At 54.2% G+C, this 46,358-nt stretch carries 44 protein-coding genes and 1 other RNA gene (1 of these 45 only partly in view); 21 read left to right on the top strand and 24 right to left on the bottom strand.

What is annotated here, in order from left to right:
- Positions 1-256 (bottom strand): divalent-cation tolerance protein CutA (cutA, locus tag QJQ48_RS20695; protein WP_346293152.1); only part of this gene is annotated, 256 nt, incomplete at its 3' end.
- A 2-nt stretch (positions 257-258) separates the two neighbouring features.
- Positions 259-1,158, bottom strand: coding sequence for a pentapeptide repeat-containing protein (locus QJQ48_RS20690; RefSeq protein WP_428843075.1), 900 nt, complete (start codon positions 1,156-1,158; stop codon positions 259-261).
- 186 nt (positions 1,159-1,344) lie between these two features.
- Between QJQ48_RS20690 and QJQ48_RS20685 the strand changes: the two genes are divergently transcribed.
- Positions 1,345-2,025 (top strand): DUF2834 domain-containing protein, encoded by a 681-nt coding sequence (locus tag QJQ48_RS20685; protein WP_346293150.1) that lies wholly within the window; start codon positions 1,345-1,347, stop codon positions 2,023-2,025.
- Between the two features lie 16 nt (positions 2,026-2,041).
- Here the strand turns inward: QJQ48_RS20685 and QJQ48_RS20680 are convergent, their stop codons facing one another.
- Entirely contained in the window at positions 2,042-4,531 is a 2,490-nt protein-coding gene (locus QJQ48_RS20680; protein WP_346293149.1) for a glycoside hydrolase family 9 protein, read from the bottom strand.
- Between the two features lie 259 nt (positions 4,532-4,790).
- Here QJQ48_RS20680 and selD point away from each other — a divergent pair, with 259 nt between their 5' ends.
- Both selD and mnmH read left to right on the top strand, forming a co-directional pair.
- Positions 4,791-7,073 carry a selenide, water dikinase SelD gene (gene selD / locus QJQ48_RS20675; protein ID WP_346293148.1) on the top strand — a complete coding sequence of 761 codons (2,283 nt, stop codon included), beginning with the start codon at positions 4,791-4,793 and terminating at the stop codon, positions 7,071-7,073.
- Positions 7,074-7,085: 12 nt separating this feature from the next.
- On the top strand, positions 7,086-8,135 hold the full coding sequence (gene mnmH, locus QJQ48_RS20670) for a tRNA 2-selenouridine(34) synthase MnmH (RefSeq protein ID WP_346293147.1): 1,050 nt from the start codon (positions 7,086-7,088) through the stop codon (positions 8,133-8,135).
- Positions 8,136-8,339: 204 nt separating this feature from the next.
- Here mnmH and QJQ48_RS20665 read toward each other — a convergent pair whose 3' ends face one another.
- Entirely contained in the window at positions 8,340-9,779 is a 1,440-nt protein-coding gene (locus QJQ48_RS20665; protein ID WP_346293146.1) for a M15 family metallopeptidase, read from the bottom strand.
- A 245-nt stretch (positions 9,780-10,024) separates the two neighbouring features.
- On the opposite strand from QJQ48_RS20665, the gene QJQ48_RS20660 reads away from it, so the two are divergent.
- From QJQ48_RS20660 to QJQ48_RS20645, 4 genes are all read left to right on the top strand, one after another.
- Complete coding sequence (locus tag QJQ48_RS20660) at positions 10,025-10,858, top strand: aldo/keto reductase (RefSeq protein ID WP_346293145.1); 834 nt, start codon at positions 10,025-10,027, stop codon at positions 10,856-10,858.
- A 405-nt stretch (positions 10,859-11,263) separates the two neighbouring features.
- On the top strand, positions 11,264-11,494 hold the full coding sequence (tumA, locus tag QJQ48_RS20655; RefSeq protein WP_346293144.1) for an antitoxin TumA: 231 nt from the start codon (positions 11,264-11,266) through the stop codon (positions 11,492-11,494).
- On the top strand, positions 11,484-11,879 hold the full coding sequence (gene tumE, locus QJQ48_RS20650) for a toxin TumE (protein WP_346293143.1): 396 nt from the start codon (positions 11,484-11,486) through the stop codon (positions 11,877-11,879). Before tumA ends, tumE begins: the two co-directional genes overlap by 11 nt.
- 170 nt (positions 11,880-12,049) lie before the next feature.
- Entirely contained in the window at positions 12,050-13,219 is a 1,170-nt protein-coding gene (locus tag QJQ48_RS20645) for a citrate/2-methylcitrate synthase (RefSeq protein ID WP_346293142.1), read from the top strand.
- A gap of 40 nt (positions 13,220-13,259) precedes the next feature.
- Here QJQ48_RS20645 and QJQ48_RS20640 read toward each other — a convergent pair whose 3' ends face one another.
- Positions 13,260-14,711, bottom strand: coding sequence for an MATE family efflux transporter (locus tag QJQ48_RS20640; RefSeq protein WP_346293141.1), 1,452 nt, complete (start codon positions 14,709-14,711; stop codon positions 13,260-13,262).
- A 113-nt stretch (positions 14,712-14,824) separates the two neighbouring features.
- Here QJQ48_RS20640 and purH point away from each other — a divergent pair, with 113 nt between their 5' ends.
- Positions 14,825-16,378 carry a bifunctional phosphoribosylaminoimidazolecarboxamide formyltransferase/IMP cyclohydrolase gene (gene purH, locus QJQ48_RS20635; RefSeq protein ID WP_346293140.1) on the top strand — a complete coding sequence of 518 codons (1,554 nt, stop codon included), beginning with the start codon at positions 14,825-14,827 and terminating at the stop codon, positions 16,376-16,378.
- Positions 16,379-16,457: 79 nt separating this feature from the next.
- Here purH and QJQ48_RS20630 read toward each other — a convergent pair whose 3' ends face one another.
- A complete protein-coding gene (locus QJQ48_RS20630) occupies positions 16,458-16,919 on the bottom strand; it encodes a hypothetical protein (protein WP_346293139.1) in 462 nt (153 codons plus the stop codon).
- 216 nt (positions 16,920-17,135) lie between these two features.
- On the opposite strand from QJQ48_RS20630, the gene QJQ48_RS20625 reads away from it, so the two are divergent.
- The 4 genes from QJQ48_RS20625 to QJQ48_RS20610 all read left to right on the top strand — a co-directional run bounded on the left by QJQ48_RS20625 (position 17,136) and on the right by QJQ48_RS20610 (position 21,458).
- Positions 17,136-17,270, top strand: a complete 135-nt coding sequence (locus tag QJQ48_RS20625; RefSeq protein ID WP_346293138.1) for a hypothetical protein — start codon at positions 17,136-17,138, stop codon at positions 17,268-17,270.
- Between the two features lie 32 nt (positions 17,271-17,302).
- The gene (locus QJQ48_RS20620; protein WP_346293137.1) at positions 17,303-17,890 is read left to right on the top strand and encodes a hypothetical protein; all 588 of its coding nucleotides are present in this window, start codon (positions 17,303-17,305) and stop codon (positions 17,888-17,890) included.
- Between the two features lie 262 nt (positions 17,891-18,152).
- Positions 18,153-19,640: an alkaline phosphatase PhoX gene (locus QJQ48_RS20615; protein WP_346293136.1), complete on the top strand. Its 1,488-nt coding sequence runs from the start codon at positions 18,153-18,155 to the stop codon at positions 19,638-19,640.
- A 147-nt stretch (positions 19,641-19,787) separates the two neighbouring features.
- Entirely contained in the window at positions 19,788-21,458 is a 1,671-nt protein-coding gene (locus tag QJQ48_RS20610; RefSeq protein WP_346293135.1) for a GspE/PulE family protein, read from the top strand.
- 27 nt (positions 21,459-21,485) lie between these two features.
- On the opposite strand, the gene rnpB is transcribed toward QJQ48_RS20610, so the two are convergent.
- Both rnpB and QJQ48_RS20600 read right to left on the bottom strand, forming a co-directional pair.
- Positions 21,486-21,911: RNase P RNA component class A (rnpB, locus tag QJQ48_RS20605), an RNA gene on the bottom strand.
- A gap of 51 nt (positions 21,912-21,962) precedes the next feature.
- Entirely contained in the window at positions 21,963-22,745 is a 783-nt protein-coding gene (locus QJQ48_RS20600) for a hypothetical protein (protein ID WP_346293134.1), read from the bottom strand.
- A gap of 150 nt (positions 22,746-22,895) precedes the next feature.
- On the opposite strand from QJQ48_RS20600, the gene grxC reads away from it, so the two are divergent.
- Positions 22,896-23,219, top strand: coding sequence for a glutaredoxin 3 (gene grxC, locus QJQ48_RS20595; protein WP_346293133.1), 324 nt, complete (start codon positions 22,896-22,898; stop codon positions 23,217-23,219).
- Here the strand turns inward: grxC and QJQ48_RS20590 are convergent.
- Entirely contained in the window at positions 23,212-23,382 is a 171-nt protein-coding gene (locus QJQ48_RS20590) for a hypothetical protein (RefSeq protein ID WP_346293132.1), read from the bottom strand. The two genes, grxC and QJQ48_RS20590, sit on opposite strands and share 8 nt — an antisense overlap.
- Before the next feature lie 722 nt (positions 23,383-24,104).
- Here QJQ48_RS20590 and QJQ48_RS20585 point away from each other — a divergent pair.
- The gene (locus QJQ48_RS20585; RefSeq protein WP_346293131.1) at positions 24,105-24,536 is read left to right on the top strand and encodes a pentapeptide repeat-containing protein; all 432 of its coding nucleotides are present in this window, start codon (positions 24,105-24,107) and stop codon (positions 24,534-24,536) included.
- On the opposite strand, the gene rbsK is transcribed toward QJQ48_RS20585, so the two are convergent.
- The 3 genes from rbsK to QJQ48_RS20570 all read right to left on the bottom strand — a co-directional run bounded on the left by rbsK (position 24,517) and on the right by QJQ48_RS20570 (position 27,366).
- A complete protein-coding gene (rbsK, locus tag QJQ48_RS20580) occupies positions 24,517-25,458 on the bottom strand; it encodes a ribokinase (protein WP_346293130.1) in 942 nt (313 codons plus the stop codon). The two genes, QJQ48_RS20585 and rbsK, sit on opposite strands and share 20 nt — an antisense overlap.
- 7 nt (positions 25,459-25,465) lie before the next feature.
- Positions 25,466-26,140, bottom strand: coding sequence for a response regulator transcription factor (locus QJQ48_RS20575; RefSeq protein ID WP_346293129.1), 675 nt, complete (start codon positions 26,138-26,140; stop codon positions 25,466-25,468).
- 176 nt (positions 26,141-26,316) lie between these two features.
- Positions 26,317-27,366 carry a fatty acid desaturase gene (locus tag QJQ48_RS20570; protein ID WP_346293128.1) on the bottom strand — a complete coding sequence of 350 codons (1,050 nt, stop codon included), beginning with the start codon at positions 27,364-27,366 and terminating at the stop codon, positions 26,317-26,319.
- Between the two features lie 421 nt (positions 27,367-27,787).
- Here QJQ48_RS20570 and QJQ48_RS20565 point away from each other — a divergent pair, with 421 nt between their 5' ends.
- The 3 genes from QJQ48_RS20565 to QJQ48_RS20555 are packed head-to-tail and all read left to right on the top strand — an operon-like array spanning position 27,788 to position 31,110.
- Positions 27,788-28,030, top strand: coding sequence for a hypothetical protein (locus QJQ48_RS20565; protein WP_346293127.1), 243 nt, complete (start codon positions 27,788-27,790; stop codon positions 28,028-28,030).
- A gap of 6 nt (positions 28,031-28,036) precedes the next feature.
- Positions 28,037-29,701: an FAD-dependent oxidoreductase gene (locus tag QJQ48_RS20560; protein WP_346293126.1), complete on the top strand. Its 1,665-nt coding sequence runs from the start codon at positions 28,037-28,039 to the stop codon at positions 29,699-29,701.
- Between the two features lie 11 nt (positions 29,702-29,712).
- Positions 29,713-31,110 carry an ATP-binding protein gene (locus QJQ48_RS20555; RefSeq protein WP_346293125.1) on the top strand — a complete coding sequence of 466 codons (1,398 nt, stop codon included), beginning with the start codon at positions 29,713-29,715 and terminating at the stop codon, positions 31,108-31,110.
- Positions 31,111-31,119: 9 nt separating this feature from the next.
- Here the strand turns inward: QJQ48_RS20555 and QJQ48_RS20550 are convergent, their stop codons facing one another.
- The 6 genes from QJQ48_RS20550 to QJQ48_RS20525 all read right to left on the bottom strand — a co-directional run bounded on the left by QJQ48_RS20550 (position 31,120) and on the right by QJQ48_RS20525 (position 36,552).
- Positions 31,120-31,407, bottom strand: a complete 288-nt coding sequence (locus QJQ48_RS20550) for a PepSY domain-containing protein (RefSeq protein ID WP_346293124.1) — start codon at positions 31,405-31,407, stop codon at positions 31,120-31,122.
- 162 nt (positions 31,408-31,569) lie between these two features.
- Positions 31,570-32,343 carry a GAF domain-containing protein gene (locus QJQ48_RS20545; RefSeq protein WP_346293123.1) on the bottom strand — a complete coding sequence of 258 codons (774 nt, stop codon included), beginning with the start codon at positions 32,341-32,343 and terminating at the stop codon, positions 31,570-31,572.
- A gap of 115 nt (positions 32,344-32,458) precedes the next feature.
- A complete protein-coding gene (gene dcd, locus QJQ48_RS20540) occupies positions 32,459-33,058 on the bottom strand; it encodes a dCTP deaminase (protein ID WP_346293122.1) in 600 nt (199 codons plus the stop codon).
- Positions 33,059-33,090: 32 nt separating this feature from the next.
- On the bottom strand, positions 33,091-33,708 hold the full coding sequence (locus QJQ48_RS20535) for a trimeric intracellular cation channel family protein (protein ID WP_346293121.1): 618 nt from the start codon (positions 33,706-33,708) through the stop codon (positions 33,091-33,093).
- Between the two features lie 64 nt (positions 33,709-33,772).
- The gene (locus QJQ48_RS20530; protein WP_346293120.1) at positions 33,773-35,260 is read right to left on the bottom strand and encodes a tetratricopeptide repeat protein; all 1,488 of its coding nucleotides are present in this window, start codon (positions 35,258-35,260) and stop codon (positions 33,773-33,775) included.
- Positions 35,257-36,552 carry an ATP-binding protein gene (locus QJQ48_RS20525; RefSeq protein WP_346293119.1) on the bottom strand — a complete coding sequence of 432 codons (1,296 nt, stop codon included), beginning with the start codon at positions 36,550-36,552 and terminating at the stop codon, positions 35,257-35,259. The genes QJQ48_RS20530 and QJQ48_RS20525 overlap by 4 nt, the downstream gene beginning before the upstream one ends.
- 235 nt (positions 36,553-36,787) lie before the next feature.
- Between QJQ48_RS20525 and QJQ48_RS20520 the strand changes: the two genes are divergently transcribed.
- Entirely contained in the window at positions 36,788-37,738 is a 951-nt protein-coding gene (locus QJQ48_RS20520) for an ion channel (RefSeq protein WP_346293118.1), read from the top strand.
- A 17-nt stretch (positions 37,739-37,755) separates the two neighbouring features.
- On the opposite strand, the gene lipA is transcribed toward QJQ48_RS20520, so the two are convergent.
- Positions 37,756-38,625 carry a lipoyl synthase gene (lipA, locus tag QJQ48_RS20515; protein WP_346293117.1) on the bottom strand — a complete coding sequence of 290 codons (870 nt, stop codon included), beginning with the start codon at positions 38,623-38,625 and terminating at the stop codon, positions 37,756-37,758.
- Positions 38,626-38,687: 62 nt separating this feature from the next.
- Here lipA and QJQ48_RS20510 point away from each other — a divergent pair, with 62 nt between their 5' ends.
- Positions 38,688-38,834 carry a hypothetical protein gene (locus QJQ48_RS20510; RefSeq protein ID WP_346293116.1) on the top strand — a complete coding sequence of 49 codons (147 nt, stop codon included), beginning with the start codon at positions 38,688-38,690 and terminating at the stop codon, positions 38,832-38,834.
- A 298-nt stretch (positions 38,835-39,132) separates the two neighbouring features.
- Here the strand turns inward: QJQ48_RS20510 and QJQ48_RS20505 are convergent, their stop codons facing one another.
- The gene (locus QJQ48_RS20505) at positions 39,133-40,128 is read right to left on the bottom strand and encodes a M28 family peptidase (protein ID WP_346293115.1); all 996 of its coding nucleotides are present in this window, start codon (positions 40,126-40,128) and stop codon (positions 39,133-39,135) included.
- A 253-nt stretch (positions 40,129-40,381) separates the two neighbouring features.
- Between QJQ48_RS20505 and QJQ48_RS20500 the strand changes: the two genes are divergently transcribed.
- Entirely contained in the window at positions 40,382-40,549 is a 168-nt protein-coding gene (locus QJQ48_RS20500; protein ID WP_346293114.1) for a hypothetical protein, read from the top strand.
- A gap of 88 nt (positions 40,550-40,637) precedes the next feature.
- Here the strand turns inward: QJQ48_RS20500 and QJQ48_RS20495 are convergent, their stop codons facing one another.
- Complete coding sequence (locus QJQ48_RS20495; RefSeq protein ID WP_346293113.1) at positions 40,638-41,933, bottom strand: YcbK family protein; 1,296 nt, start codon at positions 41,931-41,933, stop codon at positions 40,638-40,640.
- A gap of 352 nt (positions 41,934-42,285) precedes the next feature.
- Between QJQ48_RS20495 and QJQ48_RS20490 the strand changes: the two genes are divergently transcribed.
- The gene (locus tag QJQ48_RS20490; protein ID WP_346293112.1) at positions 42,286-42,675 is read left to right on the top strand and encodes a hypothetical protein; all 390 of its coding nucleotides are present in this window, start codon (positions 42,286-42,288) and stop codon (positions 42,673-42,675) included.
- Positions 42,676-42,762: 87 nt separating this feature from the next.
- On the opposite strand, the gene ftsH is transcribed toward QJQ48_RS20490, so the two are convergent.
- The 3 genes from ftsH to QJQ48_RS20475 form a co-directional block, all read right to left on the bottom strand.
- Positions 42,763-44,787: an ATP-dependent zinc metalloprotease FtsH gene (gene ftsH / locus QJQ48_RS20485; RefSeq protein WP_428843073.1), complete on the bottom strand. Its 2,025-nt coding sequence runs from the start codon at positions 44,785-44,787 to the stop codon at positions 42,763-42,765.
- A 133-nt stretch (positions 44,788-44,920) separates the two neighbouring features.
- Entirely contained in the window at positions 44,921-45,781 is an 861-nt protein-coding gene (locus QJQ48_RS20480) for a sulfurtransferase (RefSeq protein WP_346293110.1), read from the bottom strand.
- Between the two features lie 6 nt (positions 45,782-45,787).
- Positions 45,788-46,358: the 3' portion of an adenylate/guanylate cyclase domain-containing protein gene (locus QJQ48_RS20475; RefSeq protein ID WP_346293109.1), read on the bottom strand. 1,631 nt of this gene lie beyond the right edge of the window; the window shows 571 of its 2,202 coding nt (coding positions 1,632-2,202); its start codon lies off the right edge, out of view; it ends in the stop codon at positions 45,788-45,790.

Raw genomic sequence — 46,358 nt, 5'->3', positions numbered from 1 at the left:
GGGCAATAATTTCAGGCACCTCGTAGGAATGAAGCTGCTGCACCCGCTCAGCTAGAGCAGTGAACTGGGCTAGGTCACTTTTGATCATGAGCTGCCATTCTGTCTCCTGCTGCACTTCTCCCTGCCAGCGATAGACCGACTGGATAGGCACGAGACTGACGCAGGCTGCCAAACGCTCTTGCACCAGAGCTGAAGCGATCGCGCTGGCTTCCGTTTCAGAACTGGCCGTGACCAGCACCACCCCGAGCTGAGTCATGACTAAAACCGCAACGCTACCGGAACAGGGCTAGCAGCATTTGCCGGAGACGACTCGGCTGACGGATAGGCTGTCAGAATATTTGGCAAAATGGCGTCTGATAGGTCGGTATCGTGCAGTTGGGCTTCGGTGAGGGAGGCTTCATAGAGGTTGGCCTGACTGCAATCAGCACGGCTCAGATTGGCGCGATCGAGGCGGGCTTTCCAGAGAGAGGCTTCGGTCAGGTTAGATCCGGCCAGGTTGGCCTCCGTCAGGTTCACCCCTCTGAGGCTGGCATGGGCTAAATTGGCGATCGCCAGGTTAGCGCCCTGCAAATTGGCCCCGTTGAGCTTGGCACTGCTGAGATTGATGCCGCTGAGGTTGAGATTTTGTAAATCGAGGCCGTTGAGGTAGGCGTTTTCAAAATTGACGTTGTCTAGACGGGTCTGGTCTAGCTCCGCTCCGCTGAGGCGAGCCCCGGATAGGTTAGCCCAGGACAGGTTAGCGCCCGATAGATTAGCGCCGCGTAGGTTGACGCCCTGCAGATTAGCGCCGCAGAGATTGGCATTGCGCAGATTGGCATCTCTGAGATTGGCCCCCCGCAGGTTGGCTCCGCTGAGGCGCGCGCCGGACAGATTCGCTTTCACTAAAAAAGCGCCTTTGAGGATGGCTTTGGTTAAATCGGCTGAAATTAACTGGCTTTCGCTCATCTTGACGTAGCTCAAATCAGCCCAGTGCAGTTCCGCCTGGCTGAGGTTGGCCTGAGTCAAGAAGGTGCGCCGCAGATAGGCTCCCGTGAGATTGGCCTTGGCCAAGTTCACAGAAACTAAGATACGGCTGTCTAAATTGGCTCCGTGGAGATGTACCCCCTCAAATTCGCGATATCCAGACTCGTATAGTTCGAGAAAGTAGCTCACGTGCATAGATTGACAGCGGTGAACGGGGCGATAGAGCGGTAGATCTAACAGGGGAATGAACACAATAAATCCCCAAACTTATTACGCTAAAACAGGTTTCTTGGTACATACACACCGTAGACGGCAACCTCTGCCTTTGCGGGCCGCACTTTAAGTTGATTGATAATTCAGCGAAAAACTTATTAGTCACTCATGGTTAGACAAATTAGCTTCATGCTTCTATGGATTGGATTCATTCTCTACGCCTTTTTATTGGCGCCTCCCGACCAGCCCGATACCTTCGAGCTGATTCAGCGACTCTCCACCGGAGACTGGGACGGTATTAACCCGCTGATCGTTGCCCTGTTTAATCTGATGGGGATTTGGCCCCTAGTCTATGCCTGTGTGGTGCTGATTGATGGACATGAACAAAAAATAGCCGCCTGGCCGTTTGTGATCGGTTCCTTCGGCGTCGGCGCTTTTCTGCTGCTGCCTTACCTGGCCCTGCGCCGCCCCCAGCCCACCTTTACAGGCGAAAAAAGTAGTCTGCTGAAACTCGTCGATTCTCGCTGGGTAGGAGGACTGCTGGCGATCGCCGCTTTCATTCTTCTAGCCTATGGCTTCACCCAGGGCAACTGGAACGATTTTGTCCAGCAGTGGCAAACCAGCCGCTTCATCCACGTCATGAGTCTAGATTACTGCCTGCTCTGGCTGCTGTTTCCGGCACTGCTGGGGGATGACATGGCCCGGCGCGGTATCAGCGATCGCCGCTGGCTTTGGCTGCTGCCAGTGATTCCGGTACTGGGAGCGGCAATTTATCTGACTATTCGCCCCCCACTGACAGCCGCAACGGCCTCATCCGGCAGCGATTCACCCATTGCCCCAACGGCGTAATCTGGCCACGCCGCCATTACTGAGCGTCCAGTTCGTCCCGCGCTGCCAGGTAGCCTCGGGCATAGGCGGTTGGCCCCAGGGTTTGGTGAATGGTGAACTCGCTGACTGCCGGATACAGGAAGATATCGGTGTAGCCTTCAGCGGTAGGCCACTTCCAGGGGTTAGGGGACATCTGGTTAGCTAAGAGCCGCTTCGGTACCCAGTAGTCGTTGAAGCGCCACAGATCCAGCGGCCCGTAGACGGTGATACCCGGCGGGGGAGCCTGCCCGGTCACCTGAGTATCGATTACCAATGGCTGCTGGGGTGAGCGGTGGCCGAGGCCGGTGGTATAGGTGAGGTTGTCTGGGTTAGCGCCTAGAGAAAACTGGTTAGCTAGCACTGCCGCCGCTAAATACTGGCGATCGCCCGTGAGCGCGTGAGCCCGCAAAAGCTGTACAGCCTCCGGCGCGCCAAAGCTGCCGCCCCAGCCTACGTTTTCATAAGCGTCAAACTTGCCCCAGTTGAAGCCCGTGCCGTTGACAATTTTTACTTGACTGTCGGCTAGCTGCAGCAGAGCGGCTCTGGCATTTTGCTGAATTTCAGCCTCAACCGGCAGCTCGCTCAGGCGGACATAGACAAAAGCGGCGTCAATGTGATCGTGGCTCTTACCCTTGCGAGCGCGAGCTTTCGGATCGGAGAACGCAGTAGTGTCAAGAAAAAGCTGGTGCCAGCGGCGATCGCCCGTAGCCCGGTACAGCTCCACCGCCGCCAGGTTGCGCTCGCTGCGAATCCGCCAGTCCACGTCTGCAGCTTCAGCATACTCAGCCTCGGCCCACGCCATTGCCCGCAGCGCACTTTGGCGGTAGGTGGCGGCTCGCGCTGGGTCATAGTCCTCTAGCAGATGGGCCGCCTGGGCCGCTACCCCGGTATAAAGGTAGCTCGACCACATATCCGGCCCGTAAACATAGGCGTCTGAAAACTCCTGCCAGCTCGCCGCAAAATTCGACGGGGGCCGATCGGATTCAATGCCGCCGCTGATGCCCCCATCCTCAGCCTGCAGTCGCCGGAAGAAATCCAGATTCCACAGAGCCTCATCCACCACGTCCGGCAGGGCATTGTCCGACTCCGGTAAATTCAGATCGGCCTCAGCAAAGTAGTCCGGGAACAGCTCGGCTAGCTCGATCAGCTGTCGTGATGCCACCACATGCTGAATCCGCCGATCCCAGTCCCCAGCATCGAACCAGCCGCCCCAGGCATTGGGCACCTGTTCCCCCGTATTCCCCGCTCGCAAGCCTTCGCGGGTGCTCAAGTCTCCCAGCTTTAAGCCTTCCCCGCTCTCGGTCAGGGTGTAGGTAGACTGGTAAATCTTCATGCCGTCGTCCGGGTGAAACGGACGGGGACGCTCTAGATCGGTGTAGGGGGGGCCTAGCTCAATGCCGCTGCGCTGGTGGTATAGCCCTCGCACCGAGGTGTAGAAAGCGGTCTGCCAAACGTCCTCTGCAACTTCAAAACTGAAAGAACAGCCAATTTTCTCTACGCAGAGCCGATAGGTTCCTGGTTCAGTAAAGTCGCTGAAGTCCATTCTGTAAACATCGGTGCCGTTGTAGTTGCGGCGCCTGTCTTCAGAGCGGTTGGCAGGCACTGAAAGGGCGGTCGTACCGCTATAGACTTTTTCAGCAGTAGACTGATTGACCAGCCAAAAAGTCAGACCCTCGCCATAGGCAAGACTTTCGCCGTTCCCCAGCCAGGTGGACAAAAAACCTACCTTAGCCGGATCGTCGGGGCGAAAACCTAAGTGGTTCACGTGAACGGCTTCGCTATGAATCTGGTCAGGCTGATACTCGAACTCAACGGGATCAAGCCCTAGCTCAGTCAGATCAACCGTGTAAGTTTCACCGACCTTCAGATCGTTGGGTAGATCTAAAAAGACGGTATGGGCCATCGGCCACTCGAACTTCCAGGGACCAACCCAGGCCATGCCCGTGGGCTTGCTCTTGCGATAGACGGCCTCTGGTGACTGGGAACGCCCTGAGCCTGTGACGATATAAGTAGCGGGCTGATCGGCTAGCGCTGTGTCGATCGCTTCTCCGGAAAACTGATCAAACTGAGTCAGTCTGTCCTGATCTGGCCCGACCACTGCGCCGATTAGCTCACCATCCCGCTGCAGCCAGCCCTTTTCCGGATTGGTAATTTTGTCGCCGGGTTGGGACCGGTAGGGAACCTGCTGGCCGCGCTCAATCTTGCCCGTGTCAATTCGGACAGCCAGCATATCCGGTCTGACCGGATAGATCTGCGTCACCCTTGGATCCCCCGTCTGCAAAGCGGACAGATTGGCGATCGCCGTGAGCAGACGCGTCCTATCGGGGACTAAATCCACCAGCCGTCGGGGAGCTGCCTCTCCGGCTGAGAACTTCCAGGCGATCGCGCTTACCCCTGCCAGCACCGTCAGCCCCAGCAGCACAGCAAATCTGCGGACTGGCGAGTGAGTCGCTGACTGATCGGTTGGCCCAGGCCGCTGACGTCCCATTGATGTTCCCTGCATTGAGTTCAATCTGAGAGAGGCAAACTAAACCGTATTTACTCTAGGCTACAAAATAAAAGTATTTCTCTGAATTGCTAAGACTTCAGCCAGCCGGCAAAAGTTGCCCGTTGCAGACTCAGCCATCCCTCGGGAAAGCTTTGTATCCTAGAAGCACCCCCAGCAGCCTCAATCGTAGCCGACTTGTAGAACAGGCAAAGCAAAACAGGCCCATCCATACCTATCAGCCCTCTCAAATTCACCGTCTATGCAGCCGCCTCAGCCCATCGAACGAGATTTAGTATTGCTCGGTGGCGGCCACACCCACGCCATTGTCCTCAGAAAATTTGGGATGCAGCCCATTGCCGGCCTGCGGCTAACCCTGATTACGAACCTGGTAGACACCCCCTACTCAGGCATGTTGCCCTGCCATATTTCCGGGCTTTATAATTTCGACGAATCCCACATTGACCTGCGCCCCCTGACCCGCTTCGCCAACTGTCGGCTGCTAATGGACGAGGCCATTAGCTTAGATCTGGCCAATCAGCAAGTCCTGTGCAAAGCACATCCGCCCATTGCCTACGATGCTCTCTCTATTGATATTGGCAGCACCCCCGCCACGGTCAACGTTCCCGGGGCCGCAGACTATGTCATTCCGGCTAAGCCCGTTCCCCAGCTCTTGCAGCAGTGGTGGCAGTGGCTAGCTGAAATAGAGACCGATCCAGCTCAGCCTAGAGTGTTGGGGATTGTCGGCGGCGGTGTCGGGGGTGTGGAGATTGCCCTAAACATGCAGGCGCGGCTGTGGCAAGCGCTAGAGCAAGCTGGACAGCCCCGCGATCGCGTCGCAATCCACCTCTTCCACCGGGGCGAGGCCGTGGCAACCGGGCGCAACCGCTGGACCCAAAAGCACCTGGCGCACTTATTTCAGCAGCGGGGAATTCACCTACACCTGCAGGAAAGCGTCACGGCGATCGAGCCGCTGCCTCATGACCAGCGGCAAGTGCGGTGCAAATCTGGACTGGCCGTCGCCTGCGATCGCGTCATTTGGGTGACTAGCGCTTCAGCCGCTCCCTGGATCCGAGAGTCTGGACTAGCCACTAACGAAAAAGGCTTCATTCAAACCCACGACACGCTGCAAACCCTGCGCCACCCCAACGTGTTTGCCGTGGGAGACATTGCCACAATGGTGAACCATCCCCGGCCCAAGGCCGGAGTCTTTGCGGTGCGGCAGGGACCGCCCTTATTTAAGAACCTACAGCGCTGGCTCACGGGGCAGCCCCTCAAGCCGTTTCGGCCCCAAAAGCAGTTCCTCAATATTATCGATACGGGGATGGGAACGGCGATCGCCTCGCGCGGCCCCTTAGCAGCAGAATCGCGCCTGTTTCGTTGGTGGAAAGACCGCATCGATCGCAAATTTATGCGACTGTTTACCGATTTTCCTGATATGGCGCAGCGAGCAGCTCCGAGCAGCCTTTCTGCTACCCGGCCCGCCCCAATGCCCTGTGCGGGCTGTGCCTCCAAAGTGGGGGGCGACGTGCTTTCCCAGGCGCTACGACGTTTGCAGCAGGATTTCCCTGATGCGGCAGACTGGCCCGCAGCCGCAGATGTGGTAGTGGGACTAGCCCATCCAGATGACGCTGCCGTGCTGCGAGTACCGACCGGACAGCTCTTGGTCCAGACCGTGGACTACTTCCGGGCACTGCTGGATGATCCCTACGTGTTCGGGCAGATTTGCGTCAACCACTGCCTCAGCGACCTGTTTGCGATGGGGGCCGTGCCGCAGAGCGTTTTGGCGATCGCCACCCTGCCTTACGGCACCACGGTAAAGCAGGCTGAGACGCTGTATCTGCTGCTAGCCGGAGCCTATACTGCCCTAGCCCAGTCAAAAACGCCCCTGATTGGCGGTCACACCACTGAAGGCCCTGACTTAGCTCTGGGCTTTACCTGCAATGGGCTGGTAGAACCCGATCGGCTGCTGCGCAAGGGCAATGCTCAGGTAGGAGACAGCCTAATTTTGACTAAAGCTGTCGGTACGGGAACGCTGTTTGCCGCTGACATGCAGTTGCAAGCTAAGGGCCGCTGGATTGAGGCGGCGGTAGATTCTATGCGGCAGTCTAACTACCAAGCCGCTCAGTGTCTTCTCCAACAGGGAGCAACGGCCTGTACTGACGTCACTGGCTTTGGGCTGGTAGGGCATTTGCTGGAGATGTTGCAGGCCTCTCAGGTCGGGGCTGAACTGGATTTAACAGTCTTGCCCGTACTGCTCGGAGCCAGAGAAACCCTAGCAAGCGGCATTGTCAGCTCGCTGCAGCCCCAGAACGCCAAGGCAGTCCTAGCGATTCAAAATCAAAGGGCCATTAGCCATCAGCCTGACTATCCGCTGCTGTTCGACCCGCAAACTTCTGGAGGACTGTTAGCCGCAGTGCCAGCGGCAAAAGCTGAGGCAGCGATCGCGGCTCTCCAAGCCTTGGGATACACTCACACCTGCAAGATTGGCACCATTACCACCGCCAGCAGCTCGGCCCAGCCGATTACAATCAAGGGGTGGTAACTATGACTGCTTGTGTCCGTATCCCTCACCGCGCCAGAGTTTCTCGCTGCCCCCGAAGTCCTGCTCGACGTCCGCAGCCCCAGCGAATACGCCCAAGGCCACATCCCTGGGGCCATCAGCTTTCCCCTGTTTAGCGATTGGGAGCGATCGCAGGTGGGAACCTGCTATAAGCAAATCGGACGAGAGGCCGCTGTAGAGCTGGGCTTTGAGCTGGTCGGGCCTAAGATTGCTTCGTTCATCCGTCAGGCCAAAGGCTTAGCCCCCGATCGCCGGGTGAAACTGCACTGCTGGCGCGGCGGGATGCGCAGCGAGTCACTGGCTTGGGCTTTACAGATGGGCGGCTTTGAAGTGATGACTTTAGAGGGCGGCTACAAAAGCTTCCGTCGCTGGGTGCGCACCACCTTGTCTACGCCTAAATCGATCATCGTGCTGGGCGGCATGACGGGAACGAGCAAAACCGACATTTTGCAGGCCCTAGCTGAGCAAGGCAGTCAGGTTTTGGACCTGGAAGGCCACGCCAACCATCGCGGCAGCAGCTACGGCGCTCTGGGAATGCCGCCCCAGCCCAGTACCGAGCAGTTTGAAAACCTGGTAGCGCTGGACTGGGCCAAGTTTGAGGCATCTGAACCGGTTTGGATTGAGGCAGAAAGCCGCCGGGTGGGGACCTGCCGCGTCCCGGATGAGCTGTTTGCTCAGATGGAAGCCGCCCCTACCCTGGCAGTGACCCGGCCTTTGGAAGAACGGCTGGACTACCTGGTTGAAATCTACGGCAGCGCCGATACGGCAGGTTTAGTGGAAGCCACTGAGCGGATTCGCAAGCGGTTGGGAGGACAGCGCACCCAAGCAGCGATCGCTCACATTGAAGCCGGTCGTCTACACGAGGCGCTGAAAATCCTGCTCACCTATTACGATCGCGCCTATACCTATGACCTAGAGCGTCGGCACAAGCAAATTCCCACGGTAGAGATTGGGGGCTTATCCGCGATCGCCGCGGCTCAAAAACTCCAGGTAGAAGCCCAGCGACTCTTTCAGCTCTCCCCAACAGCATTCTCGCTGGCATAGTGTCGTAGTCGAAACTTTTGCAAGGTGATCCTGCCCACGCTACAGGAATGACTGCGCAAAAATTTCAGATGAAGGCTGAGACCTCATGGGAAATGGGCAGCGTCCACGCAACTTGCTTGCCAACGTTGGGTTTCGCTATGCTCAACGCCAACCTACAAAAGCTCCAATTTTAGCTGTGTCCTGCCGCTACCGGCTCGTTCTGGCTTATTTCTTGATTTGCTCAAAGGCTTCTTTGTCTTCAAAGTGCATGTAGTCTTTGGCTGTTGTCCAGTCACCGCCCCACTGCCAGCCGCTATCGAGCATGAGTTTGAGAAACTTTTGGTTCAAGGGAATCATGCCGACTAGCTTTTCATCTTCTTCCTTCCCTTCGGGCACTGCCCCTTCAACCCAGGCTTTGAGGCTTGTCCACTCTTTGCGAATAATTTCTAGCTGACGACGGCGATCGCTGCCTTTCTTTGACTTTTTAATGGCGGCGTCGATATCTTTAGCGGTTAGTTTTGAAAATAGGACTTTAGCCATAGCAGCTTGCATGATGGATTTAAGCCAGTCAGCAAACCAGTTAGAAGTCTTGGCCTTGCCAGGGGTCGCTTCTTTGTCTTCAAATAGCTGTGCCTCAGCGTCAGGCTCTATCAGGCGAGCTAAATATTGAGGGAAAAGCAGATTGAACTGCTGGGAGGCTTCTAGCTGACGCATCCCCTTATCTTTCCAGATGTCAAAGTCTTTATAAGCGGGATTTGTGCGGACTACTGTTTGTACCAGGTTCATTAAGTCAACATCAGCTTTGTGGCGCTTTTTATCATTGTGAAAATGATAGTTTTGCTTAGTGCCCATGTTGTAATTAACGTCTAAGCTACAGCCGATGGAGTGATTGCTGAAGCCGCCCTTAGACGTGGTTCGTTTGGCGTAGCCGCCGATAATAATGATGGAGTTGGTAATCTCAGCCTGATCCTCTGCGCTGAGTTTAGAAAAAGCCTGATTGGTTTTGTCGACGCGGGGTTTGGTGGCCTCGTTCAAGCGAGCTTTATGACCTAAAAACGTGTAGCTTTTGACTTTGGCTGCCTTGTCCGGGTCAATATCTTTTTGTTCCCAGACATCTTTCACATTTTTGAGATTCCAGCGATTGACAGGTAATCCAACGCTGACGCTATAGGTGGTTTGATCAGACTTGAGATTGAGAACTTTCTTGGACTTTTTGTAGCGATCGTCAGGGTCTGTATCGGTGGGCGTTACCTGGATTTCTAGCTTGTCGTGAAAAGGCACTTTCAGGGTTAAGGTGTCTGTGCCCGAACCTGAATCTAAGCTGGTTCTCTTCTTGCCCTGACGCTGAAAGACCACCACGTCTGCCTTGACTTTGCCGCCAAACTTACCGGACCAAGAAATTTTGAGCGTAGCCTCTTTGGGTGGTGCACTAGCTGCGGCTGGCTTAGGGGCAGTTGCGGGCGGGGCTAGCTGCAGCGAGGCAGGCGGAAAAAGGCTGACCTGCATAGGGTCAAAGCCAATGTGGCTGGTGACCGACTGGGACTGCGGCTTGAGCTGAGGGGAACTAGCCGATGTGGCAAAGGGGCGCGATCGCAACTGACTGTTTCTAGAATGCTGCTCAGTGGGGTTACTAGCCTGATGCCCGCGTAGTTGAGAGGTTTTCACAATCACTAACTCTGTAGCGGCAATACTCGACAGATGCCTAGCCCGATTGCTAAGTCTAAGCTAACAGTTTGTCAAAACCGTCACCACAGTAGCTGAGGTTGGATTTGTAACTTAGTTAACACCTGGGACTTGAGCATAATCTGCCCTGTAATTGCTATCGGTCACAGATCTAAAAGTACCGCCGGAGGGATGGCTGTAGACACGGTCTTTGACACAATAGGGACGTCCAGACTGGAGACTTACCTATGCGATCGCTCAATTTACCCTCTAAGCAGCAAATTCCGGTTTTAGGTATGGGTACGTGGCGCATGGGCGAAGCCGCTAAGTCACGCTCAGATGAAGTCGCAGCCCTGCGCCACGGACTAGATCTGGGCATGACCCTGATTGACACCGCCGAAATGTACGGTGAAGGCGGTGCTGAAGAAGTGATTGCCGAAGCGATCGCTGGACGCCGCGCCGAAGTCTTCTTAGTCAGCAAAGTTTATCCCCACAACGCCAGCTACCAAGGGGTGTTAGCCGCCTGCGATCGCAGCCTGAAGCGTTTACAAACTGACTATTTAGATCTGTATCTGCTGCACTGGCGCGGTTCTGTCCCTTTAGCAGAGACCTTGGAGGCTTTTCAAGCACTCAAGCAGGCAGGCAAAATCCGTGACTATGGCGTCAGCAACTTTGATGTCAGCGATATGAAAGAAGCCTTCGCGCTGCCGGGTGGGGAGGCGATCGCCGTCAATCAGGTACTCTACAACCTATCGCGCCGCGGCATTGAGTGGGACTTACTGCCCTGGTGTCGTCAGCAGAAGATTCCGGTGATGGCCTATTCGCCCGTGGAGCAAGGGCGGCTATTAAGACAGCGATCGCTCAAGGAAATTGCCAAGCAAAAAGACGTGTCCCCGGCTCAAATTGCGATCGCCTGGCTGCTGCATCAGGACGACGTGGTGGTCATTCCCAAAGCCAGCAGTTTAGACCACATCGAGGAAAACTTAGCGGCTTTAAACATTCAGCTGAGTCCAGCAGATCTGCAAGCCCTGGATCAGGCATTTCCGGCCCCAACCCGCCCCGTTTCACTGCAAATGCTTTAGGCAAAGCTCAATAGCTGGTCTGTTTGGGCTTGATGGAAGTTGACAATTTGATCAGGTAACCGTCTCACGTATCGCAGCAGTGATATAAAGACTTCATACCTGGCCCAGCGTGAAGCAAGATGAGGAAACTGACGCTATTTACCAGTTCTATCAAAAATGGCAAATCATCGAACTTGCTCTATTTGGTGAGGACCTGAGCCCAAGTTCCCCAGAATTGGGGGATTTAAGGGGGCGAAAGCAAAATATTGAATACTTTTCAAAGACCCTCTTATCGCTATCACTGAACATAATGTTGATTTAATCGAAAAGCGAGCCACAGAGAACAGCAATAGCTGGATCCGCCGCAACAAGATTTTGAACACTGCTAGGTTATCTTTACCACTTTGTCAGGCAAGGAGGTTACCCATGCGTAAGCAAGTTGTCGAATACACATCACCTTTAGATGCTTTGGTTGCCCTCGCCAAGCAACTCAACGCCTATGAAATTGAATACCAAATGGACTCCGCCGAGTTCTTTGGTCAATACAGTCAGGGTCAAACCTCTGATGATGAAGACTTTGTCGAGTGGGCAGGCAGCTATCAACACTATCTCGCACTGCATCAAGAGCTGGAGACAAAGCTGAAAGATGTCGCGTGAGCTACTGACAGCCTACTTTGACGGTATTGAGCAGCAGCTAATCAGCTTGCCAAACTTGTATGTTGAGCAGTTCAGCGCCACTATCCTGACACCAGAACGAGCCAATCTCAAGCTCCGTATTCGCTTCAAGCGCAAATATCTGCTGGCAGTCAGCGAAGCCCTCCTAGTAGTTGGTGATCAAGTCACTCACATTGACTATCGCTATCACTTTCAGGAAGAGAACAATCAGATAATTTTCCGTTACGACAGTACGCCTCACTTTCCTGATTTGTCCACTTTTCCTCATCACAAGCATCTCCCCAATAACGTTATCGCTGCTGATAAACCTGACATTGTGCAAGTGTTCCAGGAAGCCAGCACCTTCGCTGAGACAAAAACTGAATGACAAAGTAACCTCTAGTTCCGAGCAGAACTAATCCACTTTGGAACAGGTTGCTGTTTGGGGCTATTGGCTACCAGAACAGGAAGCTCTATCAATAAACCTGTCACTAGATAGACGCCGAGGGGCTGCTGAGTAGCGTCTGATAAAAGCCTATCGACACGGCGGACTTCAATATGGGCGACGCGCACGCTGAGGGGCCGGTGCTACATCGCGGCCTGCAAGACATTTTCATTGACAAAACCTACATTTCTGATCTTAGAACAGACGACCTGGGACTGCTGTACCGAGGCTATCCTATTGCTCATATCCTCAAAACGCTGGATTACGAGTCCGTAATGTACCTGCTCTTATCCGGCTCGCCGCCCAGTCCTTCAGAGGCTCAAGCCTGGCGCGATCGCTTAATTGCCTATCGCGCTCTGCCTGAAACTGTCTTAGTGATTATCGAGCAGTTACGTCATGCCTCTCCCCTCGTTGCCCTACGTACAGTAGTTTCAGCGATCGCCGCCTATCCGTCCGATTCTCCCGTGAAGAATGGGAGCAGTTCTACAGACGCACTCATTGACCAGTCCCTCCGCCTAATCGCTCAGGCCACTACGGCGATCGCCACCCATCATGCCTATCGCCAAGGGCGTTCTCTACCCGACTACGATCCGGCCCTGTCTCACGCCGCCAACTACCTCTATCAAATCACCAGCCAGCGCCCCTCAGCCGATGCCGCCTTGATCATTGACCAGTGCTTTAGCCTACTGGCTGAACACGGTTCTAACGCCTCCACCTTTGCTGGACGAGTGGCAGCCAGTACGGGCGCTGATCTACACGCCACCATGACTGCTGCTCTGAGCACCTTAGGCGGCAGTCTCCACGGCGGCGCTATGGGCGAAGTGATTGAAATGCTAGAGGCCATTGACTATAGCCAGCCGGTTTTGCCACAGCTCAAAGCGCGGCGGAAGCAGCACAAGCGCATCAGCGGTTTCGGCCACCGGATCTACAAAACGATCGACCCGCGAGCGCCCTTTTTGCGGACTCACGCCCGTACCCTGAGCCAAAACCAGGGTAGCAATTTGTTTACCAAAGCAGAGGCGGTTGAAACCGCGATGGCTCCCTACCAGCGGCATGGCGTCAACGTCAATGTTGATTTCTATCTCAGCATTATTTATCACCTGCTGGGCATCCCCACTGACCTGATCACGCTGACGGCTGGGCTTAGCCGCATGGTGGGCTGGGCCGCTCACATCCTAGAGCAGACCCAGAACAATATCCTGATTCGTCCCTCTATGGTTTATGTGGGGAAAATTGTGCAGCCCACGCCGCCTTTAGAAACCGCTTCAACACTGTCTCGCTAAAGCTGCGGTAATGAGACGCAGTCCCTAGGATTTAGAAGGGTTAGCCCTCAGTTGAGCCTTCTAGATCGCTTGATTGATCTATATTTGCAGCCAGCGGTGAGTCCCCGTAGTCATCCAGTTCGCTGATTGAGCGCGGCACCTGAGTGCCTAAGATAACTGCCCGCGTCAGCATAAAGGTAGCCATCGCCGCCCACAGCAAGCCATTGGTTTCTAAACGCCAGCTCGCGATCGCCAAAGGGACAAAGCCAAAAACCGCCGCTGCGGCCATGCTGTTGCGCAAAATTATGCCGTTTGCCAGTCCTAGAAAGTAACCATCGAGGACAAATGCTAAAGAGCCAAACCCCAACACCGGCAGTAGCCACAGCACATCATGGGCAATGTGCGCCACAATTTCGGTGTGATTGGTCAGCAAGGCAAACAGCGATCCTGGAAACAGTGTGAAAATGACGGCAATGCTAACCCCCAAAACTAGCCCAGTCCCCCCGGCCAGTTGCAGCAGCGGCAGCAGGCGATCGCTCGTCTTGGCCCCATAGAGACTGCCCGCGATGCTTTCCGTGGCAAAAGCCAAGCCGTCGATAAAGTAGACCGCTAAAATAACCACCTGCAGCAGCAGCATATTAGCGGCCAGCGTCGTTGTCCCCAAGGCAGCGCTCCAGCCGGTAAATAGGGCATAGACCGTGATAAACAAAACGCTGCGCAGCCAGATATTCGTATTGAGCCGCAGGGTCTGGGTTAGCGCCTGACGATGGAAAACTTGGGATGCGATCGCCCAGCGCCGCAGCGGCACATCAGCCAGCACCAAGGCCAGTCCTACCGCCAGCATCAGATACTGGCTCATCGCAGTAGCCACCCCTGCCCCCAAGCTCTGCCAGCCCCACCGCACAATCAGCAAGTAGTCTAAAACCACGTTGGCCCCGTTGCTCAAGGCCGATAGCAGCAGCACCCGGCCTCCCTGCTCTCGCCCCAAAAACCAGCCCAGCAGCACAAAGTTGAGCAGCGTAGCCGGGGCATCCCAGATCCGCGCCTGGAAATAGCTGCGCCCAGCCGCCTCCACCTGCGGTGTCACCTCAAACAGGCGAAACCCCAGCTCTCGCAGGGGTACCTGCAGCAGGAGCAACAGAGCGCCTAACAGTAAGGCAATCAGGCCGTTGCGCAGCAAAATCAGCAAAACTTCGTCGGGCAGTCGGGGCGCGTTCGCCTCAGCCGCCAAACTTGCGGAGGGGCTATCGCGCGAATTGCTGTCAGTTGCGGCGATCGCCAGCACCTGAGCGGTTGGGCCAGTGGTGCCCATACGCAGAAAATTGCAGGGACGATAGAGATAGTTGAACAGGGCCGTGGCGATCGCTACCCCTGCTAAAAAGCGAATGGCGCTGAGGTGCCCTAAAAAGGCAGAATCCACCAGTCCCGCCAGCGGCACCATGAGGTTGGAGAGCACATTCACCACGGCTAGCCGCCAAAACCGCGACCACAGCGGCGTCTCTAGTTCACCCATAGAGACGCGCATCTAGCCGATAGCCGCTCACAGACTCAATTCCAGATTGACTGCCTGGAACGCCAAAATGCACTGTATGCTGAGTAATGCACTTTGGGAGCAAGAGTAGATTCATGGCGCGTCTGGCACTGCTAAGCACCTCAGACAAAACCGGATTGGTGGAACTGGCGCAGGTTTTAGTCAAGGAATTTGATTTTGAGCTGATTAGCAGCGGCGGCACAGCGCAGGCTCTAGCAGCAGCCGATTTGCCAGTCACTAAAGTCTCTGACTATACAGGTTCGCCTGAGATCTTAGCAGGACGAGTGAAAACCCTGCATCCTCGCATTCATGGCGGTATTTTAGCGCGTCCTAGCCTGCCTGAAGATCAGCAAGATTTGGCTAATAACGATATTCGCCCTTTTGATCTGGTGGTGGTCAACCTCTATCCCTTCGAGCAGACCATCGCTCAGCCAGAAGTCTCCCTACCCGAAGCGATTGAGCAAATTGACATTGGCGGCCCCACGCTGATCCGCGCTGCCGCTAAGAACCACGCCTACCTCACAGTGCTTTGCCGCCCGCAGCAGTACGACCTCTACCTCAGCCAGATGCGGCAAAACAGCGGCGAAGTCACTCCCCAGTTTCGCCAGTCCTGTGCGCTGCAGGCTTTCTGGCACACGGCGGCTTACGATCAGGCGATCGCTGCTTATCTGTCCCAGCAGATTGCCGACGAAGATATAGAACTGCCCGATCGCTTCACCCTCAGTGGCCATCGGCGGCAGACCCTGCGCTACGGCGAAAACCCGCATCAGCCTGCTGTTTGGTACCAAACGGGGAGTCAGCCAGAAGGCTGGGCGACAGCGGATAAGCTCCAGGGCAAAGAGCTGAGCTACAACAATCTAGTTGACTTGGAAGCAGCGCGGCGGCTCATTGCTGAATTTCCCGCCGATCAGGGGGCAGCGGCAGCGGTGCTAAAGCATACCAATCCCTGCGGCGTGGCTCAGGGCGAAACCCTAGCCGCGGCCTACGAAAAGGCGTTCAATGCCGACAGCGTTTCAGCCTTTGGCGGCATCGTGGCGCTGAATCAAACCATTGAAGCCGAAACCGCAACAGCCTTAACCAAAACCTTCTTAGAATGTGTGGTCGCTCCCGGCTGTTCGGCAGAAGCGCAGGAAATCTTAGCCCAAAAGAAAAATTTGCGGCTGCTAGTGCTGCCCCATCTGACTCAGGGGCCAGCCCAGACGGTGCGGGCGATCGCTGGGGGCTTTCTGGCTCAGGATGCTGATGACTATTTAGAAGATCCCTCGCAATGGAACATTGTCACCGAGAAAAAGCCAAACGCCGCCGTTTTGGAGGACTTGCTGTTTGCCTGGCGAGTGGTTAAGCACGTCAAGTCCAACGCCATAGTTGTCGCCCGCGATCGCGTTACGCTGGGCGTCGGGGCCGGACAGATGAACCGGGTCGGAGCAGTGCAAATTGCGCTAGAACAGGCTGGCGATCAGGTCAAGGGAGCCACCCTTGCTAGCGACGGTTTTTTCCCTTTCGATGACTCAGTGCGGGCCGCTGCCGCTGCCGGCATTCAGGCAATTATTCAGCCCGGCGGCAGCATCCGCGATGAAGACTCGATTAAAGCGGCCAATGAGCTGGGTCTGATTATGGTGTTGACTGGCATCCGTCATTTTCTGCACTAGATACAGCGATCGCCATCTATGTTCCGACCAAAGATGGCAACCCCCTAGCCCACTGAAGCTAAACCGCTGAGTGGGGCACCTAGAGCACTTTGTGCGTGTATTCGTGCTGCTTCACATTGTCTTCGGGGCTGACAATGTTTTGAGCATTGAGGATCCGCTTTTTCTCGGTTGAGTAGTTGATTTCAGTGAGGTCTGTGCCGACCGGAACCAGGGCTTGGGCGCTAGGGCGTGACTGATAGGTGCGAGCGGCAGCAAAGGCGCGGCTGGCAAAGTCACTGCAGAACTGCACTTCAGCGCCAGCCGCCGCAATCATCTGCGGCCTGTCCCCAACCACAACTTCGCCCAGCGTTGTGCCATGCAAACTGCGGTAAGACGTAGGCACTCCCTTCAGAACGGCTTCTAGATAGGCCGAAGGAACAGGTTCAACGACCGTTACTTCGCTAACTTCACCGTCCTCTTTGGTATAGCAGGTGGCTAACCCTACTACTAAATAGTCTGCGGGGGTCAAATCGGTTGCGTTGGAATAAGCGGTCGGAGTCATAAAATCAGTCAGAATTTTTTGCCATAGATTGAACTGGCCTAGACGCCAAAACTAGCCTCAAGCTTAATAGCCTCAAACTGTATCAGACGGCGATCGCCAGCTATCTTCAGGGGTCTGCTAATTCGCCAGCCCCACCAGAAGACACGCAAAGCATTGTAGCTTGACCGCTTGCCGGGATGACAAAAATGCCGCAATCCGTCACAAAAGTCTCTACTGATGGCTGCGATCTCTGAGGCCAGGCCGCTTTTTAATACCGTTTTAACCCGAACTTTACGTCTAGGTGAGATGCTGAGCGCCAGAGCTAATCCCCTATCTGGCTCAGCAGCCGCTCCTGAGATGACCCTCGATTAGCTCCCGTTTAAGCTTTATGAGATTGAGAAAAAATGCTTCAGAACGTTCGCAGCCTTGCAGGAAGAAAAATTGTAGGAGGCTGCCGCGCCCTCGTCCTGACCGGGGCCAAAGTAGCGATCGCCTCAGCGACTCTATTTTACTTTCAGGCTGCGGTTAGGGCTGAGACGGGTGCTTTTAGGGTCAACCTGTCTCCTTATGCTGGAGAGAGCCTGTCTTCACTCATGAGCGCGGCGGAAACTTTAGCCAGCAGTGAAGTATCGCGCCGCTTTAATCAAAATGCTGAGCTGAGCGTAGTGCAGGTAACAGTGTTAGGAGAGTACAACGGTCAGGTTGTGCCTGTTTTAGTTGTCACCGTACCGCGAGAAGGCTGGCAGCGATCGCGCCAGATTCGCCAATGGGCCAGCTATTTTGATTCGTCTTACCTGCTGTTGGGGTTCAATCGCTCTGACGCAGAAACAGACAGCAGCGGCACCGCCAGGGACACCCGCGTATCGTCCCCATCCCCCCGTCCTCGCATATCTCCCGCAACTCTCAATCCGGTTGAGGAGCTAGTTCAAGCAGCAGAGGATGGCGAAATCTCCGACGCAGAACTGATTGAGCTAATTGATGCCCTCGACTAATTACGGTTGAGCTGGGCTGAGAATCAAACTTTCCCTATGGGTGGATATTTTGTCAAATCAGCTACATTATCTTATTAATTCTTAGTCAGGTAAATTCTGTATTAATCCCTTATTAAATAGAAATAACCTGGGCTTATTACCGTATTAAAACTGGGCTGATATTCTCCTCCGTGGAAACAGTTACGTAGAGCAGGTTTAGGTCTGTAACTTAACCGTTTCTAGAACTGACAGATAAGTTCAACTACCGAGAGGCAAGAACACAGTGTCTTTTTCAAGACGTCGATTTTTGGCAATGGCTGGGGTAACCGCCGCTGGCGTTTCTATGGTGTCCCCCCTGGAAGCCTTCTATGCCCGCGTTGCTCAGGGACGCGAATCAGAATTTGCGGGCGGGTTTAAGTATGGCCCCCTCCGGCCTACTCTGCCCCGCAACACAGCCGATCTGGCTAACACCGTTGCTGGCGACCTCCGCAACGTACCGCTGCTAGAGCTACCTCGCGGCTTCAAATACACCGCCTTTTCCATCACCGGCCAGACCATGAGCGATGGTACCCTCGTACCGGGTGACCACGACGGCATGGCAGCTTTTCCTGGCCCGCGCGGCAGCACTATCCTGGTTCGCAACCACGAACTCAGCCCGACTGAAGATGAGTTCGGCAACCTCAAAGGGGTCGATGCCCCAGCCGAGAAACGATATGCTCCCAATGCAACTGGCGGCACCACCACTTTGGTTGTGGGCCGTAACCGTCGCTTAGTCAAAGACTATGCCTCACTCTCTGGCACCATTCGCAACTGTGCCGGTGGCCCCACCCCTTGGGGATCTTGGGTGAGCTGCGAAGAAACCTTCTCTAGCACCCTGGATCTCAACGGCAATCCTATCTATCACGGCTACAACTTTGAAGTTCCCGCCGGTACCAATACGGGCTTAGTAACGCCGGTGGCCCTAAAAGACATGGGCCGCTTTAGCCACGAAGCCGTCGCCGTAGATCCCCGCACCGGATACGTTTACGAAACCGAAGACAGTGGTGATAGCTGCTTCTACCGCTTCGTCCCCAACGTTAAAGGGAACTTGGCCCAGGGGGGCAGCCTCTATGCGCTCAAAATTAAGCAGTATCCCGATGGCGTCAACACCTCAAATAATCCCAACTTGGGCGGGCAGCTAGGCTTAATTCCTGCCGGTCGTGAGTACCCTGTGGAATGGGTCAAGATCGACAATCCCAATCCCATCCCGGAAGAAAACGCCAACGACAAGCAGGTTCGGACTCAAGGACAGGAGAAAGGCGGGGCCGTCTTCTTCCGGGGTGAAGGAGCTTGGTATGGTAACGGCGTGATTTACTTCATTGCCACCCAGGGCGGCCCGCCTGCCGTAGATAGCTCTCGCGGTAACGGTCAGGTTTGGGAATACAATCCCCAAAAAGAGACGGTGACTCTAATCGTTGAGGCTCCTCCGTCAGGCGATACTTTAGATGAGCCTGACAATGTCACCGTTTCTCCCTTTGGCGATCTCTTCCTCTGTGAAGATGGGGGCGGTGAGCAGTTTGTCGTAGGGGTTGACCTAGACGGCTTGCTCTATAAGTTCGCTCGCAATAACCTAGACGAGAGTGAGTTTGCCGGGGCCTGCTTCTCACCTGACGGCAGAACTCTATTTGTCAATAGCCAGGGCGTCGGCATTACCTATGCTATCTGGGGGCCTTGGACTTCAGGCGATGGCGCCGATGACGAAAGCGATGAAGGCGGGGAAGACGACGATTAAGTCGGGGCTTGCCCTCAACTCAGACTGAGACTTTAGCATAAAGTAAAGTCTTATACCGCATCAATAGCGCTGCGGAAAAAATAAGGCAGCTTTTCCACAGCGCTAAATTTAAGGAAACTCAGCAAACATTCAGATTGACAGACCCGCATGGAATCCGCGTTTCGCGCCTTGTCTGCTTGGAAACAGCTCAAAACAGGTAAGCTCACTTGCCAAGGAGCGCTTGATCTCCTGATCGATCCGCAAGGTAAGCTGAATTTGCCAGTTTTAGACGAAGAAGTTAGCCGTCGTTTCTTTCAGCTCTTTCCCGATCGCCAGCTATCGCCTGTCATACCGCTGCTGCTTTGGCAGAACTGCTACTACTTAGGCAGTCCGGTGGCTTTGAGTGAAGCTGATATTGCTTATTTGAGCGATCGCACTCAGACCCGCATCCATATTGTACCGATTGCGCCCAAGTGCTACCGAGCCTGGTACCACAGCCGCCACTACGACCCCAGCCAAATTTCGGCTGGCCCGCTGATCGATCCGCTGACGGGCGAATATCTTTCTGAAGATATTTCAGAAACCACAGAGCTGTCTTTGGCTAAAGCAGATGGGCAAATTGAGCGGATTAAAACGATTATTTCTAGCGCCCTGCGCAACCGGGCCAGCGACATTCACCTAGAGCCAACCTTGGAAGGGCTACGGGTACGCTATCGCATTGACGGCGTGCTGCGAGATATTACCCTGCTGCCGCTGGAAATTAGCCGCCGGGTGGTCGTAGCGCTAAAGGTGATGGCCGACATGGATATCTCCGATAGCCGCCGCCCGCAGGATGGCCGCATTGGTGAGCAGTATGCCGTGGAGAGTGAGGCAGACTTGGGGATGGACATGCGGGTCAGCACGCTGCCCTGCGTGGGGGGTGAGAAAGCCGTCGTCCGGCTCCTGCCTCGGAAAAATCCCTTTTCAACCATCGACAAGCTGGGCTTTGAACCCAAGACCTTAGCGGTTTACAAAACCTGGCTGCAGCAGCCCCAAGGCATGATCATTTTCACCGGGCCAACCGGATCGGGGAAAACCAGTACGCTCTACACCAGCCTGCAGGAAATTGCTACCGAGCACGTTAACGTCGTCACCGTGGAAGACCCGGTGGAGTACGTACTGCCCCGAATTACGCAGACTCAGGTGAATGAAGCAGCTGGCATGACCTTTGCTGCCGGGCTGCGCTCTATTCTGCGGCAAGACCCCGACATCATCATGGTAGGGGAGATCCGCGATCGCGAAACTGCAGAGACAGCGGTACGCTCAGCCCTCACCGGACACCTGGTTTTTACCACGCTGCACACTAATGATGCCGTTGGCGCTATTCCGCGCATTAAAGACATTGGCCCCGATCCAGGACTCATTAGCGATGCCCTGCTAGGCATTATTGCCCAGCGCCTCATTCGGCGCGTCTGTGCTCACTGTGCTGAGTCTTATACGCCTAGCGTTGAAGATTTAGCAGTTTTAGGCTTAGACGCTAAGCGATCGCGCTCCGTCAACTGGCAACGAGGGCGAGGCTGCGCCCGCTGTTTTCAATCAGGCTATTTAGGCCGAGAAGCGGTGGTAGAGCTGCTAGAAATCGACGATCGCATCCGGGAGCTAATTTACGAAGGAACAATTAGCCAACTGCATCGCTATCTGCAGAAAATTGGCTTTATGTCATTCCGTCTGTCGGCGATTGAAAAGGTGCTAGCGGGGAAAACGACGGTTGAGGAAGTGATTCGCGTGCTGCCCCGGAGCGCCCTCAGGCGCGGGACAAACAGCGAGACCAATCTGCAACTGGTGCAAAAACTGGGGTAATCAGGGTAAAAAAGATAGCTTCAAGCGGGAAAGAGCCAGACATAAGCCGGGTTCTGTTCTGCTGATTTGCAGCAGCAGGGCAGTTATCTATCTAGGACGGCTGTTACCAGACGCCTCTAGCGGTGCACTTAAAACGGAGCCGGTAAAAGACCAACCGTTGCTCCTACGACCTTGCTCCCCACCGGGGTTTACCGAGCCAGCACCTCTCGATGCTGCTGGTGCGCTCTTACCGCACCCTTGCACCCTTACCTGTAAAAAGCTGAAGGTCAAGGACGAAGGCTGAAATGACTTTCTGCCTTCCGCCTTCTGCCTTTCCATCGGCGGTATGTTTCTGTGGCACTCTCCTCACGGTCACCCGCACTGGGCATTACCCAGCAAGTTTGGTCTTTCGGGAGCCCGGACTTTCCTCACGCTGGGCGCGATGGCCCAACCTGCAACTGCCTCGCCAACTCTTTCCCTAGCTCCAGTCTAGTCGATGAATTTGCTCTAATTTCAACTCTGCCATTAGCGATTCGTGATCCAGCGCAGAATCGGTACAGCCGGCAAATCGGGCAGCACCTCCAGATCAAACATAAAAGGCAGGAGCAGCCGCACAGCCTGATCGTCTGTAGCGGTTACCGATTTGAGCCAAACCAGCAGCTTTAGCGAGTAAATCGGCAGTGGCTGCCGCATCTGAATCGCTTTTTCTAAATCGATCAGCGGCCCCTGGGGCTGGAGCGACTGACCTTCACCACTGCGGCCAAAAGCTGACTCCTGAGTCACTGCTACGCTGAACATCTGCCCCGGATTAATCACGCTGAATACCTGAGGTTGAAACAGCTCAACTGGCATTGTGCTAGATAGCCGAATCACTCGCTGAGCCTGATTATTGAAGCGGGTGATAGAGCTACGATCCCAGTCAATATAGAGCTGCATGGTTTGGCTACGGTTCAAGACCCGCACTTCTAAGGCCCGGATGGGAGGCTGTAGCGGTCGGGTGCCCTGAGGCAGTACCTGCAGGTCAATCGTCTCTATGGGAGCCTCTGGCTGGCGTGGATTCAGCAGCTGCATCTGCAAAAACGGACTGCTATCAAAGGGCGAGGGACCATTGGGCAAAATTTCAGCCCCAAACGCTTCCGCCCGTCCCTGCTGCTGCAACTGAGCTGCTAGCTGGGTTATCAGCACTTCCTGATTCAGCAGGATCCTGACCTGATCGTCTCGCTGAGCTTCCTGTGCTAGGGCAATTTGATACAGCACATAGGCGACGCAGATGAAATAGACGGTCAAAATCAAGATATCGGTGGTCATAGTTGGGGGTAAAGCCCTGCCGCAGGATTATACAGGCTGTTTCCCGTTTAAGAGCACGGGCTGTCTCCCCTAATTTAGGCGGAAATTTGGAGAGCCGCGATCGCCTGCGCCAAATTGATAGGATCAATCAAGTTGATACCGAGAAACCTCATGCTGGACTGGCTAAGTCGCACCCTAGGACGCCCTGAAACTCCGGCCAAGGCCGAAGTCGAAATCTACACCTGGCAGACCTGCCCCTACTGCATTCGCGCCAAGCTGCTGCTGTGGTGGAAGAAAGTTGATTTCACAGAATACAAAATTGATGGCGACAGCGCGGCTCGCGATCGCATGGCCGAGCGGGCCAATGGCCGTAGATCAGTGCCCCAAATCTTTATCAACAATCAGCACATTGGCGGCTGCGATGACCTCTATGGGCTAGATGCCAGAGGAGGGCTAGAACCGCTGCTCTCACAGACGGCGAGTGAGACTATTTGAGCCGAGACAGGTAGCGAGTTATCAGTTGACGCAGGACGGGCTGCTTAGGAATGCGGCGATCGCACTGCTTCATGCGCCTCAGCAGCTGCTGGACGCGCTGATCTTGCTGGGCTAAGAGAGAAGGCAGACACGCTTGCTGCCGCTGACAAGTATCACAAAGCACAAGAATAAGTCCTCCGGTTTGGAGATAGGTTTTTCAACGCCGTTAAACTGGCTGAAAACTGTTAGATAGGTTGGCGCAATTGAGCTATTGCTAGGACTACTGCGACTGGCGATCGCCTTTTTATCAGCTCAGGGCGGCGCTAAGACGGTAGTGGGGGTCTAGCCAGTAGAGAAAACAGTTAGAGCCAAGCAGTTGAGTGGAGTAGGCTGACGCTGGCTGCCAAGTCTAGCGGGCTGTCTGCTTGAAGTTGGCCGCTTCAGGTGGATCTACAACAGTGGCTGACGCTTCTATTGTGGCGAAGCTTTGACAAATTGCGCCCCCTAGAACGCCGGTTTTTAGTAAATTTTCTCATCGAAAGATTTTCAATTGGATGCATTTTTATCGTTTTCTTAAGCTGCTGCCTGCAGCTCTCATCTATGCCTGACTCCTATGAGAAAATAAGGCTAGTCAAGAGAGAGTTTTGGCAGGCTAATGCCTCTTTTTCGATATCACTTCAGAATCTGCTAAACGAGGGATGGCGGGAAGTTAGGGATAGCCTACTATGACCTTAGTAAGATGCTTTTGCAATAGCAAAGTCTGGGATTTATGCCACAGTTTTCTTAAATCTGCAGAAGTCAGCTTACGCTTGTCGGTTCAGTCTTCCTTGAGAGTGATCTCTTAGTCAAAGCGGTCTTAAAGCGTCTGTTTTGCAGGTAGATTGGTTTAGTTTTGGAGGGGAAAATATGAAACGGATTGCTTTAGGAGCGTTGACTCTGGCAGTTCCCCTGGTTTTTAGCAATGCAGTGCGGGCCGAAAACCCAGAGCATTTGCAGCAGCTATTGGTCACGCGCGCTTGTCGGGCTTGTGATTTAGTTGATGCTGATTTGAGCGTAATGCATCTGATTGGCGCGGATTTACGTGACGCAGACCTGCGGGGAGCCAATCTGACCGGGGCCAATCTAGAAGGCGCAGACCTCACGGGGGCGAACCTAGAAGGAGCCAATCTGACAGATGCGCTGCTGACCAACGCCAGCCTCAACAATGCGGATCTAGACGGCGCAGACTTTACCAGAGCACAGATGTATCACGTCAACGTGGCAGGCGCCTCCATTGACAACATTGATTTGACCCAGGCACAGGTTGTCGGCACCCCCATCAGCGTGGGTGGCAACTAGGCTGCGCGACGGTGGCGATGAAGGCTTGAAGCTGGGCTTGGTTTGGCATCGAGGGCTGCGCTCCAGGGCGGGTAACTGAAAGCGCTGCAACTGAGTTACCCTGCTGCACTGCCGCCTGTAGCGACTTGCCCTGACTCAGACCAACGGCCAGTCCGGCGTTGAAAGCATCTCCAGCAGCCACGGAATCCACCGCTGTGACCGGGCAGGCCGGTAGGGAAAAGCGCTGCTCGACGCTGCTGCAGTAAACGCCCTGTGCCCCCAGCTTGATGATGACAGTTTTGACCTGCCGCTGATGTAGCCGCTCCGCCGCCGCCTCAGCGGTTTCCATATCGGTGACCTCAACGCCAGTGAGCTGCGTCGCTTCAGTCTGGTTGGGGGTCAATATATCAATATGGCTATAGAGACTGCCTGGTAGCTGAGCTGGAGCTGGAGCCGGATCTAAAATGACGGTGAGATCGGCAGCCTGGGCGATCGCCGCAGCCTGTTCAACCACTGCTAGCGGAATCTCTAGCTGCAGCAGCAAAATTTGAGCCTGAGCCAAGCGCTGTTGCAGGCAGCCAAGCGCTGTCGTCCCCACACGCCCATTGGCTCCCGGCACCACAATAATGTGATTTTCACCATCAGGGGCAACAGCGATCGCGGCAATTCCCGTCTGGGCCGTTTCATCAGCCTCCACGCCGGAGCTGTCCACCCCCGCCTGCTGCAGGCTCTGCCGTAGCTGCTGGCCAAAGTCATCAGCGCCCACGCGCCCAATCATCGCCGTGGGTGCCCCCAGTCGCGCTGCTGCAACGGCCTGATTAGCCCCTTTGCCGCCCGGTATGCGGCTAAAGCGATCGCCTAGAAGAGTCTCCCCCGCAGTTGGTAAGCGAGGCGTCTGCACCACCAAATCTAGATTTAAGCTGCCAAAAACCAGAATAGACATGGCTGCTTCAGTCACGCAGCACGTAGCCCACGCCGCGCACTGTCTGAATTAGCCGCTTTTCTCCCTCTGCTTCTAGCTTCAGCCGCAGATAGCGAATGTAAACTTCAATGATATTGGAATCGCCCATGAAGTCATAGCCCCAGACCTCTTCCAAAATGCGATCGCGGGTAATCACCTGCCGCGGATGGGCAATTAGGTACTCCAGCAAATCAAACTCTTTCGCCGTTAGCTCAATGCTGCGCTGGCCGCGAAAAACCTCGCGGGTCTTCGTATTGAGGCTCAGATCGTCAAACTGAAAGATTTCGGCTTCGCTAGGCTCATTGCGTCGCAGGTGCGCCCGTACCCGCGCCAGCAGTTCCTCAATGCTGAAGGGCTTAACAACATAGTCGTCTGCCCCGGCGTCTAGCCCTGCCACCCGGTCTTCAATGCTGTCTTTCGCCGTCATTAAAATAATCGGCATTTTGCTGCCCGTGCTGCGCAGGCGGCGGCAAACTTCCACCCCACTGAGGCCCGGCATCATCCAGTCCAAAATCACCAAATTCGGCTCCTGATCGCGGGCGGCCATCAACCCCGCTAGGCCATCATTGGCGACGGCAACTTCGTAGCCTTCATAACTCAGCTCCATCTGCACAAACTTAGCCAGCTTCTCTTCATCTTCCACCAGCAAAATTTTGGCGCTCATGGATGGCTCTCCTGGATGAGTGGTGTCTGCCGCTTGAAGTTGTCGCTTTTATTCTACGATCCAATACCCAATCAGCCAGCGTCAAGCGCTGCAAAACTTTGCTTTGACGTCAAAATCCGGCGTAATTGGCCCTTTGTCCGGAGTCTCTAGCCGATACCCCGGACCGAAATTAGCGCCTAAGCTTTTTTAGGCGGTGCCTGGTAGTACACCTTGCTGCCGTGATCCGCGACAAAGTAGCAGTTGCGGTAAGCTCGCCAGAGGCTTTGCCAAATCGGGGTGCGATCGCGGCGATAGTGCTCCCCCAGCACGGGCTTGATAGCGGCGGTAGCTTCTAGCAGGTGGTAGTGGGGAATTGAGAGAAAAATGTGGTGGGCCACATGGGTGCCAATATTGTGGTGGATCGGATTGATCAGGCCGTAGTCCCGATCGACGGTGGAAACTGCCCCTTTGAGAAAGTACCAGTCTTCACCGCGATACCAGGGCACATCGGCGTCAGTGTGATGCAAAAACGTCACCAAATCTAGCCAAATGACAAAGACGACGTAGGGCATGAGATAGTACTTTGCCAAAAAGGCCCAGCCGAAGTAAAAGCCGACGCCGATTAAAGCTGCCACCATCAAACCCCACAGCCCGGTACTGGTTAACACCTGACGCTTTTCATGGGGGCGAAAGAGCTGGCTGCTGGGGAGAAAGTGAGAGCCTTGCTTGCCGGGCGATCGCTTAAACAAGTAGAGCGGATAAACAATCAAGAAAATATGGAATCGCGCCAGCTTTTCATACCAGGTCATTTGCTCGAACTGGCTCTGAGTGACCGGATACCAGCTCTCATCGGTTTCAATATTGCCGGTGTTGGCATGGTGGGTGCGGTGGCTGATGCGCCAGCCGTGATAGGGCACCAAGATGGGCGTATGGCTAAGATGACCGATGAAATGATTGAGCCAGCGATAGCGAGAAAATGAGCCGTGACCGCAATCATGCCCTATCACAAACAAGGCCCAAAACATCGTGCCCTGCATCAGCCAAAAAAGCGGAAAAAACCAGGCACTGTCAATCCAGGCGGCGACCCCGTACAGCCCCGCAATGATGCCGATATCTAGGAAAAAGTAGGCCAGCGATCGCCCCAGATTGGGTTGAAAACAATGGGCTGGAATCGCCCGACGCACATCCTGTAGCGTGAACGGTAGCGTTTCACGCCCTGACGGACGAGACAATAAAGTAAAGGTCACGTTATCAAGCTCTAAAAATTACCATTGACAGGCTGTTTAGTGAACTCCGGCAGGGAACAAATTTGTCAACAGCCACAGGTGGTTAATTGTAGTGCTTAACGTTACTTAATGAATAGATGTACTGGCAGATTTTACGGAAAATCTCGCGCGGTGGCGCGGCTGCTTGAAAGCCGATAGCTGATATAGCTGAATGCATTCAGCCTTTTATGCGGGTCATTTTAGCTTGGAGGTACGGCGAGCGTCTGGGTTTAACTCAATACCCAACGCCGCCAAGCTGCCCTTTTTAGGTTCGTAGAGGGGGTAGTCAGCTCAAATGTTTACCTGGTAGTGTCAGGCTACGGAGCTGATGACGTCACTTGGTTATTCACGTTAGGTCAGTTCGCTTTAATTTAGAAAATATCGGTTAGGGAATGAAAGCTCCATGTCCCAGCAAAATCCTCAATCAGAAATTTGGCAGCCCTTCAACCAGTGGTTGCATCAGCAAATTATGCAGCTCAGTGTCGATATGCTGAGCGCCGGCTTGCTCACCTGCACCGCCTGTGAAAAAGCTTTTGGCGAATACATTTTGGAGTACCAAGGCGAAAAATTTCGCCTGCCAGCCGGGGCCACCTACGCCTTTTTGAATTTCGTTCAGGCTACGACTGCTGAGTCTTCCCATCCCTAAGCCATCATGAGTAAACCTGCTCTGCTGACGGTAGATGACGATCCTGATGTCCTCCAGGCGATCGCCCGCGACTTGCGCCAGCAGTACGGCGATCGCTTTCGCATTATGCGGGCTGACTCGGGTGCAGCGGCCTTAGACATGCTGAAGCAGATCAAGCTGCGCAATCAGCCCCTAGCGCTGATGCTGGTAGATCAGCGAATGCCGCAGATGAGCGGTGTTGAATTTTTAGCCGCCGCCGTCGCGCTTTTTCCTCAAGCGAAGCGGGCATTGCTGACAGCCTACAGCGACACCGATGCCGCCATTCGCGCCATCAATCAGATCGACCTGGACTACTACCTGATGAAGCCTTGGGATCCCCCCGAGGAACAGCTCTATCCCGTTGTGGATGATTTGCTGGCAGACTGGCAGGCTCACTTTCACCCGCCTTTTGAGGGAATCCGCGTCATTGGCGATCGCTGGAATCCTCAAAGCCACCAGGCCAAAGACTTCCTAGCCCGCAACCAGATTCCCTACCGCTGGCTAGACATTGAGCAGAGCGAGGAGGCCCGCACCCTAGTAGGCTGCGCTGAATCCCAAACTGCTCCCCTACCCCTGGTGCTGTTTCCTAATGGCGATCGCCTCAGCCAGCCCGACAACGTGCAGCTAGCTGAGAAAATTGGCCTGCAAACCACGGCCGCTAAACCCTTCTACGACCTAGTGATTGTCGGCGGCGGCCCGGCGGGGCTAGCAGCAGCCGTCTACGGGGCTTCCGAGGGGCTGCGGACGGTGCTGGTGGAGCGTGAAGCTCCCGGCGGGCAGGCGGGCACCAGCTCCCGAATTGAGAACTATCTGGGCTTTCCGGTAGGGCTAAGCGGCGGCGACCTGGCCCGCCGTGCTGTCAGTCAGGCCCGGCGGTTTGGGGTCGAAATTCTCACGCCCCAGGAAGTGCAGGCCATCCGGGTCGAAAATGACTATCGCCTGATTGCGCTCAGCAACAGCAGCGAAATTAGCTGCCATGCCCTGATTTTGGCCCTGGGTGTCTCTTGGCGGCGGCTTAAGGTGCCGGGCATCGATCGCTTTACCGGGGCCGGAGTTTACTACGGCGCTGCCCAGACCGAGGCGATCGCCTGCACCGATGAAGATGTCTTTGTGGTGGGAGGGGCCAATTCTGCCGGACAGGCGGCCATGTACTTCTCTAAGTACGCCCGCAGCGTCACCATGCTGGTGCGGGGGGAGTCGCTGACCAAGAGCATGTCCCAGTATCTGATTGACCAAATTGAGGCCACCGACAATATTCAGGTTCAGTCCCATACCAGCGTCATTGAGGCCAAGGGCGATACCAGCCTCGACACTTTGATTTTGCAGAACTCCCAGACCGGAGAGACTCAGAGCGTTCCGGCTAATTCTCTGTTCATCTTCATTGGCGCAGTGCCTTACACCGACTGGCTAGACGGCCTGCTGCAGCGGGACTCGCGGGGCTATCTTTTCACAGGCGATGACCTTAGATCAGATGTTGCCCCCCATCAGGTATGGTCGCTGCCGCGATCGCCCTATCTGCTCGAAACCAACGTTCCCGGCATCTTCGCGGTGGGGGATGTGCGTCACGGTTCAGTAAAGCGGGTGGCTTCTGGAGTGGGAGAAGGCTCCATCTGCGTTCAGTTTGTGCATCGCTATCTTGACGACCTGCGCTGAGGAACTCACTGATGCAGTGTATTGACGATCTGCTGGAGTTGGAACCGTTTAAGTATCTGCCGCGATCGCGCCTGGAATGGATGTGCGATCGGGCTGAATCGATGCGGCTAGATCCGGGCACAGCCTTAGTTCAGGAAGGTGAGCAGACTGAAAATATCTACATCTTGGTGTGTGGCCGCATTGCCATTACCCGCCAGAGCGAAGGGGTGGAGATGCCCATTGGCCAGCATGATGCGCCGGTGTTTTTTGGTGAAATTCCGGTGCTCACGGGGGAACCGGCGATGGTGACAATGCGGGCCATGAGCGAGTGTCATCTGCATGAGGTGTCAGGCGATGACTTTCTCACCCTGCTACACGAGTGCCGCGACTTTGAACGCTCGGTTTTTCGCCTATTTCAGCAGCGGCTGCGGGGCCTAGAATCTTTTATCCGCAACCGGGAAAAAATGGCAGCGCTGGGAACCCTCTCCGCCGGACTGGCCCACGAACTGAACAACCCGGCGGCGGCGCTGGTGCGGGCGCTGCGAGACGTGATTCCGGCCATTCGAGAGCTGGAAAAAATGAACCTGCTCTACGGTCAGCGCCACGTGGAGCAGTCCCATACCCAGCAGTGGCAGGCGGCTCGTGATGCCGGCTATGAGGCGATTTTGCACCGCAGCGTTGATGCGATGACCCTCAGCGATCGCGAAGATGAACTGCTGGACTGGCTGGAAGACTATGGCGTTGAGCAGGCGTGGAAGCTGGCAGAACCCCTAGCGATCGCTGGCATTGACACCGCTACCTTAGAAAAGCTAACTCAGCGCTGGCGCGACGATCCTTCCGAAATGCGCGATCAGGGCGTGCGCTGGCTGGCCCTATCCTTTGAAGTCGTTTCCATGATTCACAGCGGCCTGCACGGGGCGGAGCGCATATCTACTCTAGTCAAGTCGATGAAGTCCTATTCCTACATGGATCAGGGAGCGCAGCAAATCATCGACGTGCATGATGGCCTAGAAGATACGCTGCGGCTGTTTTCCTTCAAGCTGAAACACGGCATCCAGGTCTGCCGCCACTACCACGAAAATCTGCCCAAAATTCCGGCCCACGGCAGCGAACTCAACCAGGTGTGGACAAACCTGATTGACAACGCCATTGATGCGATGGACGGCAAAGGGACGCTAACGATTAAAACCTGCCGCTTTCAAGGCTTTGTGCGGGTAGAAATTATTGACTCTGGTACGGGCATCCCCCCGGAAATCCAGTCCCGCATCTACGAGCCTTTCTTTACAACCAAGGCCGTAGGCAAAGGTTCTGGCTTGGGGCTAGAAACCGTTCGTCGCATTGTGGAAAATCGCCACCACGGCACCCTGGCGGTTGAGTCAGTCCCCGGTGAGACCTGCTTTGCCGTTTGTCTGCCTGTGGAAACCCCTTGAGCGCTCAGGCTAGGAAGCTCGGCGTTTGCGATTGGCGGTTTTCAGCCACATCAGCGTGCCGGTGACAATCATCGTCAGCAGCCCCAGCGCGTTTAAGAAAGGATATATAAACTCTAGGTTGATGGAGCCAAATTTACCTCGGTGCAGCGCTAGCAGCCAGATAAAATCACTAGCGCGATCGCTAGCCACTGCAAACTGAAACAGCATCCCGGTAGTCAAGGTTAGCAGCAGCGGCAGCACTACAATCGGCACCAGAGTCCGGTGGAGCTGGCGCAGACGAGCTTGATTTAAGTTCATGGTAAAGCCTGTAAAAACAGCAGGGTGTCCTATCAAGATGTTCTGATCCAGTGAAAATCCTTTGAGAACAACACCATAGCCAAAACTGCTCAGAATTTTAGGCCCAATGGTTTAAAGTCCCAATCACTCAGAGCTAGCTGGAGTTTGAGACGGATCATTTTCCTAGCCCAGAAACCCTTCGTTTGACTTAGGTGACCTATTTTGCTCTGCAGATTCGCCATCTTTTCTCGCTTCAGCTTCTGTCAGCAAAATCTGAGCAACCTCTGGAAAGTGCTGCTGCATACAGTCATCGCAAATACCGTGGGTAAACTCAACGTCTGCATGTTGTTCTATGAACTGCTCGACCGTTGACCAGTAGCCCTGATCGTTGCGAATACCTTTGCAATAGGAGCAAATCGGAATCAAACCCGCCATCAGCTCTAGCTTGTCCAATGTCTCTGCTAGCTGAGACGAAACCCGGCGTAACTCAAGCTGTACCACAACTTGGCGGGCTAAAGCCGTCAGCACTTGCTGCTGGTGCGGTGAGAGTTGGTTGGGCTGATAGTCAATGACGCAGAGCGTACCAATGGGATAGCCCCTAGGAGAAATCAGGGGAACACCCGCATAGAAGCGAATTCCAGGAGCATGAACAACTAAGGGATTGTTCCAAAAACGCTCATCTTTCAAAGCATCATTCACAATCAGCATGTCCTGATTCAGGATGGCGCGAGCGCAAAATGAGACATCGCGGCTAGTTTCCTGGATATCCAGCCCTACTTTTGATTTAAACCACTGACGGTGCTCATCCACCAGACTGACCAGCGCGATCGGCACGTTGCAGATAAAAGCGGCCAGGGCAGTGATATCGTCATACGCTTGCTCAGCCGGAGTATCTAAGATGTTGTACTGCCGCAGTGCCTCTAATCGAGCAGCTTCCCGCGTTATTCCTATCTTCATCACACCGCTCTAGTTATGACCGTTCTGAAAGTCATTTTAGAAAACCGTTTAGAGGAGTCTGCCCAATGAGATCAAGACTTGATAATGCTTAATACAGCTTATCTGCCGCCTCTGATTAGACCCTCGCTAGGGTGACGGCTTCGGGCTGATCCTGATATTTACCCTGCCGGGTTTCGTAGCTAATGGCACAGGGTTCTCCTTCAAAGAAGAGAAGCTGCACCACGCCCTCGTTGGCGTAAATTCGGCAGTCAGCACTGGAGGAATTGGAAAATTCCAAGGTGAGATGCCCCCGCCAGCCCGCCTCAGCGGGCGTTAGATTTGCAATAATACCGCAGCGGGCATAAGTAGATTTACCTATACAAATGACGCTGATATTGTTGGGTACCTGGATGTTCTCTAGGGCTACCCCCAGCCCGTAAGAATGGGCAGGCAGAATAAAGTAGCTGCCGTTCTCGTCGGTGCGCAGGGCGGTGGGTTCTAGGTTGTCGGGGTTGAAGTTTTTAGGGTCAACGACGGTGCCGGGGATGTGGCGAAAGATCCTAAACTCGGCTGGAGACAGGCGAATGTCATAGCCGTAGGAAGAGAGGCCGTAGCTGATGACGTGGCGCGATCGCCCTGTATCTTCCAACGGTATCTGCCGGACTAGCTGAGGCTCAAAAGGGGCAATCAAGCCGTCAGCCGCCATTTGATGAATCCAGGTGTCGTTTTTAATCATGACCGCCGTGTATGAGCTTTGACCGAGTATTATTATCGCTCGCCGTTACGAAAGGTCAACCAGTTAGGCATGGCTAGCTTCCAGTGAATCGCCGCTGCCCGCAGGCCAAAAATTAGGGCAAAGGCGATCCAGTCGCTGCCCTCAAAATTAGGAAACCAGTACCGCAGCAGGGCGTAGAGAGAACAGCCCAGCAAAATGGGAGTGGCATATAGCTCCCGTGACATCAGCAGCGTGGGGCGTCCGGTGAGCACGTCGCGAATGAGGCCGCCGCCAATGCCCGTGAGCACAGCCATCGCGATCGCCACCGGAGCTGTAAATTTGAGCGCCAATGCCTTATGTAGGGCTTGCAGGCTGAACAGGGCTACGCCCAAACCGTCAAAATACAGCAGCAGCCGATAGGTGGTCTGAAACAGACGAGCCCCAAAAAAGGCCAGCAGTGCGGCCAAAAGCGCTATCCATAGATACGAGGTATTGCGCAGCCAAAACACGGGCGTATCCATCAGCATGTCGCGGACGGTGCCACCCCCCAAAGCCGTCACTACCCCAATCACGGCAATAGTGAAAATATCCATCTCCTGCCGCGCGGCGGCAAGCACGCCAGTAATGGAAAACACGGCGGTGGCAATCAGGCCAATGCTGTAGGCAAGCATGTTTGAGCGATTTGATTAAAAGCTCTGCTATTGTCCTACATTGACTGTTCACTTTGAATCAAATCTAATCGATTTGCTGTCTCAATCTTTTGCTCAAACGATCTAAATTTTCTTGAAAAAGCTGGGTATCAGGATGATTCATGCCCAACTTGTTCTTTGCAATTTCAATAGCTTCGAGATACAGGGATTTAGCTTTATTATATTGCTGTTGCGATTCGAACAAAAATCCTAAATTATTTAAGCTTGTTGCCACATCTGGATGAGATTTACCTAATAGCTGTTTAGATAGCTGTATAGCCTCTAAATAGAGCGGTTCTGCCTGATCATAAAGCGCCTGTTCTTGATATAAGTTAGCTAAATTATTGAGTGCTAATGCCATATCTGGATGAGATTCGCCAACTGCCTCTCTACGCAGCTTCAAAGCTTCAAGATAGAGTGATTCAGCTTTGCTGTAGCGACCCTGAGATTCGTATAAATTAGCTAAATTGTTCAGGCTTGCTGCTACATCTGGATGAGACTTACCTAATAGCCGTCTACGCTGCTCTAAAACTTGCAGATAAAGTGGCTCTGCTTCACGATAACGATTTTGTAAAGCATATGAATTGGCTAAATCACTTAAGTTTGTTAGGAATTCTGAGTTTAATTTATCAGAGATTTGTCGACGTGCTCTCAAAGAAGCTTTGAGAGAAAACTCGGCTAAGGCATAGCGTCCACTAGAAAGATAAATTGAACCTAGACGGTGTAAGCTCTCTGCTTTATCCTCAAGCTGGTTAAACTGACGTTGCAAGGCGATCGCCTTTTGACAATATTTCTCAGCCTGCTCCAGCTCGGTCGCATAGCCATAGGACTGCCCTGCCAAAGCTCGATTTAGATGAACCTGGCTGATTTGACTGTAAAGCGGAGCTAGGAGCGGATCGTTGGGATTTTTGGCTTCGGTCTGGGCAATTAGCGCTTCTAGATCTGCGAGTGGAATCGTCACAGCATCGCGGTCGGGCAGCTCTAGACCGTCCAAATTGCGGATTGACTCAATCGCCCGCACCGGTACTGCCGCCGTTTTGCGCGACGCAAAGCGAAAAACTCCCTGCCGCCAGCTCCAGAAATCAGGAGCCGCTTGGCTGAGGTCAGTCAGCATCTGATGGGTCATCCACAGCACAACCGGAAAGTGAAACTGCCGCAGTCCCTCCCGTGTCCACTGCAAATAACCAAAAAAGGTTTCCTGCTGCGATCGCTCAGCCCCTAGCTTCAAAAACCGGAGCTGCTCCGTCCCCGTAATCGTCACCACCGACCGACCGCCAGCTTGCAGATGAGATTCCTGCGCTACAAGCTGATTCAGTGCCGCCTTTAAGCTGGGGTCTTCCAGAGATAGCGTCAGGCGGTAGGGGCGGACATCTGGTTTAAGTTCAGCTTCATAGCGATCGATAATTTCGTTGCGCAACTGACTATCATCACAGGCAGCGAGCAGCAGACTCAGCTTTTGGTCACTGGCCTCGATCGCAATCACCAAATCATCATAGGCATCTTGGTTTTGCGGCTCTAGCTCTGCCCAGCTCACTCAATTAGCTCCTTGCGCCGTAGCAGCTCTTCCACAATGGGGTGCAGGTCGTACCAAATCTCATCATTGCGATACTCCAGCACGTGCAGCCCATGTAATAAGTCTAGAAATTTTTGCTCCTTTGGATCATCAGGTAAAAACCGCTCGTGGGTGGTACGCAAAATTTCAAAATCGGCCTTGCCCAGAGTCATTTCAAAATCTAGCCGCAGTTCTTTAATCCCCTGCTGCAGAACTGCCTGATCAATAGCAATATCTGAGCGGTCGGGCTGCCACCGAATCTGCCGCAGACAAATGCGACAGCACACATTCGCCAAGCGAATCAGCTCCCGCATCACGCCGCCGCTGTTGATTACAATTTGCGTCGCGGTTTCCGGCTCCAAAACACCGCTAGGAATACGCTTTTTCAGCACTTCACACAGGGTACTGACTGCCGGAGCGATCGCTTCTGGCTCTGGCTGCCGCCGCTCTCCTTTAGCAAAGAGCTTGCTGACAGGCATCTCCACAATCTGATTATCGGTCTCCGTAATCATCATCGCCCGCAGCGAAGCGTCTCGCAGGGAGGCCACCGGAGTTGTGTAGATAATCTGAAAACCGGGCAGAAACAGCGCCTTGATATGCTCTTTGTAAACCTCGCGGACAACCGCCAAATCGAGCTTATCTAGGTCGTCGATGATGACCAGCACCTTTTTATTGGTTACGTTTTTAATGGCCGCCGCCATGATATTGATCTGGGCAACTAAGTCAGAAATTTTGCGCTCAAACTCCTGCTTAATTTCGTTACGGATGCTGGCCTCAGACTTGAGCTTGCCCCGAATAAATTCAAACAGATTAAACCCAACGGAAACCTCCGCGCTCACTGGCGTCTCCGTTTCAATTCGGGTTTTGGTGGCAAACCACTGGTTAAAGGCCTCCTTTGTGCCCGCTGGAATTTTCACATTCTCTCGCTCAGCCTGATACATCAGATTAACGGCGATCGCAAAGAGGATATTGATATGGTTGACGTCCGACATTTCAATGGTGTCGGCAATTGAAAAGAAGACGACAAAATAGCCCCGCTGCTGACACTGACGGCCAAACTCTGCTAGCAAAGTGGACTTGCCGCAGCCTCGGTGTCCGGCAAAAATTGTCTTGCCGTTTTCAGAACCATCATCTTCCACAAGCTGCTGTAGTTCCGCTAAAACCTCGCCGCCATAGGGCACCCGAAATTTAGCCAGCTCATTTTCATCCAGCAGCGGCAATAGGTCCAAATTTTGATAGGCTTCTCGAAACGCTAACAGTAAGCTTTCAGCCATTTTGTGCCCTGCCTCAGTGCCTTCTATTCATATCACAGGTTTCAAAGGCGATCGCTCGTCACTCAAAGTCTATAGATGTTATCTTTTGCTAAAGATTATCAACTAAAAATGACTTTTTAAATTTCAGCCTCGATTAGCAGCAGCTTTTCTCAGCTTCACCCCCAAGGGCACCGTGACGACGCCGTGCCCTTTCCGTTTATGGAGTCAGGCTAGGAGTTCCTCGCAGGAGACAAACATGGTTTTTAGGCAGCAGGCTCGCCGTCCTTCATCGCGGCTAGTGGTTAGGGATGGCGAAGTCCCTGACGTAGTACGTTTAGGCGATCCTCATTCGCAGTGGCGCGATCTCTATCATCTCTTGTTGACAATTCCCTGGACAGGATTTATCGGGCTGCTGAGCCTGATCTACTTGCTGATCAATACCCTATTTGCGATCGCCTATTTTGCTGGGGGTGACTGCATCGCCAACTCAGACGGGTCGCTGATGGACGCCTTTTTCTTCAGCGTGCAGACAATGGCCTCCATTGGCTACGGCAGTATGCACCCAACGACCACCTACGCCAACCTGCTGGTTGTGATCGAAGCCTTTGCCGGACTGCTATTTGTGGCAATGGCAACCGGGCTAATTTTTACCCGCTTTGCCCTACCCACCGCCCGCATTTTGTTTAGCCACTACGCCGTGATTTCCCGGCACAACGGTGTCCCTACCCTGATGTTCCGCACCGCCAATAAGCGGCGCAATCGCATCCTGGAAGCTCAGCTTTGGGTCACCTTGGTACGAGACGAAGTGACCTTAGAGGGAGAATACCTGCGGCGGTTTCATGATCTGCAGCTCACTCGCTCCCATACCCCCCTGTTCGCTCTCACCTGGACGGCCATGCACCCAATTGACGCCAGCAGCCCGCTCTATGGAGAAACGCCGGAGTCACTGGCAGCCGCCAATGCGGAGATTGTCGTGGCCTTTACTGGATTAGACGAGACAGTTTCTCAAACCATTCATGCTCGCCATTCTTTTGTTTCCGAGGAGATTTTGTGGGGCTATCGTCTAGCGGACATTCTGCTGTGGACAGATGATGGGCGGCGGGCCATCGACTACACCAGCTTCGATCGCGTTGTCCCCGCCCCTACCACCAGTGACTCAAACGGCCTGAGCGCGGTTGAACCCGCCAAAGACGGCTCGCTGCTGTAACCCTCCAGCTAGAACACCTATCGCGGAAACTGCTGCATTAGCTGTCTTACCTGCTCCGCATGATAAGAACTGCGGGTCAGCGGCGAAGATACCACCTGCAAAAATCCCAGCGCTTGCCCCTGCTGCTGCCACTGAGCAAACTGCTGGGGCGTGACAAAATCCTGCACTGCTAAATGCTTGGGGCTAGGCTGGAGATACTGACCGATAGTGAGGATATCGCAGTCCACCTGACGCAAATCGGCCATCACCTGCTGCACCTCAGCGCCAGTTTCCCCCAGACCGACCATGATGCCAGATTTGGTGTAGACCCCAGGGGCGATCGCTCGGCTGCGCTGCAGCAGTTCCAGCGACCGGGTATAGTCGCCTTGAGGCCGAACCCGGCGGTACAGCCGTGGAATCGTTTCCGTGTTGTGATTCAGCACTTCCGGCTGGGCCGACAAAATAGTCTCTAAGGCTTCCCAGTTGCCGCAGAGATCGGGGATTAGCACCTCAATCGTCGTCTGGGGTGAAGCTTGACGAATAGCCGCAATGCAGGCCACGAACTGAGCAGCGCCGCCATCGGGCAAATCATCCCGGTTGACTGACGTAATAACGACATGGTTGAGGGCCATCCGCTTGACGGCTTCGGCTAGGCGCAGCGGCTCAGTCGGATCTAATGCTTGCGGCTTTTTCTCAAAGTCAATATCGCAGTAGGGACAGGCGCGGGTGCAGGCAGGCCCCATGATCAAGAAAGTAGCAGTCCCTGCATTGAAGCACTCGCCAATATTGGGACAGGAAGCTTCTTCGCAAACGGTATTGAGGCCCAAGTCTTGCAAAACGGCTTTGACATTGCCCACCCGTTCCCACTGAGGCGCTTTAACCCTGAGCCAGTCTGGTTTAACTGCCACTAATCTTTTGCTCTAAAAGTCCAAACTCATCTTAGCAATTCCTGATCTAACTGCGAGTCGACTTGCCAGCAGCGTTAGAACTGCAGGCGATCGCGGCAAAAGTTATTCAGCCTTTACGAACCGTAGTATTTTCTTTAATCATCCTCATCAGTTCCTCAGATTTGCTCTCTATTGTTGAAGTCAAGCTGAAGTTCAAAATTCCCTTATAAATCGAGCGCAAATTTGCGTGAAGCGTAAATTTGGCTTTGTAGTTCAGAACTGTTGTCTAAACAAAACTGTTTTAATAATTGAGGCTGCTATGACATCTTGTCCTTATTGCTCAAGCAATGTACTTCGCCACATCCGGCACAATCAAATTTATTGGTTTTGCCAACACTGTTGGCAGGAAGTGCCTGAGCTATCCGAGGTTTTAGCAGATAAACGCTGGCAGGCCTCGTCGGTTTTAGCCACGCGCCGAACTTCGATGCCTGTGCCTCAGCGTATCTCTGTTGCCGTGTAGCCAGTAGTTTATGCCTTTAGCAGCAGGCCCACAGCGTCTATAACCTGCTGGGTAACGTGGGTCAAAAAATCTAGATTGAGCGTTGCCAGCGTATCGGTGGGCTGATGATAGTGAGGATTGCGGAAATTAGCAGTATCGGTGACTAAAACGGCACCGATATTTTTTTGCCAGAAAGCAGCGTGGTCGCTGCGCAGCAAATCGGGAGGTAGGTCAGGGCTGAGCGGCACCGGCAGAATAATGGCTGGGGGAGAACTGGGGCGCTCTGCCGTTTGAAAAGCCTGCAAAAGTTCAGGGTGGTCAATGTCGCCAATAATGCCAATAAAATCGCCGCGATCGCCCGATAACTCTAGCGGTAAATCGGCAGGATATTGCTGACAGCCTAGCAGATCGCAGGTATAGCCCAGCATTTCTAGAATAATTGCCCCGACCAGGTTGTCTAAGTTGGCGCTCTTGCTGACGTGGGCCAGGCTGCCCACCAGTCCCGCTTCTTCTCGGTCGAAGAAAACCAGCCGCAGCGATCGCGGATAGGTTTGCGTCCCAAACAGCCGGGCCACTTCCAAAGCCGCCGCCACGCCGCTGGCGTTATCGTCAGCCCCAGGAGAATCGCTCACCGTATCAAAGTGAGCCCCCACCACCAGGGTGCCAGCCCCAGCAACCCTGCCAGTTTTCTCAGCTACCAGATTAATCCCTGTGTCAAAAGACTCTAGCTGCACCTGCCAGCCAAAGGTTTCTAGCTGCTCAATTAGATAGCCTCTAGCCCGGATCCGATCGATCTCATCAAAGCGGGGATAGGCGATCGCGGCAATGTGGTCTGCTAAACGCTGGCGATCGGCAGTTAAAGCAACTTGGGCAAAGCGCTCAGAGGCTTGCGCCACTAAATGGCCTGAGTGCCACTGCAGAGCAGGCAGCGCCGCCGTAGCAAAGGGAATGATGTCTAGAATAGAGATGAGACAAAGGGTGGCGATCGCCATCAAGCCCAGACCAATAATCTTTTTGATTTGCATAGACATAGACAGAATTATGTCGTTATTTATTGCTTTGTATCAATCTTGATATACAAGAAATAAAAGCTCATAAAAGTTAGCCTTTTACCTCAGATTCCTGTTAAGAATAATGGTCTAAAACTAATCTCAATCTCTTCTCCAAGATAAGATAAAAAGATAAGCAGGAGAAAATCATCTGTCAGACCTCCAGCAGGCTTTTTACGGATTGGAATCCTCCTTTTGTCCGGTTATCTCATCAATTCGAGGTGTTTGCATGAACATTTTCAGAATGATTAACGGTATGTTTCAGTACTTGCTAGAAGCGATCGCTCGGATTTTTAGTCCCAGTGATGATGCTTACCCAAATATTGGCGTACAGCCGTTTTCCGGAGAGCCGTTTTCCGAATGGCTAGAAGCAGATTTTAGTCCCGTAAGCCGCTAGAAGTGTTATCAGGGGTTCTTCAACGATTTCGCTGAAAATGCAGTCTCACTACAGCCGACCTCCAGAACTTCTGGAGGTTTTTTATGGCCTAAAATCCCCAGAATCGACGTGGGCCAGTATCTAAGTGCAGCAGATTAGGAATTGTACTATAAATGCCAATGCCCCCCGGCCACCAGGTCATAACGGAATTAGCCAGTCGCCGCCCGCTATAGCCCTCTACCTGTAGATCTGCGGCCTTACCTGTCAGGTGATAGCTGCGGGAAGCGCCCCCCACTGCTCGGTTTACCGCAGGCGGGCGGTACCAGGAATTAACCTGAAAAGGGCGACCAATTTGGTTTCTAGCCCGCTGCAGCTGTCGCGCCAGCCCAATAATGTTGTTAACAATTTCTTCCGTGGCTGGAATCCGGGTGCCGTTTTTAGTGGCCTCGCCCCAGGTGAAGCTGCCCCCCGGAATAATTGGCTGGTCGCTATAAAAGGTGCTGACGTTCCCCGGCAGCTTGAAGCCTCGGCCTGTGTAGGTAGGGACAGACGGCGGGGCAGGTTCAGGTCGCGGATAGAGCACCCGCCCCTTGCGCTCAACCTGCGCATGTCCTTCGTAGACATACCAGGTGCTCAGATTCATAACGTAATCTCTTTCGTAGCGCAGAGCAAACTTAATATGATCGTTGAAGTCACCGCTAGCATCAGCATAGGCATAGGAGTGTAGCTTCAGCACCGTACCTGCTGGAATCGCGTAGGTTTCGCGATCAGAGAGGGCGCTTGACTGCACAGGACGCCGCTTCAGTAGGGTATTCTCAGTGACTCGCAGGACTAAGGCATTCGGATCTTCGGGGGGATAAATGACCCGGCGATCGAACTCTACATAGGCGTGCTTGTCATAGACAAACCAGGTATTTAAGCCACGAATATAATCCTGCTGATAGCGCAGCGTAAATTTAATGTGGCTGCTAAAGTCGCCTTGAGCATCGGCATAAGCGTAGGCCAGCAGCGCATAGCTTTGATCCTGCGAGATCGATACCTTTTCATCGTCCGGTAGCATACCAGATTGCAAAGGCCGCCTCTTTAATACGGTGTCACGCACAATTCGCAGTACGGGAATAGCGGTTTGGTCTTCACGCGGATAGACCACCTGCCCCTCAGTCTCAATCTGCGCGTGCAGGCTATAGACATACCAGGTATTGAGACCCCGAATCTCTTCATTTGCTAGAGCTACCCGCACATGCCCATTGAAGTCTCCAGTAGCGTCAGCATAGGCATAGGACTGAATCTCAAACGTAGTGCCTGCCGGAACCGAGTATTTTTCCGCATCACTTAGCCGTGATGACTGCTCAGGTCGCAGCTTAAACACCGTATTTTCTGTCACCCTGAGAAATTGCTCCGCCATAGCCGCAGTGCCTTTGTGTCTGTTGGCTAGGTTAGCAAAGGTTGCGGGTAGTAGGTGAGACCGTTGGGCCGGGTTTTAGTCATGATCTTGGCTGTAATCACAGCCTCTAATCCGCCCAACCTGCCCGCTTAAAAGAATCCGGCAGTTGCTATTAATCAATCGGCGCAAGGGAGCGATCGCTTTTTAAGAGGACAGTCAGGGCGATCGCCTGCAGCTTTTTAAGCTATTGCTGAGTCGTTATTGAAAGACGAATTCTTTTGCACTTTAAAGATTTCGTGAACGGGATAATGGGTTTAGTACACATGAACTATAATTGAGTCATATTCATTCTGCAGTGTACTCAGCCAGTCCTATGTCTACACTCGCTACGCCCACCACTCCCCATTACACCGCTTATCCACCTGCCTGGTCTACAGTTCGCTTTCGCCGCGCTAAGGAGAAAAAAGGTTGGGCGCTGCTGGGCATTCCCCCTCAGATTTATCCGCTGGTGGCGCTGCGACTGTTTGAGCTGCGGGCGCGGCTGATCGAGCGCCACGACTCAGCCACGTTTATTAGCTTGCTGTTTGAAGCCCCTCCCGGCTTAACCGCCAAGCTGGCCTGTGCCTTTCCGGCCCCACCCGGCTGCGAAACCCTAAAAATTTCTGAGGCGGGCGATCGCATTCTTTCCGGCAAAGCTGCCAGGTCTGCCAAAGCTATTTCGCAGCAGGCCGATCCGGTAGACATCGCGATCGCAGCAGCTTGACCTCCGTCCAACTGCTGCAACAGCCAAGCGCCCCCGGTTTGAGAGCGCTGGCCACTTTGCTGTGCGGGCTATAGAACTGTGAGAGGCTTATTCAGCCATACTAGGACGGCGATCGCCATTGGTGAGGACGGCCTGCATGAGCGGTTCATCTTCAGGTAAATAACCGGATGTGAGCCAGGCAGCTAGCGGCTCAGGCGGACTCACCTGGCTGAGCTGTTTCATCAATGCCTCTGACTCCAGTACCTCATCTTCCAGCAGGATCTGAGCCGTTTCTTCCAAAACCTGACGGTTTTCCATCAGAATCTTCAGCGCCATGCTGTGCGCGCCGTCGATAATCACTTTAACTTCGTGATCGATCAGCTCTGTTACCTGGGGGCTAATTGTCCGGCGGGGATTGCTCATGCCTTCAATGAACTGCTGCTGCTGTTTTTCAAAGGCAATTGGGCCGAGGCGATCGCTCATGCCGTAGACAGTGACAAAACGCTCGGCTAAATCAGTGGCCTTTTGAATATCATCTCCGGCTCCGGTAGACACCTTGCCGAAGACCAGCTCTTCAGCGGAGCGGCCCGCTAGCAGGATAGCGATGCGGCCTCGCAGCTCGTCTTCCCCGACCAAAAATCGATCTTCTTCCGGTAGCTGTAGAGTGTAGCCTAAAGCGCCAACGCCTCTGGGAACAATGGAGATTTTTTCCACCTTGCCCGCACCGGGCATCAGAGAGCCGACAATCGCGTGTCCGGTTTCGTGATAAGCCACGGTGCGCTTTTCAGTTTCATTCAGCACCCGACTCTTTTTCTCCAGTCCGGCAATCACCCGCTCGATCGCTTCGTTGAAGTCAGCCATTTTGACTTCGTCACCCTCGCGGCGGGCCGCCAGCAGAGCCGCTTCATTCACTAAGTTGGCTAAATCGGCTCCGGCAAAGCCAGGGGTACGGGCGGCGAGCTTAGCCAAGTCTACATCCTCAGACAGCTTGACGCCGGGGGTATGCACTTTCAGAATGGCCTCGCGGCCTTTTTTATCAGGGCGATCGACAAGCACTTGGCGATCAAAGCGTCCGGGCCGCTGTAGCGCTGGATCTAACACTTCAGGGCGATTGGTAGCCGCCAAAATAATCACGCCCGTATTGGCGTCGAAGCCGTCCATTTCGCTCAGGAGCTGGTTCAGGGTCTGCTCCTGTTCGCTAAAGCCGCCACCGCCAAAAGGACTGTTGCCGCCCCGCGATCGCCCCAGGGCATCTAGCTCATCAATAAAGACAATGCAGGGAGACTGCTTCTGGGCCTGCTTAAACAGATCGCGCACACGGGAAGCCCCAACGCCCACAAACAGCTCAATAAACTCTGAACCAGAAATACTCAAAAAAGGAACGCCCGCTTCTCCAGCGACGGCCTTTGCTAACAGCGTCTTACCCGTTCCGGGCGGGCCGACTAGCAGCAGACCCTTGGGCACTCTGGCCCCTAGGCGGGTATATTTCTCAGAATTTCTGAGATAGTCTACGACTTCTTCTAGCTCCGCCTTGGCTTCGTCTACACCGGCCACATCGTTGAACCTAACCCCGGTTTTACCTTCGCTGTAAGCTCTGGCATTACTTTTACCGATGCCCAGCGCCGCCGCGCCGCCGCCTGGTCCGCCTTGACCACGCCGCAGCAGAAAGGAGTAAAGGCTAAAGAGCAGCAGCGGAAAAATCAGCCAGCCCAGCAAACCGCCAAACCAGCCCCCTTCATCAGTCGGCACCGCCGAAAACTCAACCTCGTGCTGCCGCAGCAGCGCCGTCAGGCCATCATCATTGGGCAGAGAAACGGTCTCATAGCGCAGCGTCGCGTCCTCCCCTTCTTCAGCCACCGCTTCAGGAACGGCTGATTCTTTTAGCTCATACTGAATACGCTGGTCTTGAATAGTGACTCGCTTGACCTGGTTGGCCTCCACCTGCTCAATAAACTCGCTATAGGGGATCTCTTCGTAGCGATCGCCAAACTGAGAGGACAAAAACGTATTGAGAATGAGAAAGAAGGCAAAAAAGATCAGCAGGCTGCCGCCGAAGCTGCGAAAGGGCGATCGCGACGAGTCTGAGTCTTTATTGGGGGAACGACTATTGTTTGAATTCGAAAACATGGGCAAGGCTTAGGCTGCTGTTAAAGCTAAATGACTGCAGTTTGCGCCAGCCGCTGACCCGTGGCTCAGGCCAGCCAGTCCGATCGGTTGGCGTCTATGTTCCAATATGTGAAAAAAGACGAGCCTTGATCAGCCGTCCCTAGACAGATTTTGGCCGATCTGGCAGATAAGAACACCAGTCACTCCATCCCCCCACATAGAGCTGCTGCATGGGTAATCCCGCCACCACCTGAGACAGCAGGTTGACGCAGGCCGTCACGCCAGAACCACAGTAGACAATCACCTCTTCGGCCTCAGCCGCTGCCTGCCAGTGCTGTTGAAGTTCTGCCGGCGATCGCAGGCGTCCCTGGTCATCCGTCACTGCCTGCCAAAAATAATTGGCCGCACCGGGAATGCTGCCGGCGATCGGATCGATTGGCTCTTGTTCTCCCCGATAGCGCTCTGGCGATCGCGAGTCAATCAGCAGCGTCCCCGGCTGGTCTTTACGCTGCCTGACCGCTTCTATCTCAGCCGTCCAGTGGGGGCGAGGACGGGGCACAAAATGACCGAACTCAGGGGACGGTACGGTTGGCGAAAGGGGATAGCCTGCCGCCTGCCAGCCAGCGAGTCCGCCATTGAGCACCGCAACCTGAGAATGACCTAAGTAGTTCAGCAGCCACCACAGCCGCGCCGCAAAGGCAAAGCGAGAGTCATCGTAGGCCACAACCCAGGTTTGGCTAGCAGGCGGCTCAGAGTGAATGCCGAGGGCGCTCAGCTTAGCCGCAAACTGCTGAATATCGGGCAGGGGATGGCGACCGCCATGCGCCTGTACCGGGCTGGACAAATCCTGGTTGAGATCGAGATAAACCGCGCCGGGAATATGACCGGCTAGATACTGCTGCTGACCCTGCTGGGGGTTAGCCAGGGAAAAGCGACAGTCAACAACAACAAGCTGGGGCTGGCCTAAATGCGCCGCCAGCCAGCTTGGCTCTACAACGGGCTGGGTCAAAGATGGGGGCATGGCAGATCAAGATAGCAGCCAATAGGTGGTCATCAGGCCCCGCCCTTTTACTTTAATCTCACCGCGCCGCTCAAAGCGATAGCGCTGCTTGAGACGCTCGTATACGGCTGAGGTTACCTGGATTTTACCAGGCGCGCCCTGCGACTCCATCCGGCTGGCGACATTGACCGCATCTCCCCACAAATCGTAGGAAAACTTGCGAATGCCAATCACGCCTGCCACCACAGGTCCCATATCGAGGCCAATACGGAGGTTAAAAGAATGCCCATCGGCTCGCTGAAACTGGGCGATCGCCTGCTGCATTTCTAGGGCAAAGGCCGCGATCGCCTCTGGATGGTTAGGATCGGGATCAGGCAGACCACCCACCACCATGTAGGCATCACCGATTGTTTTAATTTTTTCCAGGCGGTGTTTGGCGGCGAGCTGATCAAAAGTCGAAAAGATTTCGTTGAGCAAATCCACCAGCGTTGTCGGCGGCATACTGGCTGAAAGGCCGGTAAAGTTGACGATATCCGCGAACAGAATGGTCGCCTCTTCAAAACGATAGGCAATTGAGCTGTGGTTTTGCTTCAGTTCT

This window comes from Sphaerothrix gracilis Ecp01 (assembly GCF_030405905.1).
Lineage (GTDB): Bacteria > Cyanobacteriota > Cyanobacteriia > Phormidesmidales > Phormidesmidaceae > Sphaerothrix > Sphaerothrix gracilis.
This window is presented reverse-complemented; position numbering and strand designations above follow the sequence as displayed.

Excerpts from the sequence above, each read along its gene's own strand:
- QJQ48_RS20690 (WP_428843075.1), bottom strand. The coding sequence starts at position 1,158 with ATGCACGTGAGCTACTTTCTCGAACTATACGAGTCTGGATATCGCGAA.
- QJQ48_RS20685 (WP_346293150.1), top strand. The coding sequence starts at position 1,345 with ATGGTTAGACAAATTAGCTTCATGCTTCTATGGATTGGATTCATTCTC.
- QJQ48_RS20680 (WP_346293149.1), bottom strand. The coding sequence starts at position 4,531 with ATGGGACGTCAGCGGCCTGGGCCAACCGATCAGTCAGCGACTCACTCG.
- selD (WP_346293148.1), top strand. The coding sequence starts at position 4,791 with ATGCAGCCGCCTCAGCCCATCGAACGAGATTTAGTATTGCTCGGTGGC.
- QJQ48_RS20660 (WP_346293145.1), top strand. The coding sequence starts at position 10,025 with ATGCGATCGCTCAATTTACCCTCTAAGCAGCAAATTCCGGTTTTAGGT.
- tumA (WP_346293144.1), top strand. The coding sequence starts at position 11,264 with ATGCGTAAGCAAGTTGTCGAATACACATCACCTTTAGATGCTTTGGTT.
- tumE (WP_346293143.1), top strand. The coding sequence starts at position 11,484 with ATGTCGCGTGAGCTACTGACAGCCTACTTTGACGGTATTGAGCAGCAG.
- QJQ48_RS20645 (WP_346293142.1), top strand. The coding sequence starts at position 12,050 with ATGGGCGACGCGCACGCTGAGGGGCCGGTGCTACATCGCGGCCTGCAA.
- QJQ48_RS20640 (WP_346293141.1), bottom strand. The coding sequence starts at position 14,711 with ATGGGTGAACTAGAGACGCCGCTGTGGTCGCGGTTTTGGCGGCTAGCC.
- purH (WP_346293140.1), top strand. The coding sequence starts at position 14,825 with ATGGCGCGTCTGGCACTGCTAAGCACCTCAGACAAAACCGGATTGGTG.
- QJQ48_RS20630 (WP_346293139.1), bottom strand. The coding sequence starts at position 16,919 with ATGACTCCGACCGCTTATTCCAACGCAACCGATTTGACCCCCGCAGAC.
- QJQ48_RS20625 (WP_346293138.1), top strand. The coding sequence starts at position 17,136 with ATGGCTGCGATCTCTGAGGCCAGGCCGCTTTTTAATACCGTTTTAACC.
- QJQ48_RS20620 (WP_346293137.1), top strand. The coding sequence starts at position 17,303 with ATGCTTCAGAACGTTCGCAGCCTTGCAGGAAGAAAAATTGTAGGAGGC.
- QJQ48_RS20610 (WP_346293135.1), top strand. The coding sequence starts at position 19,788 with ATGGAATCCGCGTTTCGCGCCTTGTCTGCTTGGAAACAGCTCAAAACA.
- QJQ48_RS20600 (WP_346293134.1), bottom strand. The coding sequence starts at position 22,745 with ATGACCACCGATATCTTGATTTTGACCGTCTATTTCATCTGCGTCGCC.
- grxC (WP_346293133.1), top strand. The coding sequence starts at position 22,896 with ATGCTGGACTGGCTAAGTCGCACCCTAGGACGCCCTGAAACTCCGGCC.
- QJQ48_RS20585 (WP_346293131.1), top strand. The coding sequence starts at position 24,105 with ATGAAACGGATTGCTTTAGGAGCGTTGACTCTGGCAGTTCCCCTGGTT.
- rbsK (WP_346293130.1), bottom strand. The coding sequence starts at position 25,458 with ATGTCTATTCTGGTTTTTGGCAGCTTAAATCTAGATTTGGTGGTGCAG.
- QJQ48_RS20575 (WP_346293129.1), bottom strand. The coding sequence starts at position 26,140 with ATGAGCGCCAAAATTTTGCTGGTGGAAGATGAAGAGAAGCTGGCTAAG.
- QJQ48_RS20565 (WP_346293127.1), top strand. The coding sequence starts at position 27,788 with ATGTCCCAGCAAAATCCTCAATCAGAAATTTGGCAGCCCTTCAACCAG.
- QJQ48_RS20560 (WP_346293126.1), top strand. The coding sequence starts at position 28,037 with ATGAGTAAACCTGCTCTGCTGACGGTAGATGACGATCCTGATGTCCTC.
- QJQ48_RS20555 (WP_346293125.1), top strand. The coding sequence starts at position 29,713 with ATGCAGTGTATTGACGATCTGCTGGAGTTGGAACCGTTTAAGTATCTG.
- QJQ48_RS20550 (WP_346293124.1), bottom strand. The coding sequence starts at position 31,407 with ATGAACTTAAATCAAGCTCGTCTGCGCCAGCTCCACCGGACTCTGGTG.
- QJQ48_RS20545 (WP_346293123.1), bottom strand. The coding sequence starts at position 32,343 with ATGAAGATAGGAATAACGCGGGAAGCTGCTCGATTAGAGGCACTGCGG.
- dcd (WP_346293122.1), bottom strand. The coding sequence starts at position 33,058 with ATGATTAAAAACGACACCTGGATTCATCAAATGGCGGCTGACGGCTTG.
- QJQ48_RS20535 (WP_346293121.1), bottom strand. The coding sequence starts at position 33,708 with ATGCTTGCCTACAGCATTGGCCTGATTGCCACCGCCGTGTTTTCCATT.
- QJQ48_RS20525 (WP_346293119.1), bottom strand. The coding sequence starts at position 36,552 with ATGGCTGAAAGCTTACTGTTAGCGTTTCGAGAAGCCTATCAAAATTTG.
- QJQ48_RS20520 (WP_346293118.1), top strand. The coding sequence starts at position 36,788 with ATGGTTTTTAGGCAGCAGGCTCGCCGTCCTTCATCGCGGCTAGTGGTT.
- QJQ48_RS20505 (WP_346293115.1), bottom strand. The coding sequence starts at position 40,128 with ATGCAAATCAAAAAGATTATTGGTCTGGGCTTGATGGCGATCGCCACC.
- QJQ48_RS20500 (WP_346293114.1), top strand. The coding sequence starts at position 40,382 with ATGAACATTTTCAGAATGATTAACGGTATGTTTCAGTACTTGCTAGAA.
- QJQ48_RS20495 (WP_346293113.1), bottom strand. The coding sequence starts at position 41,933 with ATGGCGGAGCAATTTCTCAGGGTGACAGAAAATACGGTGTTTAAGCTG.
- QJQ48_RS20490 (WP_346293112.1), top strand. The coding sequence starts at position 42,286 with ATGTCTACACTCGCTACGCCCACCACTCCCCATTACACCGCTTATCCA.
- QJQ48_RS20480 (WP_346293110.1), bottom strand. The coding sequence starts at position 45,781 with ATGCCCCCATCTTTGACCCAGCCCGTTGTAGAGCCAAGCTGGCTGGCG.